The 55,612-nt window shown below is 62.5% G+C and carries 60 protein-coding genes and 2 riboswitches (1 of these 62 cut by a window edge); of the genes, 37 read left to right on the top strand and 23 right to left on the bottom strand.

Annotation, left to right across the window (positions count from 1 at the left end; genetic code table 11):
• Positions 1-611 precede the first annotated feature (611 nt).
• Both SR3_RS18080 and SR3_RS18085 read right to left on the bottom strand, forming a co-directional pair.
• Positions 612-866: a hypothetical protein gene (locus SR3_RS18080; RefSeq protein WP_068089404.1), complete on the bottom strand. Its 255-nt coding sequence runs from the start codon at positions 864-866 to the stop codon at positions 612-614.
• Between the two features lie 565 nt (positions 867-1,431).
• Positions 1,432-3,240: a ParB/RepB/Spo0J family partition protein gene (locus SR3_RS18085; RefSeq protein ID WP_068089407.1), complete on the bottom strand. Its 1,809-nt coding sequence runs from the start codon at positions 3,238-3,240 to the stop codon at positions 1,432-1,434.
• Between the two features lie 247 nt (positions 3,241-3,487).
• Between SR3_RS18085 and SR3_RS31400 the strand changes: the two genes are divergently transcribed.
• Positions 3,488-3,946 carry a hypothetical protein gene (locus SR3_RS31400; protein WP_157098938.1) on the top strand — a complete coding sequence of 153 codons (459 nt, stop codon included), beginning with the start codon at positions 3,488-3,490 and terminating at the stop codon, positions 3,944-3,946.
• A gap of 119 nt (positions 3,947-4,065) precedes the next feature.
• Here SR3_RS31400 and SR3_RS18095 read toward each other — a convergent pair whose 3' ends face one another.
• Positions 4,066-4,908, bottom strand: coding sequence for a DUF932 domain-containing protein (locus tag SR3_RS18095; protein WP_068089413.1), 843 nt, complete (start codon positions 4,906-4,908; stop codon positions 4,066-4,068).
• An 894-nt stretch (positions 4,909-5,802) separates the two neighbouring features.
• Here SR3_RS18095 and SR3_RS18100 point away from each other — a divergent pair.
• The 9 genes from SR3_RS18100 (at position 5,803) to arsH (ending at position 11,195) form a co-directional block, all read left to right on the top strand.
• Positions 5,803-6,423 carry a hypothetical protein gene (locus tag SR3_RS18100; protein ID WP_068089416.1) on the top strand — a complete coding sequence of 207 codons (621 nt, stop codon included), beginning with the start codon at positions 5,803-5,805 and terminating at the stop codon, positions 6,421-6,423.
• A 38-nt stretch (positions 6,424-6,461) separates the two neighbouring features.
• The gene (locus tag SR3_RS18105; RefSeq protein WP_157098939.1) at positions 6,462-6,722 is read left to right on the top strand and encodes a hypothetical protein; all 261 of its coding nucleotides are present in this window, start codon (positions 6,462-6,464) and stop codon (positions 6,720-6,722) included.
• 26 nt (positions 6,723-6,748) lie between these two features.
• Positions 6,749-7,288, top strand: coding sequence for a hypothetical protein (locus SR3_RS18110; RefSeq protein WP_068089421.1), 540 nt, complete (start codon positions 6,749-6,751; stop codon positions 7,286-7,288).
• 138 nt (positions 7,289-7,426) lie between these two features.
• Complete coding sequence (locus SR3_RS18115) at positions 7,427-7,759, top strand: ArsR/SmtB family transcription factor (protein WP_068089424.1); 333 nt, start codon at positions 7,427-7,429, stop codon at positions 7,757-7,759.
• Between the two features lie 11 nt (positions 7,760-7,770).
• Positions 7,771-8,310 carry an arsenate reductase ArsC gene (locus SR3_RS18120; protein WP_068089584.1) on the top strand — a complete coding sequence of 180 codons (540 nt, stop codon included), beginning with the start codon at positions 7,771-7,773 and terminating at the stop codon, positions 8,308-8,310.
• On the top strand, positions 8,307-8,735 hold the full coding sequence (arsC, locus tag SR3_RS18125; RefSeq protein ID WP_068089427.1) for an arsenate reductase (glutaredoxin): 429 nt from the start codon (positions 8,307-8,309) through the stop codon (positions 8,733-8,735). The genes SR3_RS18120 and arsC overlap by 4 nt, the downstream gene beginning before the upstream one ends.
• Positions 8,735-10,021, top strand: coding sequence for an arsenic transporter (locus tag SR3_RS18130; protein WP_068089430.1), 1,287 nt, complete (start codon positions 8,735-8,737; stop codon positions 10,019-10,021). The genes arsC and SR3_RS18130 overlap by 1 nt, the downstream gene beginning before the upstream one ends.
• A complete protein-coding gene (gene arsN2, locus SR3_RS18135; protein ID WP_068089433.1) occupies positions 10,018-10,452 on the top strand; it encodes an arsenic resistance N-acetyltransferase ArsN2 in 435 nt (144 codons plus the stop codon). Before SR3_RS18130 ends, arsN2 begins: the two co-directional genes overlap by 4 nt.
• The gene (gene arsH, locus SR3_RS18140; protein ID WP_068089437.1) at positions 10,452-11,195 is read left to right on the top strand and encodes an arsenical resistance protein ArsH; all 744 of its coding nucleotides are present in this window, start codon (positions 10,452-10,454) and stop codon (positions 11,193-11,195) included. The genes arsN2 and arsH overlap by 1 nt, the downstream gene beginning before the upstream one ends.
• Positions 11,196-11,761: 566 nt before the next feature.
• Here arsH and SR3_RS18145 read toward each other — a convergent pair.
• The 5 genes from SR3_RS18145 to SR3_RS18165 all read right to left on the bottom strand — a co-directional run bounded on the left by SR3_RS18145 (position 11,762) and on the right by SR3_RS18165 (position 19,452).
• Positions 11,762-12,802: a YncE family protein gene (locus tag SR3_RS18145; RefSeq protein WP_157098940.1), complete on the bottom strand. Its 1,041-nt coding sequence runs from the start codon at positions 12,800-12,802 to the stop codon at positions 11,762-11,764.
• A gap of 68 nt (positions 12,803-12,870) precedes the next feature.
• Positions 12,871-15,957: an efflux RND transporter permease subunit gene (locus tag SR3_RS18150; RefSeq protein WP_068089443.1), complete on the bottom strand. Its 3,087-nt coding sequence runs from the start codon at positions 15,955-15,957 to the stop codon at positions 12,871-12,873.
• A complete protein-coding gene (locus SR3_RS18155; protein ID WP_068089446.1) occupies positions 15,954-17,033 on the bottom strand; it encodes an efflux RND transporter periplasmic adaptor subunit in 1,080 nt (359 codons plus the stop codon). Before SR3_RS18155 ends, SR3_RS18150 begins: the two co-directional genes overlap by 4 nt.
• Positions 17,030-18,430: a TolC family protein gene (locus SR3_RS18160; protein ID WP_068089449.1), complete on the bottom strand. Its 1,401-nt coding sequence runs from the start codon at positions 18,428-18,430 to the stop codon at positions 17,030-17,032. The genes SR3_RS18155 and SR3_RS18160 overlap by 4 nt, the downstream gene beginning before the upstream one ends.
• Positions 18,427-19,452, bottom strand: a complete 1,026-nt coding sequence (locus SR3_RS18165) for a YncE family protein (protein ID WP_157098941.1) — start codon at positions 19,450-19,452, stop codon at positions 18,427-18,429. Before SR3_RS18165 ends, SR3_RS18160 begins: the two co-directional genes overlap by 4 nt.
• A gap of 11 nt (positions 19,453-19,463) precedes the next feature.
• On the opposite strand from SR3_RS18165, the gene SR3_RS31895 reads away from it, so the two are divergent.
• Positions 19,464-19,673 (top strand): hypothetical protein, encoded by a 210-nt coding sequence (locus SR3_RS31895; protein ID WP_169805662.1) that lies wholly within the window; start codon positions 19,464-19,466, stop codon positions 19,671-19,673.
• Positions 19,674-19,788: 115 nt separating this feature from the next.
• On the opposite strand, the gene SR3_RS18170 is transcribed toward SR3_RS31895, so the two are convergent.
• From SR3_RS18170 to SR3_RS18190, 5 genes are all read right to left on the bottom strand, one after another.
• Positions 19,789-21,639: an alkaline phosphatase family protein gene (locus tag SR3_RS18170; protein ID WP_068089587.1), complete on the bottom strand. Its 1,851-nt coding sequence runs from the start codon at positions 21,637-21,639 to the stop codon at positions 19,789-19,791.
• 40 nt (positions 21,640-21,679) lie between these two features.
• Positions 21,680-22,120 carry an EamA family transporter gene (locus SR3_RS18175; RefSeq protein ID WP_068089454.1) on the bottom strand — a complete coding sequence of 147 codons (441 nt, stop codon included), beginning with the start codon at positions 22,118-22,120 and terminating at the stop codon, positions 21,680-21,682.
• A gap of 58 nt (positions 22,121-22,178) precedes the next feature.
• Entirely contained in the window at positions 22,179-22,985 is an 807-nt protein-coding gene (locus tag SR3_RS18180) for an undecaprenyl-diphosphate phosphatase (RefSeq protein WP_068089457.1), read from the bottom strand.
• Positions 22,982-23,953 (bottom strand): purple acid phosphatase family protein, encoded by a 972-nt coding sequence (locus tag SR3_RS18185; protein ID WP_068089460.1) that lies wholly within the window; start codon positions 23,951-23,953, stop codon positions 22,982-22,984. The genes SR3_RS18180 and SR3_RS18185 overlap by 4 nt, the downstream gene beginning before the upstream one ends.
• A 113-nt stretch (positions 23,954-24,066) precedes the next feature.
• Complete coding sequence (locus SR3_RS18190) at positions 24,067-25,899, bottom strand: DUF190 domain-containing protein (RefSeq protein WP_084455693.1); 1,833 nt, start codon at positions 25,897-25,899, stop codon at positions 24,067-24,069.
• Between the two features lie 23 nt (positions 25,900-25,922).
• A riboswitch (Fluoride riboswitch) is annotated at positions 25,923-25,996 on the bottom strand.
• 105 nt (positions 25,997-26,101) lie between these two features.
• Positions 26,102-26,164, top strand: a riboswitch (Fluoride riboswitch).
• 79 nt (positions 26,165-26,243) lie between these two features.
• Between SR3_RS18190 and crcB the strand changes: the two genes are divergently transcribed.
• The 7 genes from crcB to SR3_RS18225 are packed head-to-tail and all read left to right on the top strand — an operon-like array spanning position 26,244 to position 31,410.
• A complete protein-coding gene (gene crcB, locus SR3_RS18195; protein ID WP_245653976.1) occupies positions 26,244-26,645 on the top strand; it encodes a fluoride efflux transporter CrcB in 402 nt (133 codons plus the stop codon).
• 4 nt (positions 26,646-26,649) lie between these two features.
• A complete protein-coding gene (locus SR3_RS18200) occupies positions 26,650-27,468 on the top strand; it encodes a universal stress protein (RefSeq protein ID WP_084455694.1) in 819 nt (272 codons plus the stop codon).
• 3 nt (positions 27,469-27,471) lie between these two features.
• Entirely contained in the window at positions 27,472-28,083 is a 612-nt protein-coding gene (locus tag SR3_RS18205) for a 2,3-bisphosphoglycerate-dependent phosphoglycerate mutase (protein ID WP_068089463.1), read from the top strand.
• A gap of 10 nt (positions 28,084-28,093) precedes the next feature.
• Positions 28,094-29,380: a phosphopyruvate hydratase gene (eno, locus tag SR3_RS18210; protein WP_068089467.1), complete on the top strand. Its 1,287-nt coding sequence runs from the start codon at positions 28,094-28,096 to the stop codon at positions 29,378-29,380.
• A 55-nt stretch (positions 29,381-29,435) separates the two neighbouring features.
• Complete coding sequence (locus tag SR3_RS18215) at positions 29,436-29,978, top strand: Chromate resistance protein ChrB (RefSeq protein WP_068089471.1); 543 nt, start codon at positions 29,436-29,438, stop codon at positions 29,976-29,978.
• Between the two features lie 39 nt (positions 29,979-30,017).
• Positions 30,018-30,608, top strand: coding sequence for a cation transporter (locus SR3_RS18220; RefSeq protein ID WP_068089474.1), 591 nt, complete (start codon positions 30,018-30,020; stop codon positions 30,606-30,608).
• 1 nt (position 30,609) lies between these two features.
• Positions 30,610-31,410: an endonuclease/exonuclease/phosphatase family protein gene (locus SR3_RS18225; RefSeq protein WP_068089477.1), complete on the top strand. Its 801-nt coding sequence runs from the start codon at positions 30,610-30,612 to the stop codon at positions 31,408-31,410.
• 205 nt (positions 31,411-31,615) lie between these two features.
• On the opposite strand, the gene SR3_RS18230 is transcribed toward SR3_RS18225, so the two are convergent.
• From SR3_RS18230 to SR3_RS18245, 4 genes are all read right to left on the bottom strand, one after another.
• A complete protein-coding gene (locus SR3_RS18230) occupies positions 31,616-31,936 on the bottom strand; it encodes a single-stranded DNA-binding protein (protein WP_068089480.1) in 321 nt (106 codons plus the stop codon).
• Positions 31,937-32,167: 231 nt separating this feature from the next.
• Entirely contained in the window at positions 32,168-33,034 is an 867-nt protein-coding gene (locus tag SR3_RS18235) for a DUF7146 domain-containing protein (RefSeq protein WP_084455699.1), read from the bottom strand.
• A 200-nt stretch (positions 33,035-33,234) separates the two neighbouring features.
• Positions 33,235-34,221 carry a helix-turn-helix domain-containing protein gene (locus SR3_RS18240; protein WP_068089483.1) on the bottom strand — a complete coding sequence of 329 codons (987 nt, stop codon included), beginning with the start codon at positions 34,219-34,221 and terminating at the stop codon, positions 33,235-33,237.
• 195 nt (positions 34,222-34,416) lie between these two features.
• A complete protein-coding gene (locus tag SR3_RS18245) occupies positions 34,417-34,857 on the bottom strand; it encodes a hypothetical protein (protein ID WP_174549163.1) in 441 nt (146 codons plus the stop codon).
• A gap of 202 nt (positions 34,858-35,059) precedes the next feature.
• Between SR3_RS18245 and SR3_RS18250 the strand changes: the two genes are divergently transcribed.
• Together SR3_RS18250 and SR3_RS32820 are read left to right on the top strand one after the other, a co-directional pair.
• Positions 35,060-35,323 (top strand): helix-turn-helix domain-containing protein, encoded by a 264-nt coding sequence (locus SR3_RS18250; RefSeq protein WP_068089486.1) that lies wholly within the window; start codon positions 35,060-35,062, stop codon positions 35,321-35,323.
• Between the two features lie 180 nt (positions 35,324-35,503).
• Positions 35,504-35,716: a hypothetical protein gene (locus SR3_RS32820; RefSeq protein WP_407668178.1), complete on the top strand. Its 213-nt coding sequence runs from the start codon at positions 35,504-35,506 to the stop codon at positions 35,714-35,716.
• Here the strand turns inward: SR3_RS32820 and SR3_RS18255 are convergent.
• The gene (locus tag SR3_RS18255) at positions 35,624-36,205 is read right to left on the bottom strand and encodes a helix-turn-helix domain-containing protein (protein WP_084455695.1); all 582 of its coding nucleotides are present in this window, start codon (positions 36,203-36,205) and stop codon (positions 35,624-35,626) included. The genes SR3_RS32820 and SR3_RS18255 overlap by 93 nt on opposite strands.
• Positions 36,206-36,441: 236 nt before the next feature.
• On the opposite strand from SR3_RS18255, the gene SR3_RS18260 reads away from it, so the two are divergent.
• The 16 genes from SR3_RS18260 (at position 36,442) to SR3_RS18335 (ending at position 50,885) form a co-directional block, all read left to right on the top strand.
• Positions 36,442-37,236, top strand: a complete 795-nt coding sequence (locus SR3_RS18260) for a lysozyme family protein (protein WP_245653977.1) — start codon at positions 36,442-36,444, stop codon at positions 37,234-37,236.
• Positions 37,233-37,607, top strand: coding sequence for a hypothetical protein (locus tag SR3_RS18265; protein ID WP_068089492.1), 375 nt, complete (start codon positions 37,233-37,235; stop codon positions 37,605-37,607). Before SR3_RS18260 ends, SR3_RS18265 begins: the two co-directional genes overlap by 4 nt.
• Positions 37,604-38,200, top strand: a complete 597-nt coding sequence (locus SR3_RS18270) for a lytic transglycosylase domain-containing protein (RefSeq protein ID WP_068089495.1) — start codon at positions 37,604-37,606, stop codon at positions 38,198-38,200. Before SR3_RS18265 ends, SR3_RS18270 begins: the two co-directional genes overlap by 4 nt.
• Positions 38,197-39,414 (top strand): LPD7 domain-containing protein, encoded by a 1,218-nt coding sequence (locus SR3_RS18275; RefSeq protein WP_068089496.1) that lies wholly within the window; start codon positions 38,197-38,199, stop codon positions 39,412-39,414. Before SR3_RS18270 ends, SR3_RS18275 begins: the two co-directional genes overlap by 4 nt.
• Positions 39,415-39,419: 5 nt before the next feature.
• Positions 39,420-39,764, top strand: coding sequence for a TrbC/VirB2 family protein (locus SR3_RS18280; RefSeq protein WP_068089499.1), 345 nt, complete (start codon positions 39,420-39,422; stop codon positions 39,762-39,764).
• A 1-nt stretch (position 39,765) separates the two neighbouring features.
• Complete coding sequence (locus SR3_RS18285) at positions 39,766-40,098, top strand: type IV secretion system protein VirB3 (protein WP_068089502.1); 333 nt, start codon at positions 39,766-39,768, stop codon at positions 40,096-40,098.
• Complete coding sequence (locus tag SR3_RS18290; protein ID WP_068089505.1) at positions 40,091-42,457, top strand: VirB4 family type IV secretion/conjugal transfer ATPase; 2,367 nt, start codon at positions 40,091-40,093, stop codon at positions 42,455-42,457. Before SR3_RS18285 ends, SR3_RS18290 begins: the two co-directional genes overlap by 8 nt.
• A gap of 1 nt (position 42,458) precedes the next feature.
• A complete protein-coding gene (locus SR3_RS18295) occupies positions 42,459-43,184 on the top strand; it encodes a type IV secretion system protein (RefSeq protein ID WP_068089507.1) in 726 nt (241 codons plus the stop codon).
• Positions 43,185-43,187: 3 nt separating this feature from the next.
• Complete coding sequence (locus tag SR3_RS18300) at positions 43,188-43,433, top strand: hypothetical protein (RefSeq protein WP_068089510.1); 246 nt, start codon at positions 43,188-43,190, stop codon at positions 43,431-43,433.
• Between the two features lie 62 nt (positions 43,434-43,495).
• Entirely contained in the window at positions 43,496-44,551 is a 1,056-nt protein-coding gene (locus tag SR3_RS18305) for a type IV secretion system protein (protein WP_068089605.1), read from the top strand.
• A gap of 65 nt (positions 44,552-44,616) precedes the next feature.
• Positions 44,617-44,958, top strand: a complete 342-nt coding sequence (locus SR3_RS18310; protein WP_068089513.1) for a membrane lipoprotein lipid attachment site-containing protein — start codon at positions 44,617-44,619, stop codon at positions 44,956-44,958.
• 15 nt (positions 44,959-44,973) lie between these two features.
• On the top strand, positions 44,974-45,651 hold the full coding sequence (locus SR3_RS18315; protein WP_068089515.1) for a virB8 family protein: 678 nt from the start codon (positions 44,974-44,976) through the stop codon (positions 45,649-45,651).
• A 1-nt stretch (position 45,652) separates the two neighbouring features.
• Positions 45,653-46,705, top strand: coding sequence for a TrbG/VirB9 family P-type conjugative transfer protein (locus tag SR3_RS18320; protein ID WP_068089518.1), 1,053 nt, complete (start codon positions 45,653-45,655; stop codon positions 46,703-46,705).
• Positions 46,686-47,966, top strand: coding sequence for a type IV secretion system protein VirB10 (gene virB10, locus SR3_RS18325; RefSeq protein ID WP_068089521.1), 1,281 nt, complete (start codon positions 46,686-46,688; stop codon positions 47,964-47,966). The genes SR3_RS18320 and virB10 overlap by 20 nt, the downstream gene beginning before the upstream one ends.
• A 3-nt stretch (positions 47,967-47,969) precedes the next feature.
• Positions 47,970-48,992, top strand: coding sequence for a P-type DNA transfer ATPase VirB11 (gene virB11 / locus SR3_RS18330; RefSeq protein WP_068089524.1), 1,023 nt, complete (start codon positions 47,970-47,972; stop codon positions 48,990-48,992).
• 15 nt (positions 48,993-49,007) lie between these two features.
• The gene (locus SR3_RS18335) at positions 49,008-50,885 is read left to right on the top strand and encodes a type IV secretory system conjugative DNA transfer family protein (RefSeq protein WP_068089527.1); all 1,878 of its coding nucleotides are present in this window, start codon (positions 49,008-49,010) and stop codon (positions 50,883-50,885) included.
• A 96-nt stretch (positions 50,886-50,981) separates the two neighbouring features.
• Here the strand turns inward: SR3_RS18335 and SR3_RS18340 are convergent, their stop codons facing one another.
• From SR3_RS18340 to SR3_RS18360, 5 genes are read right to left on the bottom strand one after another with little or no spacing between them, the layout of a single operon-like run.
• Positions 50,982-51,857, bottom strand: coding sequence for a zeta toxin family protein (locus SR3_RS18340; protein WP_068089529.1), 876 nt, complete (start codon positions 51,855-51,857; stop codon positions 50,982-50,984).
• A gap of 8 nt (positions 51,858-51,865) precedes the next feature.
• Entirely contained in the window at positions 51,866-52,159 is a 294-nt protein-coding gene (locus SR3_RS18345) for a hypothetical protein (protein ID WP_068089533.1), read from the bottom strand.
• A 40-nt stretch (positions 52,160-52,199) separates the two neighbouring features.
• Positions 52,200-53,039, bottom strand: coding sequence for a hypothetical protein (locus SR3_RS18350; RefSeq protein ID WP_068089536.1), 840 nt, complete (start codon positions 53,037-53,039; stop codon positions 52,200-52,202).
• Positions 53,036-54,496 (bottom strand): relaxase/mobilization nuclease domain-containing protein, encoded by a 1,461-nt coding sequence (locus tag SR3_RS18355; RefSeq protein WP_157098944.1) that lies wholly within the window; start codon positions 54,494-54,496, stop codon positions 53,036-53,038. Before SR3_RS18355 ends, SR3_RS18350 begins: the two co-directional genes overlap by 4 nt.
• Positions 54,493-55,074 carry a ribbon-helix-helix protein, CopG family gene (locus tag SR3_RS18360; protein WP_068089541.1) on the bottom strand — a complete coding sequence of 194 codons (582 nt, stop codon included), beginning with the start codon at positions 55,072-55,074 and terminating at the stop codon, positions 54,493-54,495. Before SR3_RS18360 ends, SR3_RS18355 begins: the two co-directional genes overlap by 4 nt.
• Before the next feature lie 339 nt (positions 55,075-55,413).
• On the opposite strand from SR3_RS18360, the gene SR3_RS18365 reads away from it, so the two are divergent.
• Positions 55,414-55,612 carry the 5' portion of a hypothetical protein gene (locus SR3_RS18365; RefSeq protein WP_245653979.1) on the top strand. The gene runs 74 nt beyond the window's last position, so the window shows 199 of its 273 coding nt (coding positions 1-199); its start codon is at positions 55,414-55,416; its stop codon lies beyond the right edge, outside the window.

Genomic DNA, 55,612 nt, shown 5'->3' on the forward strand with positions numbered 1-55,612 from the left:
CACGGACTCATTACGTGGCGCACCACAGCCGGGTGCAGATGAGTTTTACAGCCGCCAGATAGTTTTCGGCACCCATGCGCAGCACTGCGCGGTTTTTGCTGGGCTCTACGGAAAAGGGAGCAAGATTGAGGGCTGTAGCTGGGTCAGCCTTGATGACTGTGAGGTGCCACGCCGACGAAACCAGATCGTCAAATCCTTCGATCTGAGCCTACGCGGCCAGTTCATCTGCATTCAACAATGGTCTTGTGACCCACGCAACGCGGGCGGGTGGAAAATCCGTGTGCATGCGAAATCCCTTTCATGGTGGGAGCCGAAGGCGATGGGCGCGCCATCGTCTTCTGGCCGTCGCCGAGAGCGGGGGGTGAATGTGCGGGGGCCGATCGGGGGGAAGGGGATCACCCGGCCTGCACTAGAGCGCAGCGGAAGGAAGGTTGGGGAAACCACCCGATCGCCAAGCGAGCCGCACAGCGGCGAGACGGCTTGGCCTTTGCACAGAGGGGGGCAGCGCCCCCTTCAGCTCCGCGCCATGGACATGGCGCCGCATACGATGGCCGGAAGGCCACCACTATGAGCGGCGAAAACAAAAAGGAGGGCCGAAGCCCTCCTGAAGGTCATTTTGTGAGCTTGGCAATGACCGGGCCAAACAGTGCGGCAAGGCTCACAATGCCGAGCATGAAGCTGAGGATCGTAAGCTGCGTTTTCATGCCGTCGAGCTTGCTCTCCAGCGCCTTGTTCTGCGCTTCCAGACCTGTCGTGGCCTCTTTGATCTCGCTGGCCACATACTTGCCCAGCTCCTCGACCACGGCTGTCGCCAAGTCATCGTTGATGTTGATTGATTTCAGAGATTTGAAGAGAGTGATGTGCATCCTGTTCTCCTGATTGGTTGACGAACAGGACCTCTCGGACATGGGCTCCGGGACCGGCGGTCAGGCACCGCGAAGCAGCCGCGCCAGCGGGACGTGGAGGAACCGAAATCCGTCAGGATTTCGGAGGGGCCGCGGATGCTTGACGGCAGGGACTGCAACCCATGTCACACTGCCAACTGTCGTAGAGAAGGAATATCCCCACCACCGCCACCACCCCGCTTTTGCCTTCCCGGGCATAGGCCGGGCTGACAGGGTGCTGCCGCGCGTACCGCGCGGCGCCGAAATGCTGCACCATCATGGTGCAGCAATCCGAGGGATCATGGCCCGTAGGGCAAACCGCACACGCGGTTTCCGCGCGGCCCTGGCCGCGCGCGATCCCGAGGCGCACAAAAAAAGGGGCGGGAGGCCTGAGCCTCCCGCCGCACCATGGATGATCGGGGCAACTTTCGCCTTCACCCCGATCACCGCAACTCGATCTTATCTGTCTCGGCCCTTGTCCGCCAAGGAAATCAGAAGGCGTGTTCCATCGCGGAAGGGATGGCGGGGGCGAGCCCCCGCCACCGGATCATGCCGCCTCGGCGTGCATCTCATCCTCCACATCGCCATCTTCACCGGCCTGCTCTTCGACCTTGGGCGGCAAAGGAAGCATAGGGGTGGGCAACCAGCCATGCGGCAGACGCTCGCCAATGGCGCGGGCCAGCTCCTCCCCTTTCAATTTGCTGCAATTCTCCGCTGCCTCATTGCCGCATTCCTCGCGCAGGATCGCCAGCAACCCACCCTTTCTGATCCTCCCGAACGTCTCCACGCCGGGGGCCCAAAGCGCGGCGAGGTCCAGCCCAGCGGCCTGCGCATACTGGTCAGCCTTGCGCATCCGCGCCTCCTCCACGCTGCCGTTATGAACCGTGGCGCTGATCGTCGATGCCACCAGCACCGCGAGCAAAGCCATCTTGTCGCCTGCATCCATGCCCCGGATCGTCTCGAACCGGCGATCTGCGGGGATGTCGGCGAACCGCTCCATCATGTCTTCCCTGACACGGTTGATCGGGCTGTTCGTCAGCAGCTCATCCGCAACATTGGGGCTATGCGCGATCGGGCTGATGTGCGCCGCCAGTTTCCAGCCATACTCATCATGGACAAGCTGCGCCGTGAGGCTGTCGATCAGGATGTCCATCGCCAAGGCGGGATCAGCAGCAACCGCCATTTGCAAGGCCAGCGACCGAATGCCGGTAAGCTGCTCGATCAGCCCCTTGCTGTAGGGGCCATCGGCCTGCTTGGCCCGCTTGCTCTCGGTTTCGGTCCGCAGCGCGATATAGGTCACCTCCAGCTCGCCGCTGTAATCGACGAAGGCAAGCGCCTTGTGCTGCGCGCGCAATTCGACGGGGAAGGACAGCAAGGCGGCCCGTACCTCCTCAAGCTGATCGTGAAGCGCCCCAAGCTCCTCGCTTTCGGGGTCAGCCTCCTCGATCTCGCTCATTTGCGCCTCGATCTCCTCGATCCGGGCCGCTTCAGCTTCATTCGGCTCCCGGCGCTGGGGTTGCAGGCGGGACAGGCTGTAGAAATTGTCAGGCCGGGTCATCGTAACCACAACCTCCTTCCATCCCATGCCGCATAAATCATCGCGGACAACAGCAAGCTTGCCCTCGACCAGCTCCTCGACCAGCCCCGGATCATCGGCATAGCCCACACCATCGGCCGAAAACAGGTCGCGGGTGTAAGTGCCGCCCGCCGCCTCATAGGCTTCCCGCCCGACGAATTTGAACAGGTTGAAATCGGTGCGGACTTTCTGGGTGGTTAGGGCCTGACGAATGCGCTGCGGGTTGTCGCCATGCTGGTTGAACACCTCGATCTGCCGCGCGGGATCGTCGGTCAGGCACAGGGCACGGGCAGCAGGAATGCCCAACCGATCCTCCCCCATGGCGTCCAGCAGTTCCGGCGCGAGGCTCCCCAGCGCCATGAGCCTTTCGACATAGCTCTCATCATACCCGAAGCGCGCCGCGATCTCTGCTGCGCCCCAACCGTTCGATTGACGCAACAGGGCAAAGGCCCGCACGCTGTCCGCCGGATGCATGTTTTCACGCTGCTCGTTTTCGTGGAGCGACAGCTCGACAGCCTCGGCCTTGGTCCGCTCGCTCACCGGGACTTCATAGGTGCCGTCGATGGTTCCGGCCTGCTGCAACAGCTCCAGCGCGCGAAGGCGTCGCCCGCCCGCAACGATATGGAAGTGACGCCCCTCCTTGTAGCCGACAAGGTTCTGGATGACGCCATTGGCCGCGATACTGGCGGCAAGCTGCTCGATTCCTTCCACCTTGGGCGCGACATTGCGCACATTGGCGGAGGCATGACGAAGCTGCGAAAGCTTGATGGTCTTCAACATGGTGCTTTTCCTCTAAGATAGAGCCGAAGGCGATGGGCTCACCATCGACTTCTGGCCCTCGCCGAGAGCGGGGGTGAATGTGCGGGGACTGGACGCGGGGGAGGGGGATCACCCGGCCTGCACAGAGCGCAGCGAAGGAAGGCTGGGGATACCCCCGCGACCACCAAGCGGAGCCGCAGGCGGAGACGGCCCGGTCCTTGCGCAGAGGGGGCGGCGCCCCTTCAGGATCTCACAGGAAAGTGCCGCATTGCGGCTCGCCATCCTGGCCGGAGGCCTGCGCGAGGATCGTCACCTGCCAGGGCTGAAACCGCTTGCGGGTTCGGTCTGTCGGACGGCAGATAGAGCCGTGCCGAAGGCCGCGCTCAGGGGATTAGCGCTGCATCGATCTGGCGACCTCATGCTCAAGAATGTCGATGAGGCCTTTGATCAAAGCCAGAGCCGCAATGGCTTCGCGCCTGGGCAGCGTGATTGTGTCCGCTCGATGGTCAGAGACACTGGGCGTAAGCAGCCTTGCGATTTCATGAGCAGCGGTCAACGGGTTGAATATCTCGGAAGCCATAAGGTTTGCATCTCCTACCGACCAAAATTGGCTTCGCTCCTTCGCAATGCAAATGGCCCGGCGTCGCCGGGCCCATTTTTTCCAGCCTTACAAGAGCGCTCGGCACCTTCGCCGATCAATTTGAACCGCGACCATCTCGACAGATAGCCACGCTGGCACCGTAAGAAGGTCCAGTGAGGGTCGCTAAGGGCGCCCGTCCCGGTCCGCCGTTGTTCGATCTTTCGGGAACGAGACGGTGAGGGCGGGTGTGCCCGCCCTCACATGGGTCATGCGGCTTTCAGCTTCTTCATGCCCTCGGCCAAGGTCCACAGCGCGCGATTGACGCTCACATTCTGGTCGATGCCATTGATGGGCCGGGTCCGGCGACGGATAATTCGTCCGTCTTCGGTTTCCCGCCTGCCGTTGATCCCACCCCGCACGATGTTTTCCTGCACGGTGTTGAACGTATTCCAGAGGTTGGGCGCAACATCGGCAGTGCGCCGCGTCCGTATCACCTGTTCAGGCGTGATCGGTGCCGCTTCCTCGCCATACCGGGCGACAAGGCTGGCCTCGGCAAACACCTGCTGTTCCTCGCGTGACAGATTCAGCGCTGCCATCTCGCGCGATGCGTCGATCAGCCGGGGGAAATCCTGCGCGACGGTATAGGCGCCCTCAATGATCTGATCCTGAATCGCGCCCTTATGGGGCACGCGGATCTCCTCGAATTGCTCGCCCGCGATCAGGGAATTTGTGCAGACAAAGCGGATCAGGCCCGCAAACATCTGATATGACGTGGTGCCGTCATGGCTGTTGACGATGATGACCTCTGCCGCCTCGGTTTCACTCATATGTTCGGGGCGACGGAGCCGCAGCATGTGCTTGGCATGGCCGGTGCGCGAACCATCGCGCGGTTGTGCCTGAACTGCGAAGAAAGGCTGCCAGCCCTCCTTTTTCAGGCCCTGCACGATGTCGATGGTGGGGACGTAAACATATTTGGCTGACCGGCTGTCATGGGCATCCTGCGCGAAAATGGATGGCACGACCTGCTGCAATTGGTCATCGGTGAGGGCTTCGCGGCCACTGATGCGGCGGGCGTTGCGAGCGAAGCGGGTGGCAAGAGAGTAATGCATGGTGCTTTTCCTCTATGATTGAGCCGAAGGCGATGGGCTCACCATCGACTTCTGCCCGCTGGCGAAGTGGGCCGGGGAATGGCGCAAATCAGGGCTGAGCGCGGGGGAGGGGGATCACCCGTCCTGCACTGAAGCGAAGCGGAAGGAAGGTCGGGGACACCCCGCGATCACCAAGCGCGTCGCGGCACGCGACGCGACGGCCAGGCCCTTGCGCCAGGGGGCCGGAACAGGCCCCAAAGACTGGTAATCGGCACGACGGCCTTCGCCGTCCCCTTGCTGGTGGGGGCGTTGCGGGGGTCTGCCCCCGCTGAGAGGGTAGGGCGAGACGCGCTTGCGGCTCGAACGTAGGGAGAAGCTTCTCCCACGAATTGCCTCACATTTTTCTCTTCGGGGACCACCCAGCAAAACCCGCAGCCCCCCTTTTGCATATCCCCCACCACGGTCACCGCGTCACCGCATCACCCGATCACCGGCTCCACCGTATCACCGCATCACCCTCACTATCAAGATTTTGCCATTTTATTCCGCCACTTATACAAAGTGCTTGGTTTGAAAATGCCAACTCAGGTCTTAGGTTCGTCAAATATGGCGCATCTCAGAGCTTGGCATTGCGTGATAATTCGCAAAGTGGGGGGGAAAATGGATGCCGTATGCAGTCGAGTCGGATTTCAATCTGTGCGACAAGGAAGCATCGAACGACCAGATGAAGACCGGCTTCCACCACCGGGCTCGATCATCAAAGCGCCTGTTTTTTGCGGTGCAGCGCGAGGTCGAAGCGAAGGGGGCGGTGTCCAAAGCCGCCCCCGACCATACACGAACTGGCGTCCAAAGCCAGACTTTCGATTCCAATCACGGGCCGGCGTCCAAAGCCGGCCCAAACTTGAAGGACGGCAAATGGCAAAAGCGCGCAGCATCCTCAAACGGCAGTTGGAGGCGAGGGCTAAGATCTGGCCCGACATCACCAACAACATGCTGTGGGATCGCACCGAACGCGACGGTTTCGTAACCCTGCCTCGCGCGTTCCCACTCATCATGAACATCATGGATGACCTATCTGACAAAGGTTTTCCAGTAGGTCAGACCTATTTTGAGTTGTGGTGCCGTCTCTACGACGAACTTTTTCTCACACTCAATCGCCCTGAAGAAATGGCATTTTACGCTGGCTTCACAGGCCAAAGAGCCGGTCGGACATGGAAAGATCGGGTAAAGCGCCTGGCTGATCTTGGCTTTATCGATATTAAATCCGGCCCAATCGGTGAGATGTCATATGCTGTTTTTTTCAACCCATACCACGTCATCAAGAGGGCTTACCTCAAAGACTTAGTTGCCGAAGATAAGTACAGGGCGCTCGTAATCCGCGCCAATGAAATCGGCGCGTCTGATCTTGATGACATCGACGATCATGGACAATTGATTGTTGAAGAAGAAGAGGTTGAAGAGGCAAAGCCTATTCAGAGCATTTTTAAGCGGCTCCCTCAACCAACGAAGCGCATCAGACCAAAACCCAAAGCATAATTTAACTTTGTCCATTAGCTTCAAGATGGAGAATGTTCATGGGATCAGCAAAGGACCAGTTTTTCGAGCGGCGCCAGGCCGAGATTGACCGCCATGTTGCGGAAGAACTCGACATTTCGGAAAGCGATCTGGCTGATTTTCCCTACGAGCTGGACGAAGATGCCAGCGAGGATGGCGTCACATACGGATGGGCTGTCCGCTGGGAAGATGGGGCACCTCCAGGCGTCGATGTGACCGGCGGGGTCAGCTATATCCAGCCTCTGCACGAGGAAGAGCCAGAAGAACCCGAGGACGACTGATCCTGCGGCGAGAGATTGCTGAAACCATGCCAGAGTTGACCAAACAGCAGGCCGCACGGCGGCTGATCCATGCAGCCGTCACCATGTCGGATGCGGGCGCCGATCCCTTGGCAACGCATGTCGTAGCATCCTCGGCGTTCAATATGCTCCGCGAGCTGTCCAAGGTTGATGGCGCACACTTCACGGTGCGGGTTTACCAGTTTTCCCTCTACAACGCTGCCCTGAGTAGAGTGAAGGGGGAAGACCACGGCCTTCCTCACCATCCGGTGAGTGAAGCGTGGATTGATGGGATCGCGAAGGCCATCGTATCAGGCGGCGTCAAAGGCCCAGAGGACATCACGATCAAGGACGCCCAGAAGACCGAGTTTGAGACTTTCAGATACTTGGTGGGGCCGTTCAACTTTCTCAAGCATGCCGACAAAGACCCGTTGGAAACGCTTGATGAGGATGCCGTGAAGCCAATTGAGGCCATCTCTTTTGCCGTGACAGCTTACGGCTTTCTCTTCCCAGATGATGAGCTGATCCCGGAAATCAGGGACTTTCTAGTCAAGAACGGGGCGCTCTAGCCGCCAGAGTGTTGGGGGCGTTGCGGCGCCTGCCCCGCTGAAAGCGTAAGGCGAGACTTGCCACCCATCTGCAAGAAAAAGCATCGGCAAATAACGATGCTTCTTGACGAACGAAAATGCATCGGATAATTCCGATGCATGATCGAACCTGATGCTCTCGCGGCGCTTGGCGCCTTGGCCCACCCAACCAGGCTGGCCACATTCCGCCTTCTCGTGCGCCATGAGCCGGTAGGCCTTTCTACGGGCCAACTCGCCGAAGCGGTCGGTCTGACGCAAAGCACCTTTTCGACACACCTGGCCGTCCTGGCCAAGGCCGGGCTCGTTTCGGCTGAAAAGCAGGGACGCCAGATGATCCAGCGCGCCAACATCGAGGCGCTGCGTGGCCTCATGCTTTTCCTCGCCAAAGACTGCTGTGCCGGCAATCCCGAGCTATGCGCGCCTTTGGTGGCCGAACTCTCCCCCTGCTGCTGACGGAGATTATCATGTCCACCGACACCCCTGATCGGGTTTTCAACGTCCTGTTCCTATGCACGGGCAATTCAGCCCGATCGATCCTGGCCGAAAGCGCGCTCAACATGCGGGGAGGGGCATTCCGGGCCTACTCTGCCGGCAGCCACCCGCGAGGCGAGGTCAACCCCGATGCCCTCGCGCTCCTGCAAAAATTGCATTACCCCACCGAGGGCCTGCGCTCGAAAAGCTGGGATGAGTTCTCTACCCCCGACGCGCCGCAGATGGATTTCGTCTTCACGGTTTGCGGCGATGCGGCCGATGAGGTGTGCCCGGTTTGGCCCGGCCATCCCATCACCGCGCACTGGGGCATCGCAGATCCCAGCCATGTCGAGGGAACCGACATTGTGCGCGAGCGGGCCTTCATGGCGGCGCTGCGCCACCTTGAGAGCTGGATCGCCCTGTTCACCGCTCTTCCCATCCACAAGCTCGAAACGGCGACGCTGAGCGCCAAGGTGCGCGAAATCGGGCAGACACCCGTGCCCGCCGCGACCAACCCGGAGGATGCACAATGAGCGTCGATATTGTCGTCTATCACAATCCCGTCTGCGGCACGTCACGCAACACCCTCGGCCTGATCCGCAATGCGGGCATCGAGCCGCATGTCGTGGAATATCTGAAGACGCCGCCGACCCGCACCTTGCTGGTGCAGTTGATCGAGCGAGCGGGGATCACCCCGCGCGAACTGCTGCGCGAGAAGGGTACGCCCTATGCCGAACTCGGCCTGGGCGATCCGTCGCTGTCGGATGAGGCGCTGGTCGATGCGATGATGGAGCATCCCATTCTCATCAATCGCCCGCTGGTGGTTTCACCGTTGGGCGTGAAGCTCTGCCGGCCATCAGAAGCCGTCCTCGATCTGCTCCCCACGGAGCAACTTGGCGCCTTCGCCAAGGAAGATGGGGAACAGGTCGTCGATGCCTCTGGCCAGCGCGTCATCTGATGTTTCTTGCCGTCGCCATTTTCGTCGCCACCATCGCGCTCGTCATCTGGCAGCCCAAGGGGCTGGGCATTGGTTGGAGCGCGGTTGGTGGCGCTGTGGTCGCCTTGTTGGCCGGCGTCGTGACCATGACCGATATTCCCGTTGTCTGGGGTATCGTCTGGAATGCGACCGCGGCCTTCGTTGCGATCATCGTCATCAGCCTCCTGCTTGATGAGGCCGGCTTCTTTGAATGGGCCGCCCTTCATGTGGCGCGCTGGGGGCGAGGGAAGGGGCACTGGCTGTTCGCCCTGGTCGTGCTGCTGGGTGCTGCCGTGTCCTCGCTGTTCGCCAATGATGGGGCCGCGCTGATCCTCACGCCCATCGTGATCGCGATGCTGCGGGCGCTGGGCTATGATGAAAAGGCGACGCTGGCGTTTGTCATGGCGGCGGGCTTCATCGCCGACACCGCCAGCCTGCCGCTGGTGGTGTCCAACCTCGTCAACATCGTCTCGGCCGACTTCTTCCATATCGGCTTCGGGCGGTATGCCGCGGTCATGGCGCCGGTTGATCTGGCCGCGATCGCGGCCACGCTGGGGGCACTGCTGCTGTTTTTCCGGCGCGACATCCCCGCGACGTATGATGTCGGCCAGCTCCGCCAGCCTCGCGAGGCGATCCTCGATCGTGCGACGTTTCGGGCTGGGTGGGTCGTGCTGATCCTCTTGCTGGCTGGTTTCTTTCTGCTCGAACCGCTTGGAGTTCCGGTCAGCGCCGTTGCGGCTGCCGGCGCTGTCCTCCTCCTCGTCATTGCGGGGAAGGGGCATGTCATCTCGACGAAGAAGGTTCTGCGCGGCGCACCGTGGCAGGTCGTGATCTTCTCGCTCGGCATGTATCTGGTCGTCTACGGTCTGCGCAACGCGGGTCTGACCGACTACCTGGCAGGCCTGCTTGAGCAAACCGCCCGCAGCGGCGTGTGGGGCGCTGCGCTGGGGACAGGGGTGATCGCGGCGGTCTTGTCCTCCGTGATGAACAATATGCCAACCGTGCTGGTCGGTGCGCTGTCAATTGACAGCACCCATGCGACGGGCGCGATCAGGGATGCGATGATCTATGCCAATGTGATCGGCTGTGACCTTGGCCCCAAACTCACGCCGATCGGATCACTCGCCACGCTGTTGTGGCTTCACGTCCTCGGGCAGAAGGGCGTGCGGATCGGTTGGGGCTATTATTTCCGGGTCGGTGTGACCCTGACGGTGCCGATCCTCCTCATCACGCTCGCTGCTCTGGCGATTAGGATCGGTCTGTCATGACCGCGATAGCGGTTGTCCCGTTGCGCGGTGATGAACTCGGCGAGATGGTCCATCACCTCAGCGCGGCGGGATTGATCCACACGGATGTTGAAGGCCCAAATCGCTGGTTCTTTCGCGTCGAAAACCTTGGGTTGATCGGCTTCGCGGGCCTTGAGGGCCAAGGTGCTGACAGGCTTTTGCGGTCGGTGGTGGTGGCCCCCGACCGTCGAGGCCAGGGCCTGGGCTGCCGGCTTGTCGAGGCTGTTGAAGATACGGCGCGATCCCAAGGTGTTCAGCGCCTGCATTTGCTGACAACCACTGCGGCGCCATTCTTCCGGGCTCTTGGCTATGGCGATGCCGATCGCAGCGCAGCACCCACGACAATCGCAAACTCGCGCGAGTTTGCCAATCTTTGCCCCGCATCCGCGGCCTACCTTGTGAAAGATCTTTGATGCCCCTTCGCACGCTTGCCGATCCCGATGTCCTTCCCGCGCTCGATCCTACTTTCGTTCGGGCCCGACCAGCTCTGGGGCTGGGGCCGCTCGATCCGGCGCCGCGCATCCTGTTGCTCTACGGATCATTGCGGGAGCGGTCGTTCTCGCGCCTGGCCGTGGAAGAAGCCGCGCGACTGCTGCGCCTATTCGGCGCAGAAACGCGCATTTTCGATCCTAGCACCCTCCCCTTGCCTGATCAGATCAAGGGCGATGACCATCCGGCTGTCCACGAGCTGCGCGAGCTTTCGATGTGGTCGGAGGGGCAGGTCTGGTGCAGTCCCGAGCGCCATGGTGCAATCACCGGCATCATGAAGGCCCAGATCGATCATTTGCCGCTGGAAATGCGCGGGATGCGCCCGACCCAAGGCCGCACGCTGGCCGTCATGCAGGTTTCGGGCGGATCGCAATCTTTCAACGCCGTCAACACGCTGCGGCTGTTGGGCCGCTGGATGCGGATGTTCACGATCCCGAACCAGTCATCGGTTGCCATGGCTTATAACGAGTTCGATGAGGCGGGTAGGATGAAGGCATCGGCCTATTATGACCGGATCGTCGATGTGATGGAGGAGCTGGTGCGCTTCACTGTGCTCATGCGCCCTCACGCTGGCCAGCTCGTCGATCGCTATTCCGAGCGCAAGCAAGCCGGGGTGCCGGTTGATGGCGCGACGGATCTGTCGAGCATCGCGATCGCGCCGCAGTAATCGCAGTGAAATGGCAATCAGTAAATAACTGATTTTTAACATAATTATCATTATCCGAAAATCATTGCGATGGAGGATATGGGCTAAGCTGGGCTCGCACCGCCTCACTTCACAAACTTCCGAACGCCCCCTATATGTTCTCAATGCCACCCGCCATCAACAGGCTCGACGATTTACGTCTTCACGGATTGAACCTGCGGGTGGAATGCAGCAAATGCGGTCATAGCGGCGTGTTTGACGGGCCCGTTATATGGCGCTGGTTCGCTCTAAACCGGTGGGACGGAGCCCTCGACAAGATTTCCCGCCATTTGATGTGTAGCGTCTGTCGCAACCGGCCAGCAGCTTTTGCTCCCACCAGCGATGCGCCGACAGTGCTCTTCGGCCCGAAAAATGAAGCGGAGTGGAAATCCGCAGTTCAAAGGCTCCGACGGTGACGTGGCACTTACGCTAACTAAGTCGACCTTCACGCCCTTGGGCAACCGTCTCAATAGCTACCTTACATTCATCCTAAGATGCCGCCTAACAGAACCGGTGCGATCCAAATGGCTCGTACAAAGCAATTTGGCTCAAGATGTGCGATAGATCATAAGTTCTGCGATATGCCCATCACCTTGTGGAGCAGCCACAAACAGGCGGTGCAGAGCCGATACGAAGAGGGAGGTTGCGGCGCCTTCGTGCGTTACAATGGTTTCGCTGCGCTCAAGCTGATCGCCATGCCTCTGAAGAACATCAACAGCGCCAGAACCACCACCGGCCGAGACATAGATCAACTTTTTTTCGGGATCGAGCCACACACCATCAGTCCCGGGAGAGATAGCAATCGTTTGAATAACCCGACCTGTGCCCGTATCAAGTTCCTGTAACGTCCCCCCTTTGCAGCCAATGAAGAGCCGATGAGCTACGGCATCCAAAGCCATGGGTACATTCCCAGTGGTGCACACAGACCATCTGGCCACGCTTTTCCCTGTCGATGAGTCAAAAACCTGAACGATATGTCGACTGGGAATATTGGCATACAAGCGCTGGCCATCAAGCTCGAACTGCTTTGGAAATGCATCGAGCGCAAAGGTCGCTTTAACAACATCTCGTGTTGTATCGATCAAAGCGATTGAACCATCGCGATCCCCAACGCCGACGAAGAGCAAATTTTTGTCGGGAGAAAAACGTAGATTATTGGCTAGGCTACCGACGGTGATAGACGTGCGCTGAGCGTAGTCTTTTCCGTCCAAAACAATCACATGGCCATCGCCATTGGCAACATAGATTTTACCCGCCTGCTCATGGTAGGCGACCCATTTGGGGGAGTGCATGCCGGGTACAGACTGAAGCAATGTGCCTTGCGCCACGTCGATCACTTCCATGGAACCGTTGTCTTCGGCGTCCAGCATCAGGCGATGCCGCAGAAGGTCGATGGTCATGAGATCAAAGCCCCCCTTCACAAGAGGAAGTTTGACTGTCTGCACCAATTGCAAACTCTGTATTGGCTTCGCAGCGACCTGACCATGCGACATTGCCAACAGCAGCATCGAGAGCAGGATTTTCCCGTGAGTTTTTTTCTGCCGCGTGATCATCGGTGAGTAAAATCTCTTTACCGTCGTCTTCGTCATATCCGTCGTCCCAACACAGCAAATGAAAACAGGAATGGGCTAGAAAGCTCGTGTCGACAGGGCCTCAATCACAGCCCCGCCTTGCCGGATCGCGACTGCATCATGGTGTAAAAGGTAGGGGTCGCGATCAGCGAGAGCATCATCGACACGCACAGCGCCCCGATGATCCCGATGGCCAGCGGTCGCAACATCTCCCCGCCATGGCTGAGCCCGGCGGCCAACGGCAGCATCGCCAGCACTGTCGCCAGCGAGGTCATCAGGATCGGCCGCAGGCGCCGCCGCGCTGCGCTCACCAATGCCGTGCCCAGATCCTCGCCCTGCCCCAGATGCTGATCGACCAGATCGAGCATCAGAATGCCGTTCTTCGCCACGATACCGATGCCGATGATCGCGCCCAAGAAGCTGACGATGTTGAGCGTCGTCCCCGTCAGCCACAGACCCAGCGCTGTGCCCACCAGCGCCAGCAGCGAGCCCAGCACGATCGAGAGCGGCTCGCGAAAGCCTCGGAATTCCACCAGCAGTACGGTGAACACCAGCGTCACACTGAGCGCCAGCACGACCAGCAGATTGCGAAAACTCTCCTGCTGCTGCTTGTAGAGTCCGCCGAACTCGACCGAACCTGCCGGAATGCTTTTGTCTGCGGCCACCACACGCTCGACATCGGCCATGGTGCTGCCCAGATCGCGGCCCTCCAGCGCTGCCGTCACGGCCACCATCTGGCGAAGGTCTTCACGGCGCAGCTCCAGCCCGCCGCCCTGCTGCTCCACATCGGCCACCTGCGAGAGCTGGACGATGGCCCCGCTCGCCGTGCGCAGCGGCAGATTGCGGATCATCTGGGTCTGCGTCACCGCCTTGGGATCGGCCACGACGCGGATGGCCACCACCCGGTCGCCCTCAAGCACCGAGGAAGCCTTGCCGCCCAGCATGGCATTGTTGACGGCGGCGGCCACATCATCGGCGGTCAGGCCAAAGCGCTGTGCCTCGGCGGGCCGCAGACGGAAGGTGATCGTCGGGCCGGTCATCGCCAGCCCGTCATTGGTGTCGACGACGCCGGGGATCTTCTCGATCTCGGCGCGCAGGCGCGGCGCGGTCTTCATCAGCCAGGCCGTGTCGCTGGAGAACAGCTTGATCTCGATGGGGTTGGGCGAGTCTGTCAAGTCGCCCAGAAGATCGCCCAGAATGCCGGGAAATTCCCATTTGACGGCGGGCACCGCGCTGTTCAGCTTGCGCCGCAGCTCCTGCTTGACCGCTTCGGTGGATCGGCTGCGATCGGGGCGCAGCTTGACCAGGAAATCGCCTTTGTTCGGCTCGGCAATGGCCAGCGCCAGACGCGCGCCGGTGCGGCGGGAATAGCCCTCAACCTCGGGCGTGGCGCGCAGGATGGCCTCGGCCTTGCGCATCATCCGGTCCGATTCCTCAAGGCTGGTGCCCCAGGGTGTCATGGCGTCGATGATGAAGCCGCCCTCATCCATCGCCGGCATGAAATCGCTCTCCAGCTGAGTGTAGACGCCAAGGCCTGCCAACGCGATGGCAACGCACACCACCACCGTGATCGCTCGGTGATCGAGCGCCTTGCGCAGCACACGCGCGAAGACATTGGTCAGCCGTCCGAGCAGCGAGGTCTCGTCATGCTGCTCAGGATCGCCATGACCGGAGATAAACATCGCGGCCAGCGTCGGCGTGAGGGTCGCCGCCAACACCAGCGAGGCCAGCAGCGAGACCACCATGGTCAGCGCCAGTGAGCGGAAGAACACGCCCGGCACGCCATCAAGGAAAGCCAGCGGGATGAACACCACCACTGGCGTTAGGGTCGAGGCGACCAGCGGGCGAAAGATCTCGCGCATCGCCTCGTTGACGGCGGCAAGGCGCTCTTCGCCCCGCGCGATGCGCGCCGAGATCGCCTCGACCACGACGATGGCATCGTCGATGATGAGGCCGATCGCCGCCGCAATGCCTCCCAGCGTCATCAGGTTGAAGGTCAGCTTGACCGCATACATCACCAGCACCGTCGCCAAAATCGACACAGGCACCACGACGATGGCGGTGAGTACCCCGCCCCAGTTGCGCAGGAAGGCATAGAGCACCAGCACCGCGAAGATCAGCCCGACGACGATGGCCTCCCACACGCTGTCGACAGACTGCTTCACCAGCAGCGACTGGTCGTAATAGAAGGAGAGCTTCACATCCGGCGGCAGCGTCTTGCGCAGATCAGCGAGCTGGGCATTGAGATCCCGCGCGATGTTGAGCACATTGCTGCCGCTGGGCTGGGCGCGGATGTTGAGCAGCACCGCCCGGCTCCCCTGCGCGTTGACGACATTGAACACCGGCTCGGGGCCGCGCTCCACCCGCGCGAAATCTCGCACGCGGATCGGTTGACCGTTGCGCACGGTCACGGTGAAATTTTCCAGATCGGCGATGGATTTGACCCGCGCATCGACCAGCGCCAGATAGATCGTGTAATTCTCGGCGTGAAAGCCGCCCGCCCCCACCAGATTGCCCTTCTGCAGGGCTGTGGTGACATCCGCCGCGCTCAGTCCCAGCGCTGCCAGCCTTACTGGATCATAGACGACATGATATTCGGGCGCTCGCCCGCCCACCAGATCGACGCGTGCGATGCCGGGGATGCGCAGGAAGCGGGGCTTCAGCTCATATTGCGCCTTTTCCCAGAGGTCGGTCATGCTGCGCGTCGGGCTGGTCATACTGACGCCCAGGACGGGAAAAGCGTTGAAGCTCAGGCGCCAGACATTGGTGCTGGCCGTGGGCGGCAGGCTGGCCTTCAACTGGGCGACGCGGTTGAGGACATAGAGTTCGCTCTGAACCATGTCCGTATTCCAGTCGAAGAAGATGTTGACCTCGGCTGCGCCGCGCCCCGTGGCCGAGCGCACGCGCACCACCCCGGGGATGTCCTTCATCGCCTCCTCGATGGGGCGTGTGACGGTGGCCATCATCTCGTCGCTGGGCATCACGCCATTGTCGATCAGCACGACGACGCGGGGAAACTGCGTCTCGGGAAAGACAGAGGAAGGCATCAGGAAAGCCGCATAGATCCCGGCAAGGCAGGTCGCGACAACCAGGAAAAGGATGGTCAGGCGATGGTCGCTGGCCAATCGCGCGATCCGCGATGGCCCCGCGCCGTCATGCTGGGGTGCGCTCATTGCCCGGCCCCCGTGGCCGCTTCGATATGGACGCGCGTACCGTCGGCCAGCGCATAAGAGCCTGTGGTCACCACGCTGGAGCCTTCGGTCAACCCTGGGCCCTCCACCTCAACACGGTCGCCATCGCTGATCCCGCGCTTGACCTCGACCCGGTGGGCCACGCCGTCGCGCACCAGCGCCAGGCTCGTCTTGCCGTCATTGTCGGTGTAGAGCGCTGCGGTGGGCACCAACAGGCGATGCTCATGGCGCGCGGTCTGGATGCGCGCGGATACGGTGCGCCCCTGTTGCAGTCCTGCGCCGCCCGAGACGGTGGCGCGCACCATCACCGAAGCCGTCGCAGGATCGACCGAGGGGCTCACGAAGGTGATGGTCCCGCTCAACGTCCGGCCCAGCCCCTGATCGATGATCTGCACCACCTGCCCGGGCGACACGCCCGAGGCCTCACCCGCCGGAACATTGAGCGTGAGCGAAAGGCGGCTGTCGTTCACCACATCGGCGATTGGCGTGTTGGCATCGACCGCCTGACCCGGCTGCACATAGATCTTCGCCACTGTCCCCGACAAAGGCGAAGCCAGGCGCGTCAACGACAGCACGGCCTGAGCGGCCGCCATCGCCGTGCGCGCCACCGCCAGTTGCTGGCGCGTGTCGTCCAGCGTATTGCGGGCAATCCCGCCCACACCCAGCAATTGCTCCTGCTGCTCGGCGCGCTTGCCGGCCATCCGCGCGGTGGCCTGGGCCTGCGCGACCCCGGCGGCGGCAATTCGGTCATCCAGTCGCGCGACCAGCGTTCCGGCAGCGATCTTCTGGCCTTCATGCACGGGAATGGCGCGGATGATCGTGGCGCCCGGCGCCGTCAGACGCGCCATGCCCCCGGCCTGCCCGCCACCCGGCGGTGTTGCGGCGATGGCACCAAACACATCCAGCCAATTCGCCACATCGCCGCGCTCCACCTTGGCAACGTTGACATCGACGACGGGGGCCGGATCGTCCTCCGCCTTTTTGGCGCCGCAGCCGGTGAGCAGAAAGGCCGAAACCGCCACAAGGGCAAGATCGGTGCGCTTGAACAGGTAGGTCATCGGGCGTTGGCCTCGGTACGGGGCGCCGCGTCGGGCGAGGGAAAGGGGAAAGTCGGCTGTTGCAGCGCATCCTCGAGCCGCCCGCGTGCCTCCTGCGCGGCGAGGATGGCGGCCTCACGCGCTATGGCGGCATTGGCGATTTCGAGTGAACGCTGGGCCAATTCGAACCGGGAAGCCTCGCCGGCAGTTACGCGGGCGCGGGCCACCGTCAACTGACGGTCGAGGTCGCTGGCCACCTGCGTATCGCTCGCCACCCGGTCGCGGGTGGTGCGATAGGCTGCCAGCGCGGCATCGGTCTGGCTGATGGCATCGGCCTGCACGGCGTCGACGCGGGCCTGTGCCTGAGCGCGCTGGGCCACGGCCTCCGCGATGGGGCCCTGGTTCTGGTTGAAGATCGGCACGGGAATGCCCCCGGCCAGCCCCCATTTGTCGCTGCCCTGGTCGAACTCATAACCGGGGCTCAGGCGGGTATCGCCCCCTGCCCGCCCCGCCACAGCGACGCGGATTGCGCCCTCGGCGGCGTCGTAATCGGCAAGCGCAGCCAGCATGTCGGCGCGGTTGAGCAATGCGGCATGGCGCGCCTGCGGAGCGAGCATGGTCTCTGGCAAGGCCTCGAAGGTCGAGACATCAAGCGATACAGCGCGCAAGGCATCGGGCGTGACGCCGATGGCACGGGCCAGCGTCGCCAAGGCATCCGATCCGCGCACGCGCGCCTGCGCGGCCGCATCTCTGGTCGCATTCAAAGCTGTCCTGCTCTGCGACACTTCATAGGGCGAGATCCCGCCCAGGCGCAGCATCGCCTCGGCGGTCCTGACGGTGTCGGCCTGCGCAGCCGCCAAGTCATCGAGCAGATCCACCGAGCGCCGGGCCGCATAGACGCCAAGCATCGCCGTGCGGATGCGGCTGCGCACCTGCCATGCGGCGGCGGTCAGGCGAAAGCGTGCGGCCTCGGCCTGCGCGGTGGTCTGCACCCGCAAGGCCTTTCGGCGGCCCGAAAAGTCGAACATCAGATCGACGGCGTTGGTCAAAATCCACGGCGAGATGCCCGAGGTGGTGGTGTTATAGGCCTCGTTGAGGTTGAGCACCGGATTGGGCCGCGCAGTGGCGGTGGTCACGGCTGCTCTGGCCTGCTCCCACTGCGCGCGGGCCAGATCGACGTCGGGGCTGTAATACAGGGCCGCCAGCGTCAGCGCATCGAGATCCCACCCCGCCGTCTGGCGCAGGGGCGTGGGCCGCACCTTGTCGACAAAGGCCAGCAGCGCGGGATTGTCCAGCCCGCGTTGCTCGATGGCGCGCAAGTTCGTTTCGGCGGTGATCGGGCGCGGTGGGACCGGCGTGCAGCCGGCCAGCGCGGAGGCAAGGGCAAGACACCCCGCAGCCCATTTTCCTGAGATCATGCCCCGCCCCCTGGCGCGACCACCAGCACCTCGAAGGTGCCCGGCAGATAGGGACTCCCGCTGCCGCGTGGACGCCCGGCAGCGGCCGGATCGATCTGCGCCCCCATCAGATAGAGCCGACCCGTTGCCGGATCGATTGTACCCGTGCGGGTTCCCTTTTGTGTCCGCACGGTCTGGGCGACTGCGATCTTCGCGCGGTCGGACAGCGAGATGACCGTGAGCACGCCGTCCTTGCCGCAGGGCACGAAGGCCATCTTGCGCATTGGATCATAGATCACGGCATCCGGGCCAAGACCGATCGGCAACGAGGCGACCTCCTTGCCCGTCACCCGGTCCACCACCTTGGCGAGGCCATTGCCGCAGGCCGCGATCAGCAGCTTTCGCGCATGGTCATAGGCCAGCCCGCTCGGCTCCTCGCAGCCCGCTAGTTTGATGGTCCGCGCCACCTTGCGCGCCTTGACGTCGAGATCGGCGATCTCGCCGGTGGTCTCGATGTTGTCGAAAACATGGCCCGCGCCGTCCGCCACGGGAAATTCCAGTGTGTCCTTGCTGATGGCGATGGCGCCCAACACCTTTGCCCCGAAGGGATCGACGATGGTTGCCGTGCCGCTGCCTTTGTTCATCACCAGCACGCTTTTCGTGACCGGATCGTAGGTGGCGGAATTGGGATTTTTCTCGCCGGGCAGATCGGCCACGATGCTGTCTTTGGCCGCGTCAAGGATACGGATCGTGCCCTGTCGCCGGGTCAGCAGCAGCAGCGAGGTGCCCGGGATCGGCAGCGCGATGTGATCGCTGGCCGCATTGTCGAGCTTCGTTGCAACATTGCTGCGCACGTCGATCACCGTCGTGAAGGCACCGCGCGGCATGTAGACACGCTGCGTTGCGGGATCGAAGGTGGCGTAATCAAAGCCGCCGTCAGGCACCTTGATCCGCTCGACGATCGCATAATCGGCGGCCAGGGCGTGGATTGGCGCCAGCGCCAAGCAGACCGCGATGGCCGGCATCATCACTCGAACCTTCATGACACGTCTCCTTGAGCGACAGGCTCGATGGCTGTCATCAATCTCGGGAAAATAAGGCACGCGCGCAGCCCGCCCCCTTCGGCTTCGTTGAGGACCAGAGATCCGCCATGGCTTTGCGCGATACTCTGCGTGATCGGCGGGCCAACGGCGGTGAGATCACCCATGATGGCAGCCGCATCGGTCTTCGAACGTCGAAGACCATCAGCATGGCGGAAAGCTGACTCTGCGCCGGCGCGGCAGCGATGAGGCTGTGCCTTTGCGGGATGAGCAATGTCGTGCGGGCATCGCGTGGTATAGAGATGGTGTCGATCTCCTTGGCCATTCGCTTTGTCAGTGTCATTTGCCTGCTCCCGGCTGAGCATCCAGGCCGAGGGTGCGTCCGGCGAAACCTGCGGTATCGAGATAGCGAACTGTGCCGACCGTCTGATAGCGCAGCACGGTTTGCAGACCGGCCGCGCCTGCCACAGAGCGGATCGTCGCGCTTGAGGCCTTAGGCATGGGCTGGCCCGGCATCGCCTCAAGCGCAACCCTGCCCACCAGCTTACCGGAAGAGGGAGGCGCCAGATGCAGGAGATGCAGAAAAGTTCGGCCGACATCGGCATTGCTGACGGGCGCGCTGTCCACAAAGCCATGCCGGAAATCAGGCCCGATCGCCGCCGTGAAGTTCAGCGTATCGCCGCGCCCGAAGCTGCCATGCATCCCCTGCCCCTGCTGCAAGGTCGTATCTGCGATCTCCACTTGGCAGTTGGTGGGAATGCCGCAACCGGTGGTGAAGGAGCGGAAATTGACGACGATGGCCGGTGTCGGCGTAGCGGCCCGGCCTATCAGGTTGATCGAGGAAAGCGGCAGGGTTCCGGCGATCGCGCCAAGCCGGTCATCGACAAACACACCGCTCACGTAATCCTGGGCGAGGAGAGCCGCCACGACGCGCCCTGCCAGAGCGCGGTCGTTCCCCGGAACATAGATGAGATCGGAACCGCCATTGGCCGCCACGACCAGATCGGGGTGGGCAGCCGAGGCTCCCAGCAGTGCATTGCCCCGGCTCGGATGCGCTTCGGCGGGCACCTGAGTGTCTTGCGCCTCGGGATCGAACATGGTCAGGCCCAGTGCGGAGGCCAGATCCATCGCCAAAAAGCCAGGCGGCAGCATGCCCTTGGGGACATCGGGATAGCTGCCCTTTGCCGCCGGACTGGTCGCGCTTTGCCGCGCAATCGTCGAGAAGCCATGGTCGGAGGTGACGATAATGTCGGTGGTGTCGGCCAAGCCCAATTGCTTGAGCGCAGCGCGCAGCCGGGCCAGATCGCCATCGGCGTTGCGGATGGCCGCCATCGTCGAGGAGCCGTTGATCCCCGGCGTGATGGTGTTGAGGCTGTCACCCTGATTGTGCTGCGTGCCGTCGGGATCGCGCGACCAGAAGACCATCGCAAAGGGCGCGTGGCGTGCCTTGAGCATGGGCAGCGCAATGCGCGTCGCCACCTCGACAAAATAGTCCTGCTGCACCGTGTTGGGCGTGTGCGTGCCGGGGGTGGTGGCCGTGCCCGACTGACCATTCGCGCCCCGGCTCGGGGTTGCCGTCGCCAGCCCCGCCGCCTGCAACGCGGCCTGAACCTGCGGCGAGAGGGGAATGCCACCCTCATGGCCGGTGGTGTCATCAACGATGATGGAGGACGCACCATCGCGAGCCAGATGGTCCTGGATCAATGCCGGACCCAGCTTGCCGATCGCGGCAGTGCCATAGCCGGCACGGCGAGCGGCCTCCAGAACCGTGGTTTCGTTAAGGTAATTGCCGCCGAAGGTCTGGTCGGCCTCGCCAAGCACGGCATCATTTTCAAGGAAGGGCGTGACGCTGCCATTGGCGCTGGCAAAAGGATGAGCGGTGTAGATCGTGTTGCTGAAATCGCCCGTGTCGCCCAGCTGATGCCCCGTCGCCAGCGCCGAGGCGTTGGCGGTGGTGAAGGTCGGGAAGACCGAATGGCTGTTGGGGAAATAGACCCCTTCGTCGCGCAGCCGGGTCAGTTCGGGGGCCGTGGTCTGGTCGACGATCTTGCCGCGCAGGCCATCCATCACGAAGAGAATGACGTTGTGCGGGCGGTTCGCCGCTGGATGAGGCGTCGCCCGCGCGATGGCAGAGGAGGTCGAGGCCAGCAGAGTGGCCGTCATCAGACCGAAAAGGACTTGTTTTTTCACGCCCACGGCGTTTCTCCAGGGATAGGATGGAAGGGATGTGTCATGCGGTGGCGACGAAGATCGCTCCAGCACCGATCAGGACGATGCCGAGCCAGCCCCGCGCGGAAAGGTGCTCGCCCAGCACGGTAACGCCGAGGATCGCGACAATGACCACGCTCAGCTTGTCGATCGGCGCGACGCGCGCGGCATCGCCGATCTTGAGCGCACGAAAGTAGCACAGCCATGACGCGCCGGTTGCCAGCCCGGAAAGGACCAGGAACAGCCAGCTCTTGGGCCCAATGGTGCCGAGCGACTGGAATTTGCCCGTCATGGCCAGCAGCAGGCCCAGGACGATCATGATGACGATCGTGCGCAGGAAAGTCGCAAGATCGGAATTGATGCCCTCGATCCCGACTTTGGCGAAGATTGCGGTCAGCGCCGCGAAGGTCGCGGAAAGCAGCGCCCAGAGCAGCCAGGAGGATGAGGTGCCGGCTTCGGTCATGATAGGGGTCCAGTGCTGGTCGTTATGACAAGAGGCATGTCTGGTGGAGGCTCTACGGTCAGCTGTGGGACAGCAGGGTCAGGGCAAGGAGGCCTGCGGCGATCCGATACCAGCCAAACACCACAAAGCCGTGCCGCCCGACAAAACCCACCAGCCATTTGACGACGACGAGCGCGACAAGAAACGACGCAATGAGGCCTACCGCGATGGCGGCGGCTTCATCGCTGTGGATCAGCAGGCGGTTCTTGTACAAATCGAGGGCCGCCGCCCCGAACATGGTTGGAATGGCGAGAAAGAAGGAAAACTCTGTCGCCGTTTTCCTGTCGATGCCCAGCGCGACGCCGCCCATGATCGTTGATCCCGAGCGCGACACGCCGGGGATCAAGGCCAGGAGCTGGCAAAGGCCAACCCCGAGCGAGAGCGATGGCGTCATCGCGTCAACGCCCGTGGTGGCCCGCCGCAGATGCCAGCGCTCGATCACGAGAATGGCGATGCCCCCGAAGATCAGGCTGATGGCCACTACATAGGGCGAGAAGAGCACACGCTTGATAAAGTCGTGCGCAATGCCGCCCACCACCACCGCCGGGACAAACGCCAGCAGGATGTTGCGAACGAAATGGCGTGCATCGCGGTCCGAGGGCAGGCCCCGTGCCACATTCCACAAGCGCTGGCGGTAAAGCCAGCAGATCGCCAGGATCGCGCCGACCTGGATGACGACATCGAGAATGCCCGCTTCGGGGCCATCGTATCCGATGGCCCTTTCCGCGAGGATCAGATGGCCTGTTGAGGACACCGGGATGAACTCGGTCAGCCCTTCGACGAGGCCAAGGATCGCCGGGCCGAGGAACCAGCTGTCTCCCATCATCCCGCAGCCGCCCGAGCATGTCGTTCACGGGCGATGGAAGCGGCATAGACCTGTGCGCCAGTGTAATCCCTGAACTCCAGCGCCAGCGCATCCTGCGACAGCGCCAGATGGGAGAAACCAGAGCGCGACAGCGAGAACAGCGTGCCGTCAATGGGTGAGACCGGGCGCACCTCGGAGCCCGCGCCAGTGCAGATGTAATCGATCGCTCCGACCCGGATGTGCTGCATGTCGTGATCGTGACCGTTGATATAGGCCTGCACGCCGTGACGCTCGAGGATGGGCTTGACCTGCTCGATCAGTTCGGGCGTGTTGCCATGCGTGCTGCCACCCGAATAGATGGTGTGGTGGCCGAAGACCAGTTTCCAGGGCGCGCGCGACGCGGCCAGTCCGCGATCGAGCCAAGCCAACTGCGCCGCCACATCCTGGCTGGCGACATTCTTCGCGATGACGCTCTCGACATTCTTGCGGTAGCTGTGGACCAGCGGCGAGGTGTCGAGCATGAACATGTCCACCGCCGGCATGCCGTAATCGGCACCCGACAGCTGGTAATAGCGCGCGGGCATCTTCCAGCGGCTGCTGTGCGCCGTATAATCGATCTGGGCCTGCGGCGTGCCCTTGTAGTCATGATTGCCCAGCAGTGCGTGCCAGGGCTTTTGCAGGGAAGGCGCCACATAGACGTCTTCGTATGAGCTGCGCCACTGTGGGTCCTGGACCGAGGCAACGCCATTCTCATAGAAATTGTCACCGACCGCGACCACGAAGCGCGCGTTCGCGCTTTGCGCGATGCGCCCCATCTGGCCCGCCACATCGCGTTGATGCGACACACCCTCGCGGCCCCAGTCGCCCATCACCAGAAAGTTGAGCGACGGCGCGGCAGCCGCGGCTTTGGTCAGGGGCAGGGTCGCGGCAACGGCAGCGCCCGACAGGCCGATCAGCGCGTCGCGGCGAGAAATATCAAGCATGGTCATCAGAACCTCTGGTGCAGTGAATTGAGGGGAAGGCAGAGATAGGTCACGATGGCATGGCCATGTCTTGCAGGCGTTGGCCAGTTATCAATGTGCAATGTTTTGACCCGATACTGTCACACAGTCGGATCTTCGCCCCGCCCGACGCTCCAATGCTCGAGATGTTTGTAGACGATCACCTTATTGGCGAGCAGATCGCCATGGCGACGACAAAAATCTTCGAGTTCACCGCGCGGCCCGATCAGTTCCACACACATCGTCAGGTGCGGGTTGATCATCTCGGCCTCCCGGCCCTGTAACGCGCCGTGATTGCTGAAGCCGTAGTGGGTGTGATGGGCCACAGCATTCATGATGCCATCGGCCTTGGCCTGCCGCACCAGCTCACGATAGAGCGGGCGCGAGGACCACAGGCTGCGCGCGGTCGCAGGCCCCGCCTTATCGCGTGGCTTGAGATAGATGCGGATCATACCGATCTCGCTCGGCGTGATGACATGGGTGTCGGACATGGTTTCATCCTCGTCGAGCGAGACAAAGGCCAGCGGCAACTCGGCCACGGGAGGGCTGGCGGGCGATGGGTCTTTGCGATTGAAACGCGAGGGGCGGGCAGAGCGCACGTCCCGCAAGGTCATGCCCGGCGTCAGCAAGGGATGGCGCCGCTTGGGAATGGCAATGCGCTGCGAGAGATAGATGCCGTTATGGCCCGAGCAGAGATAGGCCACGAAGGTGGCCACGGCGACCGGCACCGCGCTGGCACCGCCGAACAGCTCGATGCCCATCAGCGTGCAGGCCAGAGGTGTGTTTGCCGCCCCGGCAAACACCGCCACGAAGCCCAGCCCCGCAAAAAGATCGATCGGAGCGTCCAGCAGACCGCCCAAGGCATTGCCAAGCGCGGCACCGATGAAAAAGAGCGGTGTGACCTCGCCGCCCTTGAAGCCTGCAGAGAGGGTCACGACCGTAAAAAGGATCTTGAGCGCCCAGCTCCAGTGATCGACCGGCCCGGTGAAGAACCCGGCGATGGTCGGGTCTCCGGAAATGGGCGACCACACGCCAAGGCCCAGATAGGCTCGCGTGCCCAAGAGGTATGTCAGCGCGATCACCGCGATACCGCCGACCACCGGACGCGCTGGACCATAGGGCAGGACACGTTTCAACCACCCCCCAAGAGCGTGATTGGCCTCGGCAAACAGCAAGCCCGCCAAACCGAAGGCAACGCCTGCCACTGCTGCCTTGCCGAGCAGCAGCGGCTGAAGCGGCCCTTCCCCGGCCAGATCCGCCGAGAAGCTGATGTGATAGGGTGTGTGGTGGATGCCCCAACTCTGGCAGGTCCAGTCGCCCACAAGCCCGGCCACCAGGCAAGGAATCAGCGCTACATACTCGACCTGGCCGACGGCCAGCACTTCGAGCGCGAAGACCGCACCTGCCATTGGCGTGCCGAACACCGCGCCAAACCCGGCCGCGATGCCTGCCATCAACAGGATGCGAATGCTGGGCGCATCGAGCCGGAACCTGCTGGCCACAGCACTGGCCAGACTGCCACCAAGTTGCACGGCGGTGCCTTCGCGTCCGGCTGAACCGCCCAGTAGATGGGTGACAACCGTGCCCAGGAAAATCAGCGGCGCCATGCGCAGCGGAACACCGCCGCCTGGTTCGTGGATCTGCTCGACGATGAGGTTGTTGCCACCTTCCACCGAGCGGCCCAGCGCATGATAGAGCAACCCGATCAGGCCGCCGCCCACCGGCAGCAGAAACAGCAGCCACGGGTGAGCGAACCGCGCGCGTGTCGCGACATCCAGGCTCCACAGAAAGGCCGCGCACAGTGTGCCGACCCCGATGGCCATCGGCACCAGCAGCAGCGTCCAGCGCAACACCGACATGGCATGGCCATGCTGGGTCCGCAGAAACATGCGAATGTTGAAGGCGTGAATCAGATTCTTAAACGTCGCGCGCACAATTCCTCCTCTTGCCGTTAAGGCAACAAGTAGGAGTCATCAGCCTTGCGAGGCAGTTCGGCGCGAGAGCCCGGCAGAATCCATTACCGTGGCCGACGATATGCCGTTGGGAAAATGCCCTGTCAACGCCCGGAGATGCCACAGGAAGGAAAATGCAAAAAATTCATCCTTGCGGAAACCAATGGCGATCCAGTACGTTGCGATGACTGATGGGGATGGAGTTCCCCCGATAACCGCCGCAAAGGCTGATGACTCCTACCTTGCGTCAATCTTGATGCGGGTAGGCTTGCGTCCGGGCCTCCCGCTGGGAGACTTGTGATGAAGCCTGCCGTGACTGCTCTTCCATGCTGATGACCTCGATCTGGATCGCCATCGGTGGCGCGCTGGGCACGCTGGCGCGCTTCTGGCTCAATCTGCTGGTCACGGCGCGTCTGGGTGAAACGATGCCCTGGGGCACCATCCTCATCAATGTGACCGGCTCCTTTGCTATTGGCCTGTTTGCCGCGGCGACTGACGCGCATGGGCGCTTTCCGGTCTCGCCCGACATGCGCCTGTTTCTGATCGTGGGCCTATGTGGCGGCTATACGACCTTTTCCTCTTTCAGCCTGCAAACCATCACCCTGTTTGAAACCGGCGAGGGTCTGCGCGCTGGCGCCAATGTCCTGCTCTCGGTCTTCCTGTGTCTCATTGCGGTCTGGGTCGGGCTCAACGCGCCCGAAGGCCTCGAAAAACTCATAAGGAAATGATGCCATGAAACTTCTGGCCATACTCGTGGGCGCGGACGGCACCGCTGCCTGTCTCGATGCTGCCACCACCCTTGCTCGCGCAGCCGATGTTCCCCAGATCGAGGCGCTCAATGTCGAGGTCGATCCTGAAAGGCTGGTCGCCGCCAGCGAGGAAATCGACATCCAGCGCCTGCGCGAGAGTCATGAAGGAAGCGCCCAGCAGCGATCGGCCGCCGTCCACGCCGCCTATGCCGCCTGGTTTGCCGATGCCCATGAGGATGCCGCCAGGGTCGAATGGAAATCAGTAGTCGGCGCAGAAGCCGAGACCGTGAAGGCCGAGGCGGCGCAGGCCGATGTTGTGGTGATCGTTATGGCGCGCGAGGGGAGCATGGACGGCTCCGATGCGCTTGAGGCCGCGATCTTTGGCTCCGGCAAGCCCACGCTGCTGGTTCCCGCCGACTGGCGCGCAGGCAAGCGCAAGCATTTCGATCATGTGGTGGTCGCCCTGAGCAACACCGAGATCGCCGAGCACGCCATTGCCGGGTCGGCCACGATCCTGCGTAAGGCAACGCGGGTGACAGCACTGCGCATCGGGAGCGAGGATGATCCGGCGACCGGCCTGATCTCCGACATTGAGGCGCTGGGCATCACGCCCGAGCTGCATATCGTCGCCCGGGGCGAAGGCGACCTCGGCGAGCAGATCGCCAGCGAAGCGCAGGCTTTGGGCGCGGATCTCATTGTGGCGGGCGCCTATCGTCATGGGGAGATCATTGAATGGCTCGCCGGCGGTACGACCCGGCATTTGCTGGCGGCCGCCAAATTGCCGCTGCTGCTGGCCCACTGACCGATGCGGTTGATCCTGGTAGGCCATGGGCAAAGCACCGCCAATGCCGCAGGCGCTTTTACCGGCGGCGATGATGTGGCCCTGACCCGCAAGGGGCAATCAGAGGCCGAAGACACCGCCCGCCGCCTCCATGAGGCCGGACTGGTTCCAACGCGGATCTTCTGCTCGCCCCTCTCCCGCTGTGTCCAGAGCGCATCGATCATCGCGAAAGGCCTCAGCTTGAAGCATCTTACGCCGGCTCCCCTCCCTGGGCTGCGCGAGCGCGATTACGGTCAGCTCACCGGCATGAATAAGGCCGATGCGGGGCAGCAATTCGGCGCGGCACAGGTGCGGATCTGGCGCCGCTCCTATGCCATTGCGCCGCCCGGCGGCGAGAGCCTGCGCGATACCGCCGCCCGCGTGCTCTGCGCCTATGTGACCGACATTCTTCCTGCCGTACTCAGTGAAGGCCCGGTGCTGGTCGTGGCGCATGGCAACAGCCTGCGGGCCCTGGCGATGACGCTGGACGGCCTTAATGCCCGCCAGGTCGAAGACCTGGAGATCGCGACGGGGCAAGCCCTCGTCTACACGCTCGCTGCCACCAGTCGCATCGTTGCACGCACCACCCTCATCTAAGGAATACCGCATGCCGACCATCGCCGATCTGTGCGCTCTTGAAATCCTCGATTCTCGTGGCCACCCGACCTTGCAGGTGACCCTTCGCCTTGATGATGGAACCTGCGCGAGCGCCTCCGTACCGTCAGGGGCATCGACTGGAGCCAATGAAGCTGTCGAACTGCGTGATGGCGATCCGGCGCGTTATGGCGGCCTGGGCGTGCGCAAGGCCATCACCCATGTTGAGGGCGAGATCGCTACGGCGCTGCGCGGGATGGCTGTCGATGACCAGGAGACAATCGACCAGACCATGATCGATCTCGATGGCACTGACAACAAGGCAAGGCTCGGCGCCAATGCCATCCTGGGCGTATCGATGGCAGCAGCCAGAGTGCGGGCCAAGATCATCGGGCTGCCGCTCTACGCGAGCCTGAGTGATCGCGGTGGCCGGCAACTGCCCATGCCCTGCATGAACGTGCTCAACGGCGGGAAACATGCCGACAGTGGCCTCGACTTTCAGGAGTTCATGATCGTGCCGGTCGGCGCGCCCAGCTTTGCCGAGGCAATGCGCTACGGATCTCAAACCTACGGCGCCTTGCGCAAGATCCTGCATGATCGAAAGCTGGCAACTTCGGTGGGCGACGAAGGCGGCTTTGCCCCCGCTCTGCCCGACAATGAAGCCGCCTGCGAGGTGATCGTCGAGGCCATCACCGCCGCCGGCTTCCGACCGGGCGAGGATGTGGCGATCGCGCTCGATCCCGCAGCCTCCTCCTTTGGCGGCGATGGCAGCTACAATCTCGAGCGCTCAGGCAAAGGCCATCTGGGCCGCGCTGCCATGCTGGCGCTCTACGGGCGATGGATCGATGCCTACCCCATCGTCTCAATTGAGGATGGCTTTGCCGAAGACGATTGGCAGGGATTTCAAAACCAGATGACGGCGCAGGGCGACCGCATTCAGATTGTGGGTGATGATCTGCTGGTCACCAACCCGCGCTTCATTGCCAGGGCCATCGAGCAGCGCGCCGTCAACGCCCTGCTGGTAAAGCTCAACCAGATCGGCACTGTTACCGAAGCGATCGCGGCCACGCGCATGGCGCAGCAGGCAGGCTGGGCCGCCATGGTTTCGCATCGCTCAGGCGAAACAACCGATGATTTCATTGCCGATTTTGCTGTGGCTTTAGGCGCGGGACAGATCAAATCCGGCGCGCCATGTCGGGGGGAGCGCCTAGCCAAGTACAACCGGCTGATGGCGATCGAGCGCGAGCTTGGCAATGCAGCCAGCTTTGGCAGTCCGTTCTCCCGGCAGGTCGCACAGTGAAATTAATCGCTGTGAATATTTGACATGTAACTACCGCTACATCTATATCCGACTCATGACGACAATCTCGTGGATACTCCTGACGTATAAAGTCCCCGCTGAGCCGGCTCGTGGCAGGGTCGGCGTATGGCGCAAGATCAAGGCGATGGGCGCGGTTTATCTCCAGAACGGGGTGTGCCTGCTGCCACGCACCGACGATCATCTGCGCCGCCTCAAGATGCTGGAGCATGAGATCGCCTCCCTCGAGGGGGAGTCGGTGCTGCTCGAGACCATGGGACTGGACACGGCTCAGGAAGAGAAAGTGATCGCCCGCTTCCGTGCCGACCGCGACGAGGAGTACCGGGAATTTCTAGGAAAATGTGCCGACTTCGAGGCTGAAATCGCCAAGGAGACGGCTGACGAGCATTTCACCTATGCCGAGCTTGAGGAAAACGATGAGGACCTCAAGAAACTGCGGTCCTGGATCGCCAAGATCACCAAGCTCGACTTCTATGGCGGGCATTTGAAGGACGAAGCCGCCAGGCGCCTCGCCCAGTGTGAGGTCCTGCTCGATACCTATGCCCGCCAGGTCTTCGAGGCGCAGGACGAAAACCGATAGGCTGTCCGCCGGGCAGCTCATAGCCAAAGGGATTGTGCGATGACACAGCCGGACGCGCGCCTGCGCGATGCCGTGGCGATCGTTGCGTTCGCCAACTTCACCTATTTCGGGGTTGAATTCACCGTTGCCCAGCTGATCGGCTCGGTCTCCCTCCTGGCCGACAGCGCGGACTTTTTCGAGGACGCTGCTGTCAATCTGCTGATCTCTGCTTCCTTAGGCTGGTCTCTCAAACACCGCGCCCGGGTGGGCATGTTCCTGTCTTTTGTTCTGCTGCTCCCTGCTTTGGCCTTTCTTTGGACGCTGTGGCACAAATTATCGGCGCCTGTCGTCCCCTCTCCTCTGGTTCTGGGTCTGACGGGCGGAGGCGCGCTGGTTATCAATCTGGGCTGTGCCTTCCTGCTCGCCCGCTATCGCCATCACGCCGGCAGTCTGACGCGGGCGGCCTTTCTCTCGGCGCGCAACGACGTGCTGGCCAACATCGGCATCATCGCGGCAAGCGGGATCACCGCCCTCACCCTGTCGATCTGGCCCGACATCATCGTGGGGTTCGTGATCGCCTGGCTCAATCTCGATGCCGCCAAGCAGGTCTGGACAGCGGCACGGTCCGAACATCTCAGCGCGGAGGCATGACATGCGCATCATGAGCTACAATACCCTGTTTGGCGGCTTCGACGGCGCAGACGACACCAGGGCGCGCCTACAGCGCGACATCATCCGCGAGGCTGCTCCTGACATTCTGTTGATCCAGGAACTTAAGGGTTTTCTCGATGATGGCAGCGCCCGTCTTTACGATCTGGAGCGCTCACTCGGGTTGCGCGCCTTGGTGGCGGCTGCCCCGAGGACCGGTCAGAACGTGGGCGTGATGGTGGCTCCCCACGTCGACATCCTGTCCTTTGAACCCGACTCAGCGCATTTCCACCACGCGGCGGCAAGGGCCAGTCTGCGGGTGCCGGGCCTGGACGCTCCGCTCACGGTCGTCAGTGTTCATCTCTGTCCGAACGGCACGCCGGTTCGCCTGCGCGAAGTAAGCTATCTCTACAATGATGCCGACGCGAATGGACTGGCCATCGTGGGAGGAGATTTCAATTCTCTGGCACCGGGCGATCCGGAGCCGACCGATCTCGATAGGCTGCCTGCCCATTTTCGGGCGCGCTACGTCGACCTCAATGGCTGGATGGATCGCAGCCCGATTGCAACGCTGCTTCAGGCAGGCTTTGTCGATCTGGGCGCATCGATCGGTGACCGCCGCCGCACTGTTCCTGGTGCCGGTTTTCCCGCAACCGAATTTGTAGAGTTCAGATCAGACTATCTGCTGGCCTCTCCCAAACTGGCAGCCATGGCTATGATTTATGGGACGGTCGACCAGAAGACCGCCGGCCGAGCTTCCGATCATTATCCTGTCTATGCCGACTTTTTGCTCGACCAACCATGATGCTGACCGTTGATATAGACGCTCTGGGGGAGACCGTTCTCAAAGGGAATCTGGTCAGCTGACCCTCGGCGCGCCGCTTTGATTGCATGCTCAATATGGTCGCCCCACCGGCCAAACTACATGGGAGGGTCGTATTGACCTTAGTCTGGCCGGTGGAACATCGAAAACTCAATTGCGGCAAAAACGCAGATCGGCAGTAGGGTTCCTACTGTTCATTCGCCGCCCTTGCCAGCACGGAAAAGCTGTCAACAATCAACTCTGTGCGATAGGCAGCCTCGGTTCCCTCCCCATGGCTGCTCTCCCGGACCCGTCCGGTGATATGTACAAGGTCGCCCTTTTCGACAGCCTCCATCTGCTCACGGACGTTGGAAAAGCCCGTTACGCTGTTCCAATGCGTGTCGGTCTTCCACCCTTCCCCGTCGCGCCGGTTATAGTTGGACGCCACCTGCACATAGGCAACCTTATCGCGCAGCGTGATCTTGCCGATCCGGCCGATGATCCGAAATTCCGCGATGTTCTGGGGCATGTGCGTCTCCATGGGTTGTGGATGATGAAGGCGGCAGGGGCCGCCCAACCGGCGCTCCCCGCCATAGTGGCGAGCGCGCAATCGCGGCTAGGCCGCCGCCAGCTCGGCAGACCGAAGCAGGCACCAACCGCGCGCAGTCCCCACCCGGTGCCGACGTTGCCCGCAGGGCATCGTGCTGGTGGATCATGACGAAGATGATGATCGCCCCGCCGCCAAGAAGCGCACGAGCCCTCACGCGCGCGGCGCCAGCCTAGCCATAAGCGCGTCGTTCCAGTCGCCGCCTGGCGGCGGCGGAACGATGTCGAGCGTCCGCCCGTTAGCGGTCAGATTTTCACGCCCGCGCTCGATCCCTTTGGCCGCGGCCTTGCCATGCTGCGAGTAGATCGCCACGCGCCGAACATGGTCGGGGATGTAGATCTCGCGGTAGCGCTCGACGCCGCACACCGCCGCGCAGCCGGGCAGATCACATAGGTCCATCGCGGATTGGGCATCCTCAAAGCCTTCGGCCAGATTCATGGTCTCGTCTGGCGGTGTGCCGAGTTGGATCACGCTGCCATGCGTGTCGCCCAGCGTCCGTTTCGCTCCATCGAGGCATCGCGCTTTCTGTCCATCCGGGTCGAGAAAGATCCGCAGCAAAGCGCGCAGCAGGGGGCCCTCATACATGGGCAAGAGCAGCGCCGGCAGGCGGAGCTTGCGCCCGCCTTCATAAGTCAGAGCCGACGGGGTGAAACGCGCCGACGGCACACCGCCAATACCACGCCGTTCGAGGTAGAGTTGGCCGGGAGTTCCGGGCGTTGCCCGCGCCATGCCCCAGATGCTCGCCACCAGCGGCATCAGGTCGCGTGGCGGTTTCTCTGGTTCAACATTTGCGCCGCGCACCGAAGGATTGAGCCGCAGATCCCGCAGCGCCGCCAGGATCGCATCTTGTTTGCAGCCCGCGAAGCAGTGGAACAGCACAGCCTGCCGGCCGGGCGTCACCGAGAGCGAGGCGCGCCCATCTGCATGAGCGGGGCAGCGCACCATCCCATGCTTGCGGTGCCATGTGCCCTTCAGATCTCGAACGATCTGGCGCGCGGCGGTTTCCGGCGTGTTGGTCATGAGTCCCGTATACAATATAGACCAAGTGGGACGCCAGCGGTTTTTGCGCCATGCCGTCGCTTTGCTCCCTCTGGGGAGCATTCCGGCGCCGTAAGGCGACGGTCCCGACCTCAAGGTCTGCGCTGGTTTGGCGAGCAAAGTCGCCGCTTTGCCGATAGGTCGGCCCGTCAGGGGGTAACGCATGGGCCGACCAGGCCCATTCAACCTTTCTCGCTTTTATAAATTAAATTCTTATGGGGAGGAGGAAGACCATCATGACACTCACGGGCGTAGTGTTCGGCGGCCACACGGCGATCAAGGCGCAGGCCTGCCGCAATGAGGTGTGCGCGCGCTGAGGCACACGCTGGCATCGACCGGGCGCGCTCGGCGGGCAACAGGGACGCAAGCATGCTGGCATGGTCCTCTTCCGCACTCGCGCGGCGCGCCTGTGCATCGTCCGGGATCGGCACGAACAGGCCCACCAGCTTTTCCAGCCATTCCGGCAGATGGAAGCGATAGAGGTTTGAGGTCTGGGTCGATCGCGCGCCAACCTCGCTGTCACGCTCATAGACAAAACGCCTGATCCACTCGATTAATCCGATGTCGGCCAGGGTGCGCAGCGAGCGATAGACGGTACTGCGGGACAGGCCCGTCCACGCCATGATTGTCTCATAAGCCGGGATGCACCAGCCTTTGCGGAATTTCTCATTGTCGAGAAGTTCGGTGAGGATCTGCTGACACGAGGGCGTGTAGCAGACCAATTTTTGCTCCCGCTCACTCAGCACCTGGCTGCCAGCCCTCGCCTTGCATGCCAGCGCGCGGCCGAGCTGCATCGCCCGTTTACCCGCTATCACGAGGCGCGCGCGCATCTTTTGGGACAGGCGAGAGGCGAACTCGGCCTCCTCGTCGCTCCCCGTCTGCACGCTTTGCGCCCAGACTGGATTACGGGTGATGTGAAGGCTCCCCTTCCCCCGGCGCCGCTGCGGTGTGGCGGCCAGCACCTGTGCATGCGTGATCTGGCCAGTTTCCCGCTGGACAGCCTCAAGGCCGCAAATGACGCGCAAGGGGAGAACAGGCGCCCCTGCCTTGCGCTGCGCTTCCTGAAAATTGAGCGCCATGCGTATGTCTGCTTCGGACACACCTTGCCCCCGCAGCCCTTCGATCACTGAATCTGCCGGTGATGCCGGCGTTCTCAGGGTAAGCTCCATCGTTCGTCCTCTCATGCGAGAGGCCGTCAGCAGACACAACTTTTCCGTGGCGCGGGCGCGCACCCTTGAAGAAAGCGTCGGTTTCGGCTAAGAGGAAGGTGTTGTTAGAGCCAGAAGGCAACCGTGCATCGTTTGGCGACGATGCCTCTTAACTTCATGGGTGCCCGGCCTTGTGCCGGGCATTCGTTTATGTGCTCACGGCCCATCCTTCCTTCGGTTGGAAACATCTGCCACAGGCGCTCGCGCGCCGCATGGTTCCGCAATCGCAAGGGTGAGTTGCGCCTCTCGGATCGCGAGATCCTCGCCAATTTCGGCAAAGATCAGCTCGAAGGCCCCACCCAGGCTCATGCTGCGAAAACGCGCCTGCACGGCCTTCACAAAATCGATCAATTCGAGTCCGATGATGGGCGAGATCCAGCGATAGTGCGTGTCAGGAGAGGCCGCCGCTCGCTCTATAAAGCGGTCCGGCTCGCTGCTCGACATGACTGCGGCGATGACGCGCGTGACAATGGCGTCGCGCGAGCGGAGGCGATAAAGTCGCTTGAGCCTATCGATCTGAGCCAGCGTTTGGACTGATACAGCCATGTTGAGATTGCGGTTTCCGGCAGCATAGAGACCGGACCGTTGCTGCTGCACCAACTCCTTGACCGTCAGAACGGGAGTCTTGGATCGAGGTCTACCCATGACGCTCAGGGTAAACGGCAGTCTCTGTAACTGTCAATTAATTGAGACTTCCTCGCTGTAAAACAATTTATTTTGCGCCCACGCGCCCAGCGCCCTATGTTCGGCGCTGTTTAGCGAGGCTGCGCCGTTGCGGTCACCCAAGTCCGAGTACCCGATGACCAAAATCTTGCGTCTGGACGATGTGGTCCAGCCTGAAGCTGTTCGTTTCGGCGCGCGCCTTAAAAAGCGCCGGGAAGAGTTGGGTCTCACGCAGCCGCAGCTTTCTGAGCAAACGGGCATCACCGCTGCCTACATTTCGACGGTCGAAAACGCCAAAGCCAATCCGACCCTCGATATGATGGTCAGGCTGGCCAAGGTCGTGGACCTTGAAGTTTGGGATATGATCCGCCCCCAGCCTGATGCGAACGAAAATCAATAAACCGATCAACCGAATATTTTTCGGGACGAAGCCGTTTGCTGCGGCGCAAACAACCTAAGATACTTTCTGCACAACCCATAAGATGGTCGCACTTTGTCTGGCGTATCGCCGCAGCGATAAGGAGCATGTGTGGACGACGGGGTCGCTTTGCGTCAGAGATTCGGGGAGCGTGCGCGCAGCATGCTCGCCGAACTCGGTCTGACGCCCACGGATCTTGCCACAAGATCTGAACTGCCTGCCAAACGGGTTGAGCATATCCTTGATGGGCGCTGGGTCCGCATCACCCTGCGCGATATGGCGTTAATCGCCAGCGTTCTGGGAACGCCCCTTTTTAGCTTGATGGGGCCGGTTGAGACCACCATCATCGCCGAAGCGTTCGAGATAGCGGAATAAGGTCGAGCGCCCGATCCCCAGCTCTTGCGCCACCGAAGCCGCAGTAGCGCCTGGAGCGCTCAGTCTTTTGCGGATCGCCGGCATTTGCTCAGGCTTGATGACGGGCTGGCGCTTTTTCTCAGGGTTCGCTTTGAGGGCGTGTAGGTGCCGATAGTGCCTTTCGAGACCGGCGAGCAAAAGCGCTGCCGGTGCCGAGCCTGGCTCAATGACAACACCTGCGGCAACGACCTCGATCGTCACGCCCTCGCTCAGCAATTTGGTGAGCGCGCGTACCATCATGTCTGTCGTAAGAGAGATGCAGTTGAAATCATGGATTTTGACGCGATCACCAGCCTGAAGCGGTGAACCGGCCTGGTATAGCAGATCGCTGAGTTGGGCCAAACTCTTGTTCCCGGCGAAGACAGCCAAATCATCTGGCCCAAGCCCTTCTTTTTGCTCTTCCAACGAGGCAGAGCCCGGCGCTTCGGCGAGAAAAACAACGGTGGTCAAGCACAGGCCCTCATTATTGCGCGGACCTAGCGACGATCGGTCTCGCGGGATGGCCCATCTTCTAAGCGAGACATTGTGGCGCAGCAACATGCCCTGAAAGGGTCAGGCAACGCATGTTCCGCAACTGATCTCTTCCCTTGCACAGGTGGTCGATCCCTCTTGCAAAGACAGTCTACATACGTCACCTGTTAAACGGGACTGTTAGACAGGGCGAACCGATGCTTCCAGCGGGACTCTTGGCGAAGGCAATTCACCTCTGCGCGGCGGGGATGATCGCCGCTGGTGTACCCGCTCCTGCCAACGAAAACTTGTACGTTATCAACGTCCATGCTGGGGCAACCTTGCGTCAGCAACCGACGAATGCCGCTGATGCGGCAGCCACAGTCCGCGATCTGCTGGCGCGCGGCGCTGATTTCGAAGCGGGGCCGCTTGGTATCAATGGGCGGGACTTTGAGAGAGACGGGGTAACGCCCGCGTCGGTCTTCAGTCCCTGCGTGCTGGGTCATGTCGAGGCTGATGCTCCGATAAGCTCGGAAACAGGATTGCCTGCGGTTTCCGACGTGGTCGCCCTAGTGCGCCAGGCGTTCGGCGCGCGGATCACCGATACCGTCCGCCCGATGAACGCCAGCTACGGCGCGCTGCATAGCTGGCACAAGGTCGGCCAGGCCGTCGATTTCGTGCCTGCCGGTGGGGTCATGACGATCAACCGCGAGCAAATCCGCACTTTGATGGCCGCTCATGGCATTCGCCTGCTTGAGCTGCTCGGGCCCGGTGATCCTGGACATGCCAACCACTGGCATGTCGCCTTCGCCCGCCCAGGCCAAGCCATTGATCACACCGGCGTACAGGAGGGTGACGAAGACTGGATCGTCGCGCCGCCGCAGCCCGGCACCCTCCCCGTCACGTCCATCACCAAGGCCGATGCGCCCTCCGCGCCCGCTCCGGCCCTGCATCTTGCCGCCAAAGCGCCGCCTGCCTGGGACGTGTTTGCCTCGGCCCGGTGGCGCCAGTCCCAAGGAGATGGATCATGACATCGCGTTTTCTCGGCAGACTTACTGGTGTGACCGGAGCCCTCGCCCTTATCGGGGCTGGGATCGCCACAGTTTCGGCGCCCCAACAGGCCCGCGCGTCGGATTGGGGATGTCAGGTCATCCTTTGCCTCGCCACTCCCGGCTCCCCCACGAAATATGCCGAATGCGTTCCGCCCATTCTCAAGCTGTGGCGCTCGCTGTCCTTCCCGACATGCTCTGAAGGTGGCGTGGCCACCGCCACACGCAAGATCAAGGACGGCTATGTCCTGCAAGTGGTGAACCCCGACGGTTCGGCCTCCAGCTACACGGTGAACACCAAATATCAGACTGTCACAAACAACAATCCCACGGTGGGGGCCACCGCGCCGTGATCTATGATCTGGCCATGATCGCGCAGCTCGCCCAGCGCTGCGCCCCGGAGGTGGCCACCGAGGCGGTGGTGCCGCTGGTCGTGACGGAGAGTGCGGGCAACACACTTCAGATCAACGTCAACAAGGGGCCGCGCGTGCAGGCCGCGTCAGTCGCCCAGGCCGCAGCACTCGTCCGCCGCTATATGGCGGCGGGCTACACAGTTGATGTCGGCCTCGCGCAGGTGAACTCCGGCAATTTCGCCCGCCTTGGCGTTAGCGTCGAACAGGCCTTCGAGCCCTGCACCAATCTGCATCTCGCTTCACAGGTGCTCCAGGAGGGGTATGCGCTGGCAAGCCGCAGCTATGCCGGGCTCGACGCGATTTCCGCGACTTACTCGCTCTACAATTCCGGCTCCATGACGCGCGGGCTGCGCAATGGCTATGTCCGCCGCGTCTGGGCCAATGCCGCCGTAACCGGGGCGGTCGCCGCCGCCCCTTCCCTCCCCGTCACACCACCTTCCGGCAGCAAGGCCAATCTGCCCGACGCCCAGGCAGCCGATAGCCCGCGCTGGGTGGTGGGACAGATCGACGCCAGCGTTGAGGTGTTCAAATGAGCGCAGAGAACAGCATCGCCCCCACGGGGAAAGAGCGAGAAGCCCCCGAAAATGCGGGCGGCGTCAAGATCCCCGCAGATCTAGCGGCGCGCTATACGGTCAGAACGGCCGAAGCTGTTGAGGGGCAAGACGCGCGCATCGGCTTGTTCCTGCCTCGAGACCGCAAGAACCCTGTGATCGAAATCACAGGAGAGCGCGTTGTCGCCCGGAAAGAGGACGCAGAGACCGTCGCCAGTCTGGTGAAGCTCGCAGAGCACAATGGCTGGGAAAAGGTGGATGTCGAGGGCTCGGAGAAATTCCGCAAGGCGATGTGGGCCGCCGGCACGCGCGCCGGTCTGACGGTCAGCGGTTATGAACCCAGCTTCGCGGAACAGGAGCAGGTTGCAGCCCAGCGTCGGGAGGACACGCTGCGCCGCGAGCGCGAAACGGCGCGGCAATCGACAGACGAAAATCGCCTTGTCGTTCAAGAGAACGTGGAGCGGACCGTGGAAGTTGCGGAAGCCGCCGGCGAGATCGCCCGCGATCGTGCCACCAGCGCGGCGCCGCAAACCGATCAGGCAGCTGCCCGGGAAACCAACGAGCCGCCCGCGCCGCTGGAGCAGGCCGGGCGTTACATGGTCGACCAGTGGGACGTTCGCAAACAGGCGTCGGTCGTTCTCGGATACACCAACAGCCCTGCTTTGGCGGTGGCCCATTTCAGCGGCGAGACGAACACCTCGATCACGGATACGCAGTCCGGGAAAACGCTCGCCACCTCCGATTGGGTCAACGATGGCGCCGATGAACGAAAGAAGCTGACCCCGGATCTGCACCGTCTGGTCGGGCTGGAAGCAGCGGCGCAGCAAGCTGCACCCGTCCGCGAGCAAGGGCCCCAGGTCGAGCCGGAAATCCGTGCATCCCGCGCCGAGCAGGAACGCCGCACGCCCAGCGGCGCGCGCAGCGAGGGGCAAGAGCTCGCCGAGCTGTTCCTCAATGGCAGCGCCCAGAAGCAGGCCGACGATCCACGCCTCGCCAATGCGCTCAAAGCCCAGGAAGAGATGGAGCGCCACATTGCCGAACTGTTCAAAGGCGATGCCCCCCGCATCGACGCGGCCAATCTCGAAAGCCGCCAAATGATCTCGGACGTGCTGCGGCGCGGCCTGGATGTCTCGGTTCGTGAGCCGACACCTGTTCGCCAGATCGAACCTGTCCACACCCCTGAAATGGAAAGGTGATTGCCATGAAAAGGTCTTTGAAGGTTTCCAGTGCCGCCGCGCGGCGGATCATGTCGGACCGCCGCGCGCGCGATCTGATCGGTTTTGCCGGGGCCCTAGCCCTCGTGACGCTCGCCCAGCCTGTTCTTGCCCAGAGCGGCGGCACCTCGATCGAGACGGGCCTTTCCACCATCAAGACGTGGATGACCACGATCGCCTCCGTGGTTGGCATCATCGCCATCATGGCGGTGGGCTATGCCAAACTCACGGGCCGCATGGATTGGGGCAAGGCCGTCACGGTACTGGTCGGCATCGGCATCATCTTCTCGGCCACCACCATCGTTGGCTGGATGGGCGGATCGAGCAGCTAAGATGGAAAAGATCGCCGAAGACAAGGTGTTCCTCGCCCTCACCCGGCCATCGGTGTTCATGGGATTGCCGCTTGAAGCGATCCTGCCGATCATCATGGCGTCCATGGCCTTCTGGGGGGTGATGCATAACCCCTTCTTCCCCCTCGCCATGTTCGGGGCGCTCTACTTCCCGGCGCGCATGATCGTCCATTACGACTACAATGCGTTCCGGCTGTGGGGCCTGTGGTTCCAGACCGTCTTCCTGTCGAAAAATCGCAAGTTCTGGGGGGGCGGGAGCTATGCTCCCGTTCGCCTGGCGCCCGGCGTCAAGCGGAAGCATTTCGGCAATGACTAGGTTCCAGCTCCTGCACAAACAGGTGGCCTTGCGCGAGGCGGATGACATCAAGTTCATCCCCTACACCCGTCATCTCAATGAGACGGTTGTGGCACTGGAGGATGGCTCCCTGATGCGGATGTACCGCGTCGATGGACGCCCCTTCGAGACCTGTGACATCGCCGATCTCAACACCTGGCACAACAAGCTCAACATCGCATGGCGCTCGATCGGTGACGATCGCGTAGCGGTGTGGACCCACCTTGTGCGGACCGCAACCGATCCAGTGCTCGACGGCTCTTTCCACTCGGACTTCGCCCGCAAGCTGCAAGAGCGCTACGCTGAGAGGCTGAAGGACAAAGTGCTCTATCACAACGAGTTTTACGTCACGGTCGTCGTGCGGCCCTCAAACATGGCGGGCGATCAGGTTTCCCGCCTGTTCGGCAAGCGCCAGCCCGGCACCGAGATCGACAGCCGCGCCATGGTGATCATGGAAGACAAATGCCGCGATTTTGAAAGCCTGATGGCCGAGACGAACCCGGAACGCCTATCCCTCTACGATCACAATGGCGTCCTGTTCTCCAAGCCGATGGAGGTGCTGCATTTCATCCTGACGGGCGACCGCATCCGGGTGCCCCTGCTGGACGGGCGGCTCGGCCAGGCCCTCTACAGCTCGCGCATCGTCTTTGGGCAGGAGGCCGCCGAGATCCGGCTCCCTCACAAGAGCCATTATCTCGGCATGTTCGGCGTGCGCGAGTATGTCGCCACCACGCGCAGCGGCCAGTTCAACAGTCTGCTGACGCTCGACTTTCCCTATGTGCTGACCCAGAGCTTCGCGCCGCTGGTCAAGTCGATCGCCAGCGAGCGCTTCACCAAAAAATACAAGCAGATGGTGTCATCCGACGATGCCGGCGTCAGCCAGGCCGAGGAGCTGCTCGACGGCGTTGACGATCTTATGGCCAACCGCTTTGTGATGGGCGAGCACCACCTCTCGATCGCCGTGATGGACGAAGATCCGCGCCGCCTGCTCGATCGTCTCTCGATCGCCCGCGCGGCGGCGGCCGACACCGGCATGGTGATGGCGCGCGAGGATGTGGCGCTGGAGGCCGCCTTCTGGGCGCAGCTTCCGGGCAACTTCAAACTGCGGGCCCGGCCCGCCGTCATCAACAGCCGCAATTTCGCGGCGCTCTCGCCCTTCTACACCTTCCCCGCTGGCCGCAAATCCGGGAACCATTGGGGCGATGCCGTGACGTTGCTCAAGACGCGCGCGGGTTCGTCCTTCTGGTTCAACTTCCACCGCGCCGACATCGGCCACACGCTCATCATCGGCCCGACCGGCGCGGGCAAGACGGTGCTGCAAAACTTCCTACAGGCCCAGCTCGAAAAGACGGGCGCCAAACAGGTCTTCTTCGACAAGGACCGTGGCGCCGAGATCTTCGTGCGCGCCTGCGGCGGCACTTATCTCTCGCTGCGCAATGGCGAGCCGACCGGCTTTGCCCCGCTCAAGGGGCTGGAGCCGACGCATGACAATATGGCCTTCCTGCGCCAGTTCATTCGTGTGCTGGTCCGGCGCGACAGCCGACCGCTCACGGTCGTGGAAGAGCGGCTGATCGATGATGGCCTCGATGCCGTGATGCGTCTTCCGGCGGCCTCCCGCTCGATCGGCGCGCTGCGCGAGATGCTGGGCTATGCCGATGCGGAAGGGATCGGCGCCCGGCTCGAACGCTGGTGCCTGGGCGCGCCGTTAGGCTGGGCCTTCGACGGGTTGGTCGATGAGGTATCGATGACCGCACGCTTTGTTGGCTTCGACATGACCGATTTCCTCGAAAACCCGGAAATCCGCACGCCGATGATGCTCTACCTCTTCCACCGGGTGGATGAGCTGCTGGATGGCCAGCGGGTAGTGGTGGACATTGATGAGTTCTGGAAGGCTCTTCAGGATGACGCATTCCGGGCCTTCGCGCAGGATGGCCTCAAGACCTTCCGCAAGCGCAACGCCTTCATGGTCTTCGGCACGCAGTCGCCTGCGGACGCGCTTCGCTCCTCCATCGCCCATTCCATCATCGAGCAGACAGCCACCAAGATCCTGCTGCCCAACTCGGACGCGAAGCACTCGGATTATTGCGAGGGGCTGGGCCTAACCGAGGCGGAGTTTCGGCTGATCAAGGAGGATCTGACGCCGGAGAGCCGCTGCTTCCTCGTGAAGCAGGGGCATACCTCCATCGTGGCCAAGCTCGATCTGGGCGGGATGCGCGATGAACTGTCCGTCCTGTCAGGCCGCGCGGAAACCCTGTCCGTCATGGAAGATGCCATCGCCCGCGCGGGCGACGATCCTGCGGCCTGGTTGCCGCTCTTTTACGCGAACGAGAGGAGAAGCTGAGATGAAGCGGATACCCATCACGCTGCTGATTGCCATGCCAGTTGCGCTGACCGTCAATGCCGCGCCCGCCACCGCCCAGGGCATCCCGGTCTATGATGCCTCGGGCTACCTTCAGGCCCTCGCGACGGTGAGCAACACCGTCAAGATGATTGAGCAGGGCGCGACCCAGATCACCACCATGTCCAACCAGCTCCAGTCCCTGCAAAAGCTCACCAACGTCAACACCCTCGCCACCAGCCTGATCGATTCCACGGTGCGCAACATTCTGCCCAGCACCGCGATCGATGCGACCACGTTGCTGGCCGGGGATCTGTCCCGCCTCGGATCGCTTGGATCTCAGGCATCACAGATCCAGGCACGCTACACGATCTCCGCCTCGTCTTCGTCCAGCGCGGACGCTGCCTATAATCAGGCGCTCCGCGACATCACCGGAACAGCGGCCACCACGGCGGCGCTTGGTCAAAACACGCTGAGCATCACTCAGACCCGCATGCAGGGCCTTGAACAGCTTCGTACCCAGCTCAGCAGCGCCAAAGACCCCAAGGATGTGATGGACCTTCAGGCCCGCATCGGGGTCGAACAGGCTCAACTCCAGAACGATCAGATCAAGTTGCAGGCCATCCAGATGGCACAGAGCGGACAAACGCAACTCGCGATCTCAACAGCCGAGACAAGTGCCGCGCGCAATGCCAGCAATTTCTACGATGCCAACACATTGAGGAAATGATTCATGCGCAAACTGTTTGTCCTCTGCCTCGCCCTTGCCGCCTGTGGTTGTGAGAAGAAGGCCGCTGAAGCGGTCGCGGTGCCCACCACCGCGCAACTCATGGCTGACAACCAGCTTCTCAGCACCTGGCAGGGCAAGTGCAACACGGGAGAATACAGCCAGCTCCCGGCGGCCGAGAAGGACAATATGTGCTTCACCACGCGGGAGGCCACGCGCTCTCTCGCGGTCAAAAAGATGAACGGCATCTAGGGGCTCACAGCTCCAGGCCCTAGCGCGAGGTCCGCCCCATGGCGTCCAGCTCCGTCAACATCATGGTCTTGTTCACGACCATGTATGGTTACATCGAATCCGCGATTGCCTCCGCCGTATCGAGCTTCGGATCGGGCCTCGTGAGCTTCGTGGCCGCCCCTTTGGGGCTGGCCGCGACCATCTACTTCCTCTTGCTCGGGTTCGCTGTTTTGCGCGGCGCCATCCAGGCGCCGCTACGCGAGCTGGTATTTCAGGCAGGCAAGGTCGGCTTCGCGCTCGCGGCCGCCAGTGCCGTCGGTTATTCCACCTTTGTCGTCAACGTGGCGACCAACCTCCCCCAACAGATCATCGCCGCCGGATCGGGAACGGCTGTCACCAACCCCGGCACCACCTTTGACACCTATGTCTCCGACACGGGCAAGCTGGCCTCGCGAATGGAGAAGGAAAACGCCGTCATCCAGGCGATGCCTTCTCAGGGCATCACCGATTTTCGCACGCCTTTGATCCAGTTGAGGGCCGCGCTGGTCACCTACGCCTGCATCGCAATCCTCTACGTCTTTGCGTTCCTGTCGGCTGCCGTGGGGTTCTGCATCGTCATTTTCGCCAAGCTAGCCGTCTCAATTTGCGTTGCACTGGCACCGCTGGCGCTAGGCTGCCTCCTGTTCAATTCATCGCGGTGGCTGTTTGATGGATGGCTACGCCAGACCTCGAACTACATCCTGTTGATGGTCGTCATGGCGATCATGACCAAATTCATTACCGGACTTCAGGAAGCCTCGATGGATGGCATCATGGGGGCGATCGGGGATGGCTCCAATTTCCTCCTGACCGAGGGCGACATCTCCGAACTCAACACCGGCATGATGGTCGTCTCCACGGTCGCCTGCTGCGCGATCTACATCGTCGGCACGATCTTCTTTTTCCAGTCGCCATCCATCGCCTCGGGCATTGCCGGGGGCGCCTCCTCTGGTGGGCACGCCTTCCTTCAGACAGGCATGAATCTGGCGGCCAACCGCCTGATGTTCCGTCGCCTCGCCGGTGGGGCTGGCGCCGGGCGAACTGGCGCCAGCGGTGCCGCCGGGGGGAGCGTCTCGCGCTCCCGAACGGGCACCGGCTAACCCGCCCGGGGCAGCACAAGACTTTCGGACTGGCCGTCACAGGCGGCATATAAAGGACGATACTCATGAAACGCCTGATTTTCGTGGCGTTGGGCACGGCTGTGCTCAGCGGATGCACCGGGACTCACATCAAGCCGCCGCCCGTCTGCGACGGCAAACATCGCCGCCCGGCCAATCTCTATGGCACCATCCTGCCCAGCCTCCCGGTGCCTTTGCCACAGTCGCAGGCCCAGAGCGAAGGTCACGGACAATCCATGGTGGCGCCGCCTCCCGCGGTCGAGCCCCCTGCCCCAGCGCCGGAAAACGGTGGGCCTCTGCCTGCGCCGGATCAGGGCGGGACGGACGCCCCTCCATCGGCGCCCCACACATCCGCGCGCGACATCGCACGCTCCTACACCCGCTGCTGAGGAAGGGATCTGACCATGCGCGCGGTAAGAACCGAGGATAAAGAGCAGTATCTGGAGACCGCCCGGACCTGGGAATATGACCGGATGCGCTCTGCCATCCAGTCACGGCGGGTCGCCTGGACGGTGGCGGGGGGCGCCTGCGCGCTAGCCGTGGTCTCCATCGCCACAATAGCGATGCTGATGCCGCTCAAGACGGTCGTGCCCTATGTCATCCGGGTCGATCGCTCGACCGGCGAAACCGAGATTGTCACTGCCCTCAAGGGCCCCCAGCCCCGTACCTATGATGATGCAGTGAACCGCTATTTCATCGCGCAATATGTGCGGCTGCGCGAGGGCTGGCTCAACGACGCCGCGCGCGAAAACGCCTATACCGTGATGCTGATGAGCCAGCAGGCGGAAAGTGGACGCTATCTGGCGGGCGTGGAATCGAGCAACAAGAACGCGCCATCGAACGTCTATGGCGAGAAGGGCTATGTCTCGATCTCGATCCGCTCGATCAGCTATCTGAGCCCCACCGTCGCCCAGGTGCGCTTCAGCAAAATCATCACGATGGGTCAGAACACGCCGGTCGCGCAGAACTGGAATGCGATCGTCACCTTCAAATTCACCACGGCCCCCGAGCACGAAAAGGATCGCACCATCAATCCACTCGGCTTTCAGGTCGTGAACTATCGCAGCGACCCGGAGGCCTGACATGAGCGAGGAGCCCCATATGCCGCCGCCGGCGCCGGAAGCCGAGCAGCAGCCCGCCGAACGGAAGGTCATCCCCTTCCTCCCCGCCCTTCGCCAGAAGCTCGGCGACCGCTTGTCGCCACCCGCCACCAAGCTGGTGGTCACGCCAGCGGGCGCCCAAAGCCGTTTCTGGCGCGGCTTGGGCGCCATCTGGCACAGACTGGTGTCGCTTTCGCTCGTTGGGGCCATCGCCTTCACGCTGCTGCCCCACACCGCCTTCGCCGCGCAGACCCCGGCCCCGGGCGTGAAAGACACCCGGGTGCGCAATGTGGATTATGACCCCGATCAGGTTGTCTCGATTGTCGGCCACTTCCGCCATGCCATCGAGATCGAGTTTGGCCCCGGCGAGACGGTGACGCAGGCAGCTTTGGGCGACACGGTGTCCTGGCAGATCGCCCCGGTCGGCAACATCGTGTTCCTGAAACCCCGTGAGAAAGCGGCAGGAACCAACCTCATCGTCATCACCAATGCGGGCGGCATCACGCGCACCTATCATTTCAGCCTTGTACTCGGCGCCGAGGCCACGATGTTCGGGGTGCGCTTCCATTATCCAGAGCAGGAGCGCGCGCAGGCCGCAGCGCAGGCGAGGGTCGCCACCATTCAGGCGGCCAAGGTGGTCGAGAGCACCGTGGTCGCCTCGGCGCTCGATCACGCGGTGATCGAAGGCACCCGCAACATGAAATACACGGTGCAGGGCGACAGCGCGCTCCAGCCCACCGAGATCTCCGACAATGGCGAGTTCACGGTGCTGCGCTATCCCGGCCATGCCGACATCCCGTCGATCTTCGCGGTGGACGTGGACGGGAGCGAGACCATCGTGCCCTATGATGTGCGCGAGGATTTCGTCGTCATCCACGCCGTCTACCGCCAGCTCCGCCTCCGGCGCGGCAACACTGTGCTGTGCGTCTACAATGAAGGCGCCCCGCGCAATGAGCGCGGCGACCGAACCGGCACCGTCTCCAATGTCGTCGAACGCAAAGTGAAGGGACCGCAAGATGACCGAACCCGTCCTTGATCGCGGCGGCGCCATCGGCCCTGCCGGCCATGCCGATGCTATCCCGGCCCAAGAAGCTGACAGCGCAGTTGCGCGCAGTGGTGGCTGGGGTAACATCGCCCTCATCGGCGCCGGGGTTGCGCTGCTCGGCACGATGGGCGGAATCGCCATCGGCTATGGCGCCTTCCACCATTCGGGCGGCAGCAAGGCAGCCGAGCAACCGGCCAAGGCGAGCGAACGCTCGGTTGACGATGTGATGGCCGCGCCAAACGCGCAGCGTGCGGCGCTGGCCGGGCAGCTCGGCCAGCCCAATGCGCCGCAGACTGACATCTTTGGGCGCCCGATCGCGCCGAAGCCCGGCCAGCAGCCAACCGACGTAAACGGAAATCCGTTACCCCAAACTAACGGTCAACCGTCACCTGCCCAGCAACGCGCCGCGCAGGAACGCTCCATGGCCGATGCCGCCCGGCGCTCCCCGATCATGGCCTTTGGGTCCAGCGGCCAGACATTCGGTGCTTCTCCCTCGGCCAGCACGCCAGCGGCGGGCGCCTCGCCGCAGGGTCAATCCATGGTGGCACCGCAGGATTTCGGGGCCAGCGGGTTCGGGCCGCCCAGCGGGCGCGAAGGGGCTACCACACCCCCAACGGGCAAGGGCTCGACCGATTTCAGCGACCAGCTCGGGCACAGCACCATCCAGACGGTGCGCGCCACCGTGATCCCCGATCGCAGCTTTCTCCTGAGCGCCGGCACGGTCATCCCTTGCACGCTCCAGACCGCCATCAACTCGACGCAGGCCGGCTTTGTCTCCTGTGTCATCAACCATGACGTGTTTTCGGAAAATGGCCGGGTGGTCCTGCTCGACAAGGGCACCAAGGTGCTGGGCCAATATTCGGGCGGCATCACACAGGGCCAGGCGCGCATGTTCGTGCTCTGGACCCGGGCCCTGACGCCGCGCGGGGTGTCGATCGATCTGGGATCGCCCGCCGCCGACAGCCTCGGTCGCTCCGGCGTCACGGGCGGGATCGACACGCAGTTCTGGGCGCGCTTTGGCGCCGCTCTGCTGATGTCGGTGCTGGAGGATGCCTCCAACATCGCGGGCCGGGCCGTGGCAGGCCAGGGCACCTACACCGCCGAGGTGCCCTCGACCATGGGCCAGACCGTCCTTCAGAGCACCATGAACATCCGCCCGATCCTCAAGAAAAATCAGGGAGACACCGCCGCGATTTTTGTCGCCAAGGACTTCGATTTCCGGTCGGTCTATGATGTGCAGTTGAGGCGCTGATCCATGCCCACCCTCGGCACCTCGGCGATCTACGCGCACAATGCTGCGCCTCTGGAGCCCTTCCTCGCCCGCGGCGATGTGACAGAGCTGGTCATCAACGAGCCGGGCTGGATCGGGGTGGAGACGCGGGCGGGATGGGAGTGGCATGAGGCCCCGTCCCTCGATCATGCCAGCCTGATGACGCTGGCCAAGCTGATCGCCGGCCTGACCAAGCAGGACATCACCTCCGAGCATCCGATCTGCTCCTCGGTCCTCCCGGGCGGCGAGCGCGCCCAGGTCGTGATCCCGCCTGCCGTGGAATTGGGCTTTGTATCGATCACGATCCGCAAGGCCTCGGGCGTCTCCATGGACATCCATGATTTCGAGCGAGCAGGCCTGTTCAGCGAAGTCCGTGCCCATGGTATCGGCGAGGAGGTCGATGCCGCGCTGCTGGCCCATCGCGAGGCAGGCGACTGGAAGGCCTTCTTCACCCTCGCCGTCGAAGCCCGGAAAAACATCCTGATCTCCGGCGCCACCGGCTCGGGCAAGACCAGCTTTTCCAAGGGGCTCATCAAGCTGATCCCCGATTATGAGCGCGTGTTGACCATCGAGGATACGCGCGAGCTGATCGTGCCCCAGCGCAACCACGTCCATATGATGTATGCCAAAGACGGCAAGGGCCTCCAGAAGGCCGGGGCCAAGGAGCTGCTGGAATCGGCGCTGCGCATGCGGCCTGACCGCATCCTCCTCCAGGAGCTGCGCGACGGCACGGCCTTCTTCTACCTGCGCAACGTCAACAGCGGCCATCCCGGCTCGATCACCACGGTCCACGCCAACACCGCCGAGGGCGCGCTCGAACAGCTCACCCTCCTCGTCAAGGAATCCGAGGGCGGCAACGATCTCGACCGCCATGACATCCGTGCCCTGCTGCGCTCGCTGGTCGATGTTGTCGTTCAGATGCACCGCATCCCGCCCGGCGAGGGCAAACCGGCCCGCTACCGCATGACGGAGGTGTGGTTCGATCCGGCCGGCAAACCCCGCGACTAACGAAAGGATCTGCCCATGGCTGGCAAGATGGTTCGCAATCCCGGCGCGTCCGAACCGGCCGCCCTAGCCTTCCTTGCCGTGATCGGCCTGCTTGTGAGCCTGGCCGTCGGCGCGCTCACCGTGCTGTGGCGCGCCCATTTGCTGTCTTCCCATACGCCATGGGCCCGGGTGCCGGGCGCCCTCTGGGCGGTACGGTCGCTGCCGATCGTCTGGAAACCGTTCTTCGCCGGCACCGGCATCGCCATGGCACTGTGCCTGATCCTGATCGTGGCCTCGATGTTCAAGAGCCAGAAGCTGCACGGCGAGGCGCGCTGGGCCAACATTGGCGAGACCCGCAAGGGCAACCTGCTGGCCGAGGAAGGGATTTTCATCGGCAAGACCGGCGGCAAGACAATGCGCTTCGGGGGCAGCGAGCATATGATCCTTGAAGCGCCGACGCGCGCGGGCAAGGGCGTCAGCGTCGTCATCCCCAACCTGCTGCAATGGGAGGGATCGGTCGTTGTCCTCGATGTGAAGCAGGAAAACTGGGATCTAACGGCGGGGTTTCGGGCCACCCAGCTCAAGCAACAAGTGCTGATCTTCAACCCGCTCGACAGCGCAGGCCGCACGGCGCGCTACAATCCCTTCAGCTACATCGACCGCCGCGATTCCGTCGTGGTGATCAATGAGCTTCAGAAGATCGCGGCCATGCTGTTCCCCCTTCCGATGAAGGGCGATCCCTTCTGGGCCGAAAGCGCACGCACCGCCTTTCTCGGCGTGGCCGCCTATGTCGCCGCCACGGCGGACGATGGCGATGACGCGCTGCCCTTCACCATCGGCGAGATCTACCGCCAGCTCGCGGCGGGCGATGCCAAGAAGCGCTTTCCCCGGATCATCCGGCAGCGCGAGAAGGATGGCAAACCCTTGTCAGAGGGTTGTGTGTCGGCACTGCGGGACTGGTTTTCAGCCTCAGACAACACCTTCACCTCCATCACGAAATCCGTGACGGCCAAGATCAACCTATGGCTCAACCCCATCGTGGATGCGGCCACGTCGCAGAGCGATTTCGATCTGCGGGATTTTCGGGACAAGCGGATCTCGCTCTATCTGGGCGTCACCCCTGACGATCTGGAGCGCGTGGCTCCCATCTATAATTTGCTCTTTCAGCAGCTCATAGACCTCAACGTCCGCTCGATGCCCGGTGGCGGGCGCCACCCGGTCAAGCTCCTGCTCCTGCTCGATGAGTTCGCCCGCCTCGGCCGGGCCAGCATCATCGCCAGCGGCTTCAGCTATGTGGCTGGCTATGGCATCCGCCTCCTCCCCGTCATCCAGAGCCGCGCGCAGCTGCGCGAGGTCTATGGCAATGAGGTCACCGATGAAATCGCGGCCAACTGCGGGGTAGAGCTGGTGTTCAGGCCGAAGACCAACGCGGAGGCGAAGGAGATTTCCGAGCGCCTGGGCACCTACACCTTCCGGGCGCGATCGCGCTCGATGGGTGGGCGCAGCGGTGGCTCGGTATCAGATTCCGATCAGCGCCGCCCTCTGCTGTTGCCGCAGGAGGTCATATTGATCCCGGAGGATGATCTTATCGTGCTGCGATCGGGCATCCCCCCGGTGGTCGGCCGGAAGGTCCGCTTCTACAAGGACAAGGCGATGGTCGCCCTCACCCAGATCACCACACCGCCCATCCCGCATGTGAAACCTGATCCGAGTGTTGCTCGCAACAGCTTGCGCGTGATCGCAGCGGCTGAAGCGGAGGCCCCATCCTCACCCACCGTCGCCGGCACAGCCTTGCCTCTCAATCCTGTCGCTATGGCGGCAGCCAATGCGGTGCCAGAGGAGAGCAAGGTCGCCACGCTTTTCAATGGCATCCTGAACATCAACCAATTCGCCGATGCTGGCGGTGAATGGTAGCTATATGGTAGCTACCATTCACCGGAGCAATTGGTGGATCGGCGCGCTCTACCAGCTTGGCTACCTTTGGTTTGGGAATGCTGATCCGGCTGCGCTTTAACGCTCCGGGTCAATTCGCTGGGGACCATCTTGCTCTGGCCGCTGCACGGGCACCTGTCTGACCATACCAAGCCGCTCAAATGCTGGCAGCAAACGATCATATTCCGCGCTGACATAGGCACGCCCCTCGGCCGTCAATGGCCGATCGCGCTCATCTTGGACAATGGCGCGGGCGCGCTGCTCCCCATCCCTCATCGGGCCAGTCAAATCGAAGCTGTGAATGATCTCGCCACCCCGGCGATAGATCGTCAACCGATCAGCGAGCCGCCCGTCCTGAAGTCGGTCAAGTGTGTCCAGCATACCATCCAGCGCCGCTTGATGGGCCTGGGGAGTGGTCATGCGCCCGACGCCCCTGCTCTCCTTCTGCGCAATATAGCGCTGCATAATGCCCAGGCTGGACAGTTCCGGACTTATCGCCAGGGCACGCGCTTCCGTCTGATAGCCTGCATCACGAAACCGCTGAAGCGTGGCCGCCACCACATCCGGGCTGCGCATGGTCCCCTCAACCAGCACGTTGACGCGCCGCTTTGCTGCGTCATCGAGCGCCATCTCGACCAGTCGGCCGGAATCCCGATCTGTGTAGAAGGCCGCGGTCTGATCATCCTCGCGCTGGAGCCGCCGATAGTGCGGGAGGAAGGCGCGCAGGTCGTCGCCTATGATCTTGGCCACCCCGCCATGGTCGAACAATTCCCTGTCGGCCTGATATTGCATGGGTGTCTTGCCTGCACCTGGCTGACCACCCAGCAGAATGGCAATGGGTTGATCGACCGGTCGCGCGGCCCTGAAGATGACCGGCGCCACATCCTGTTCGTAGATCTCGCGCAGGCGAGCCGGGCCAAGGCTATAGCGCTCAGGGTCAGGCGTCGTAGCCATGGCGCAGATCAGGCCGCCTTGGCGTTCGATCCGGCAGCATCGCGCGCCCGCACGATCGCGCTGTATTCGCGCAGCACTTCGGCCACGCTGGCATCGTCGGTCGTAGCCAGGGCATCGCCAACATCGCGAGCCTGCATAATCCGCATTTTTAGCCAGGCAATCCGCTGCTCCAGCGGCGGAGAAGCGTTCCGGGCGTGTTCGATGTCCTCACTGTACCCCGCGATCACATCATTGATCGCCTCAAGCGCCGCCTCAAAGGCGATGGCCTGATCTTGGGTCCAAAGGGGCTTACTCTCGCTCATGGCTCTGTCCTTAGCATTGTCTGGCCGGTTTGTCGCTGCTTCAGCGTTTCGGCCCGTCCCGCTCAACCGTAGGGTCATCATCCCCGAAGGCGGATCGCAAACGCGGCGTCAGGCGCTGACCCTCCGCGATGTGGTCTCCCATCTTCTGGTGCATTTTCTCGATCATCGCGCGCGTGATCCCCTCACCTTCCTCCAACTGCTCGAACACATCGACGGCGCCCGCCAGCTCGGCTTCCCCGTAAAGAAGCGGCGATGGCCCCGCCCGCCAGATCGCCGCCAGTTGTGCAGCCCGCTTCGCGGTGGCCTCTGAAGACCTGTCCCGCTCAACCGGGCGAGCGGGGAACTCCGGCACGGCAACATAACGACGCCGCAACTCCTCACGCGACACGGCTGCCATCCGATAACGCAAGGCAAGGTCGTCCACCGTTTCAGTCGGCGATGGCTGAAATTGCTGGGTCAAGATCACGGCAAGGTCCAGCGTGCTGAGCTTGGCCGACACGTCGCGCCACCGTTCCAGCGACCGATCGGGTGAGTGTCGCTCGGCAGGCATCTCGCGCCGGAAGCGCTCTAGGGACGGATCTGCCAGAAGATCCGCTGGCAGTTGCGTCGGGGCGCCGGTTGCCGCTGCGTGTGTGAAGGCAGTCAGCCGTGATAGCGTCGCCAATTGACCTCGTACTGATTTCTCGCTCTCGATCTGCTTGGCAAGAATGATCTCAAGCGCCGGCTCGATGTCGGTAAGACCCGCCTGCCCACTGTCGATGGAGTTGAGACGGTCCTCAATCCCGTCAAGCCGGTCTTGCACGGTGTCGATCTGGCCCCGCAGCAGTGTGAGGCTATCGAGAACAGCAGCCAGCAAGACGGTGGACTTGTCGTCGCTCATCGCTCCGGTCCTTCCCGATCCCGCGACCGATCGCGCTCACGGGTCTGCCGCTCACGCTCTTGCTCTTCAACCCTGCGCGCGCTGTCATCGATGCGTGTATCCTTCACCCGATCGGCGCTGTGGTCATCCGCGAGATGCATCATCTTGCGCAGCGTATCCGCCCCCTCACGAGATGATCCAGTAGGGCCATGCTGCTGTCCCTGCGCGAGCCGGTCAGCGCGTGCCCGCTCACGCTCTTCTGCTTTGATACGTAGCGCATCATGCGCCTGGGCTGCACGCGCCAGCGCTGCCGATGCAGGATCTGCCACGTCGATCATAGGTCTGTCGATGATCGCGACGCCCCCCTCATGAGGGACTTCACCCTTTTCAATCTCCTGCTCGCGTGGGGCCCGCACGGAGTTTGCTTCGGGCGTCGGGAGGGACGCGGTGAACCGTCTCAGGCTGACAGCAACCTCACGGTCGCGCGGGTCTGGCGATCCAGCAAGCTCGGCAATCGAGCGCTCATAGGCGTGACGCACCGCATCCTGACGCTGGCGCAAAACGGCGTCCACGGGGTCGGTAATACCCGCTGCCCGTAACCGAGCAGCCCGCTCCTCGCGCCCGACATCAAGGCGTGGAACCTGGCCCTTCTCGCGCACCTTACGCGCGGCGATTGGCTCATGCTTGGGATCTACACCCCTCGCCCGCGCGGCGGTAGCATTGGCTTCGATGCCCCTCCCCCGCAACTTTTCGGCGAAGCGCTGGCGGTAACGATAGAAGTCATCGCGGGTCGGGTGAAAGCGCCGTCCATCGTGATCCCTCCGGGCAATCGTCAGGTGGACATGGGGATGGTTGCGATCCTGATGGAGCGCCGCAACCCATGAACGATTGGCAAACTCCTCCCGGGCAAAATCCAGCGCTGCATCCCGAAGCCCATGCGGATCTGTCCCTGCCGGCATGGAGAGGATCATCGAAATCGAGGTCGCCCCTTTCCGCCGAGCATCCGAACCCATCTCCCATTCCTGCCAGTCTTGGGCGAGGATCTGCATGTCACGGCCATCGTGCAGCACGTCGCCATCACTCGTATAGAGCGCCACCTGTTTGTCGTCACCGTGCCCCAGACGGCTGATGTAGGTGAAGTTGGCCAGCACATGCCCACCACCATGCTGGCGCCCCGTCGCGCGCACCATCACCTCTGGCACGCGGCGCGCTGTACGGTCCATCGTGGCGATTGCGCGGCGACTGACCGTCGCGTGATTGCCACCACCGAAAGCATGCTTTGCCTGAACGCTCGGTCGATGGCCGTAGGAAGACAGAGGAGGTCTTGCTAGCGCAGAGGCCAAGGCAATACCCAGCATGGTCCCGCCTGCTTTCGACGGCGTCCCCTTCCCTCCCCCGGAACCAAGCCGGTATTTTTTGGGCGGTGCAAACACCCCGGCCATTGTGTCAAGCGTGCCAGATGACAGGCGTAAACTCATGACCGCCGATCCTTGAAAGCGTCGATCCAGTAGCCGACTTCTCCGCCTACATAGGACGAAAGCGACCGCCGGACCTCGAACAACAATCCCTTCAGATCGGCACAGGTTTCGAGGAAGGGTTCGGCAATGCGCCCCATATCGAGCGTACTGCCGGGCTGGTTGGCGGCGTTCATAGCGTGAACGGCCTGGTTGATGTTGCGACCGATGGCCAGCACCTGCTTGCGCAGCTTGCCCATCTCTCCCTGCGTGATGGGCGCGAGACGGAGCATGCCGGCCTTATCCCATAGCTGCCAGCGCAAGGCCCGCTTGATCCACTCGTTTCGGCTCAGCCCTAACGGCGCCCCAACGGCATCGATCGCCTCGATCTCCTGCCGATGGAGCCGCACCGTCACGCGGATTTGGTCGTCAGGATGAGCCCTGCCGCCTCGCTCGATCAGCGGCAGCGCGTCATTCTCGGGTAAGACGACTGCCCGCGCCAAGACGTTCGTGATCCATGCGCTGCGGCTCTGGCCTTGCACGGACGCGATACGGTCGATCTCAGCGACCAGTTCATCCTTCAATCGCAGGCTGACTACCATCTCTCAAGCCCCGTGCAGCGGCGCCAAAAGCACAATGTCATACATTGGTGCCAATTGGCATATCCTGCCATACCTCGACCTTGAGCCTTCTATCCTCCTCAACCCCACCCAAACTTGTAACTTTTGGACAAAGACGTGGAAGAGGGGTTGGTATCGGATAGTCTGCGTCAAAGTGAGAATATCTATCCGTTCTTGGCGGACGCCGCGCAAGCGAGCTGATTCCATTGCACGATGATTCGGTACTTCTAAGCGATCAACAGAGTATTAGCTAATCTGGAAATCACAGACAGCATCAGACATGATGAGCGGGCAGGAAAAGCCACCGCAAAACGGAGTGAAATGATGCCCCGCACCTCCAAAAAATCCGACGATCTCGCCACCATCGAAGCGCGCCGCGATGCCTTGCGCGAAGAACTGGCCCAACTCGATGAACGCGCCAGACTTGCAGAGCTGGCCGCGCGCGATGCTGGCCGTCCCGTGCTGATTGCGGCGCTCGAACGGATCAAGATCGCGGCTATGGACAAGTCCGATGCAAAAG

The organism is Novosphingobium rosa NBRC 15208 (assembly GCF_001598555.1).
In the GTDB taxonomy this organism is placed as follows: Bacteria; Pseudomonadota; Alphaproteobacteria; order Sphingomonadales; family Sphingomonadaceae; genus Novosphingobium; species Novosphingobium rosa.

Bases quoted from the DNA above. Each gene is read 5' to 3' on its own strand.
- SR3_RS18220 (WP_068089474.1), top strand. From the start codon at position 30,018: ATGACACAGCCGGACGCGCGCCTGCGCGATGCCGTGGCGATCGTTGCG.
- SR3_RS18305 (WP_068089605.1), top strand. From the start codon at position 43,496: ATGGTCTTGTTCACGACCATGTATGGTTACATCGAATCCGCGATTGCC.
- SR3_RS18320 (WP_068089518.1), top strand. From the start codon at position 45,653: ATGAGCGAGGAGCCCCATATGCCGCCGCCGGCGCCGGAAGCCGAGCAG.
- SR3_RS18310 (WP_068089513.1), top strand. From the start codon at position 44,617: ATGAAACGCCTGATTTTCGTGGCGTTGGGCACGGCTGTGCTCAGCGGA.
- SR3_RS18275 (WP_068089496.1), top strand. From the start codon at position 38,197: ATGAGCGCAGAGAACAGCATCGCCCCCACGGGGAAAGAGCGAGAAGCC.
- SR3_RS18175 (WP_068089454.1), bottom strand. From the start codon at position 22,120: ATGACCGAAGCCGGCACCTCATCCTCCTGGCTGCTCTGGGCGCTGCTT.
- SR3_RS18295 (WP_068089507.1), top strand. From the start codon at position 42,459: ATGAAGCGGATACCCATCACGCTGCTGATTGCCATGCCAGTTGCGCTG.
- virB10 (WP_068089521.1), top strand. From the start codon at position 46,686: ATGACCGAACCCGTCCTTGATCGCGGCGGCGCCATCGGCCCTGCCGGC.
- SR3_RS18215 (WP_068089471.1), top strand. From the start codon at position 29,436: ATGACGACAATCTCGTGGATACTCCTGACGTATAAAGTCCCCGCTGAG.
- SR3_RS18315 (WP_068089515.1), top strand. From the start codon at position 44,974: ATGCGCGCGGTAAGAACCGAGGATAAAGAGCAGTATCTGGAGACCGCC.
- SR3_RS18115 (WP_068089424.1), top strand. From the start codon at position 7,427: ATGATCGAACCTGATGCTCTCGCGGCGCTTGGCGCCTTGGCCCACCCA.
- SR3_RS18250 (WP_068089486.1), top strand. From the start codon at position 35,060: ATGACCAAAATCTTGCGTCTGGACGATGTGGTCCAGCCTGAAGCTGTT.
- SR3_RS18100 (WP_068089416.1), top strand. From the start codon at position 5,803: ATGGCAAAAGCGCGCAGCATCCTCAAACGGCAGTTGGAGGCGAGGGCT.
- SR3_RS18235 (WP_084455699.1), bottom strand. From the start codon at position 33,034: ATGACCAACACGCCGGAAACCGCCGCGCGCCAGATCGTTCGAGATCTG.
- SR3_RS18355 (WP_157098944.1), bottom strand. From the start codon at position 54,496: ATGAGTTTACGCCTGTCATCTGGCACGCTTGACACAATGGCCGGGGTG.
- SR3_RS18300 (WP_068089510.1), top strand. From the start codon at position 43,188: ATGCGCAAACTGTTTGTCCTCTGCCTCGCCCTTGCCGCCTGTGGTTGT.
- SR3_RS18340 (WP_068089529.1), bottom strand. From the start codon at position 51,857: ATGGCTACGACGCCTGACCCTGAGCGCTATAGCCTTGGCCCGGCTCGC.
- SR3_RS18105 (WP_157098939.1), top strand. From the start codon at position 6,462: ATGGGATCAGCAAAGGACCAGTTTTTCGAGCGGCGCCAGGCCGAGATT.
- SR3_RS18185 (WP_068089460.1), bottom strand. From the start codon at position 23,953: ATGACCATGCTTGATATTTCTCGCCGCGACGCGCTGATCGGCCTGTCG.
- SR3_RS18145 (WP_157098940.1), bottom strand. From the start codon at position 12,802: ATGACGAAGACGACGGTAAAGAGATTTTACTCACCGATGATCACGCGG.
- SR3_RS18085 (WP_068089407.1), bottom strand. From the start codon at position 3,240: ATGTTGAAGACCATCAAGCTTTCGCAGCTTCGTCATGCCTCCGCCAAT.
- SR3_RS18225 (WP_068089477.1), top strand. From the start codon at position 30,610: ATGCGCATCATGAGCTACAATACCCTGTTTGGCGGCTTCGACGGCGCA.
- SR3_RS18200 (WP_084455694.1), top strand. From the start codon at position 26,650: ATGAAACTTCTGGCCATACTCGTGGGCGCGGACGGCACCGCTGCCTGT.
- arsC (WP_068089427.1), top strand. From the start codon at position 8,307: ATGAGCGTCGATATTGTCGTCTATCACAATCCCGTCTGCGGCACGTCA.
- SR3_RS18180 (WP_068089457.1), bottom strand. From the start codon at position 22,985: ATGATGGGAGACAGCTGGTTCCTCGGCCCGGCGATCCTTGGCCTCGTC.
- SR3_RS18155 (WP_068089446.1), bottom strand. From the start codon at position 17,033: ATGACCTACCTGTTCAAGCGCACCGATCTTGCCCTTGTGGCGGTTTCG.
- SR3_RS18095 (WP_068089413.1), bottom strand. From the start codon at position 4,908: ATGCATTACTCTCTTGCCACCCGCTTCGCTCGCAACGCCCGCCGCATC.
- arsN2 (WP_068089433.1), top strand. From the start codon at position 10,018: ATGACCGCGATAGCGGTTGTCCCGTTGCGCGGTGATGAACTCGGCGAG.
- eno (WP_068089467.1), top strand. From the start codon at position 28,094: ATGCCGACCATCGCCGATCTGTGCGCTCTTGAAATCCTCGATTCTCGT.
- SR3_RS18350 (WP_068089536.1), bottom strand. From the start codon at position 53,039: ATGAGCGACGACAAGTCCACCGTCTTGCTGGCTGCTGTTCTCGATAGC.
- arsH (WP_068089437.1), top strand. From the start codon at position 10,452: ATGCCCCTTCGCACGCTTGCCGATCCCGATGTCCTTCCCGCGCTCGAT.
- SR3_RS18285 (WP_068089502.1), top strand. From the start codon at position 39,766: ATGGAAAAGATCGCCGAAGACAAGGTGTTCCTCGCCCTCACCCGGCCA.
- SR3_RS32820 (WP_407668178.1), top strand. From the start codon at position 35,504: ATGCTCGCCGAACTCGGTCTGACGCCCACGGATCTTGCCACAAGATCT.
- SR3_RS18345 (WP_068089533.1), bottom strand. From the start codon at position 52,159: ATGAGCGAGAGTAAGCCCCTTTGGACCCAAGATCAGGCCATCGCCTTT.
- SR3_RS18080 (WP_068089404.1), bottom strand. From the start codon at position 866: ATGCACATCACTCTCTTCAAATCTCTGAAATCAATCAACATCAACGAT.
- SR3_RS18165 (WP_157098941.1), bottom strand. From the start codon at position 19,452: ATGAAGGTTCGAGTGATGATGCCGGCCATCGCGGTCTGCTTGGCGCTG.
- SR3_RS18160 (WP_068089449.1), bottom strand. From the start codon at position 18,430: ATGATCTCAGGAAAATGGGCTGCGGGGTGTCTTGCCCTTGCCTCCGCG.
- SR3_RS18240 (WP_068089483.1), bottom strand. From the start codon at position 34,221: ATGGAGCTTACCCTGAGAACGCCGGCATCACCGGCAGATTCAGTGATC.
- SR3_RS18110 (WP_068089421.1), top strand. From the start codon at position 6,749: ATGCCAGAGTTGACCAAACAGCAGGCCGCACGGCGGCTGATCCATGCA.
- SR3_RS18205 (WP_068089463.1), top strand. From the start codon at position 27,472: ATGCGGTTGATCCTGGTAGGCCATGGGCAAAGCACCGCCAATGCCGCA.
- SR3_RS18335 (WP_068089527.1), top strand. From the start codon at position 49,008: ATGGCTGGCAAGATGGTTCGCAATCCCGGCGCGTCCGAACCGGCCGCC.
- crcB (WP_245653976.1), top strand. From the start codon at position 26,244: ATGCTGATGACCTCGATCTGGATCGCCATCGGTGGCGCGCTGGGCACG.
- SR3_RS18150 (WP_068089443.1), bottom strand. From the start codon at position 15,957: ATGAGCGCACCCCAGCATGACGGCGCGGGGCCATCGCGGATCGCGCGA.
- SR3_RS18265 (WP_068089492.1), top strand. From the start codon at position 37,233: ATGACATCGCGTTTTCTCGGCAGACTTACTGGTGTGACCGGAGCCCTC.
- SR3_RS18280 (WP_068089499.1), top strand. From the start codon at position 39,420: ATGAAAAGGTCTTTGAAGGTTTCCAGTGCCGCCGCGCGGCGGATCATG.
- virB11 (WP_068089524.1), top strand. From the start codon at position 47,970: ATGCCCACCCTCGGCACCTCGGCGATCTACGCGCACAATGCTGCGCCT.
- SR3_RS18120 (WP_068089584.1), top strand. From the start codon at position 7,771: ATGTCCACCGACACCCCTGATCGGGTTTTCAACGTCCTGTTCCTATGC.
- SR3_RS18290 (WP_068089505.1), top strand. From the start codon at position 40,091: ATGACTAGGTTCCAGCTCCTGCACAAACAGGTGGCCTTGCGCGAGGCG.
- SR3_RS18230 (WP_068089480.1), bottom strand. From the start codon at position 31,936: ATGCCCCAGAACATCGCGGAATTTCGGATCATCGGCCGGATCGGCAAG.
- SR3_RS18130 (WP_068089430.1), top strand. From the start codon at position 8,735: ATGTTTCTTGCCGTCGCCATTTTCGTCGCCACCATCGCGCTCGTCATC.
- SR3_RS18360 (WP_068089541.1), bottom strand. From the start codon at position 55,074: ATGGTAGTCAGCCTGCGATTGAAGGATGAACTGGTCGCTGAGATCGAC.